This window comes from Brenneria sp. hezel4-2-4 (assembly GCF_013155275.1).
Taxonomy (GTDB): domain Bacteria; phylum Pseudomonadota; class Gammaproteobacteria; order Enterobacterales; family Enterobacteriaceae; genus Brenneria.
Window position 1 is genome coordinate 1 of the sequence record NZ_JABJXS010000014.1, and the last position, 57671, is coordinate 57671.

A 57671-nucleotide genomic window follows, 5' to 3' on the forward strand; every position below is an offset into this window, starting at 1 on the left:
ACGGTTGCGCCGGATGCCTTGATTACCATTGATACGATTACGGCGGATAATGTGGTGAATGCGGCCGAGTCCAACCAGACCATTAATGTGACCGGTCAGGTTGGCGATCAGGTGCAGGCTGGTGATGCGGTGACTGTCATGGTGGGTAGTGAGACTTATCAGACTACGGTCAATGCCGATGGGACGAGCTGGAGTGTGAGTGTGCCCGGCAGCGTGCTGGCGGGAAATACCGCCGTTAATGCCACGGTAACCACCGCGGATGCGGCGGGGAATATCGCTACGGCGGATGCCAGTCGCGGTTATACGGTTGATACGGTGGCGCCGGATGCCTCGATCAGTATTGATACCATCACCGCCGATAATGTGGTGAATGCGGCCGAGTCTAATCAGACTATCAATGTCACCGGTCAGGTGGGCGATAATGTCCAGGCCGGTGATGCGGTGACCGTCACCGTCGGTAGCGAGACTTATCAGACTACGGTGAATGCCGATGGCGTAACCTGGAGTGTGAATGTGCCCGGCAGCGTGCTGGCGGGAAATACCTCAGTTAATGCCACGGTGACCACCGCAGATACGGCGGGCAATACCACCACGGCAGAGGCTAACCGTCCTTATGATGTCGACATAATTGCCCCGGATGTGTCGATCAGTATTGATACCATCACCGCCGATAACGTAGTCAATGCCGTCGAGTCCGGCCAGACCATCAGCGTGACCGGCCAAGTGGGCGATCAGGTACGGGCGGGTGATGTGGTGACCGTCACGGTGGGGAGTGAGACTTACCAGACGACGGTCAATGCCGATGGCAGCACCTGGAGTGTGGATATCCCCGGTAGTGTGCTGGCGGGAAATACCTCAGTTAATGCCACGGTAACCACCGCGGATGCGGCGGGGAATATCGCTACGGCGGATGCCAGTCGCGGTTACACCGTTGATACGGTGGCACCGGATGCGTCGATTACCGTTGATACCATCACCGCCGATAATGTGGTGAATGCGGCCGAGTCCGGTCAGACTATCAGCGTGACCGGTCAGGTTGGCGATCAGGTGCGGGCAGGTGATGCGGTGACCGTCACGGTGGGCAGTGAGACTTACCAAACCACGGTGAATGCCGATGGCGTGACCTGGAGCGTGAGTGTTCCCGGTAGCGTACTGGCAGGGAATACGGCGGTTACGGCGAGTGTCACTACATCTGATGCCGCGGGCAATACCACCACGGCGGATGCCAGCCGCGGTTACACGGTTGATACCGTGGCGCCGGATGCCTCGATCAGTATTGATACCATCACCGCCGATAATGTGGTCAATGCCGTTGAGTCCAACCAGACCATCAATGTGACCGGTCAGGTTGGCGATCAGGTGCAAGCGGGCGATGCAGTGACCGTCACGGTGGGTAGCGAGACCTATCAGACCACCGTTAATGCCGATGGCGTGACCTGGAGTGTCAATATTCCCGGCAGCGTACTGGCGGGAAATACCTCAGTTAATGCCACGGTAACCACCTCTGACGCGGCGGGCAATACTACCACGGCGGATGCCAGCCGCGGTTACACCGTTGATACCGTGGCGCCGGATGCGTCGATTACCATCGATACCATCACCGCCGATAATGTGGTGAATGCCGCCGAGTCTAACCAGTCTATCAATGTGACGGGTCAGGTTGGCGATAATGTCCAGGCCGGTGATGCGGTGACCGTCACCGTAGGTAGTGAGACCTACCAGACCACGGTCAATGCCGATGGCAGCACCTGGAGTGTCAATATTCCTGGTAGCGTATTAGCTGCCAATACGGCGATTAATGCCACGGTGACAACCTCTGATGCGGCAGGCAATACCGCCACGGCGGACGCCAGTCGTCCTTACTCGGTTGATACGGTAGCGCCGGATATTGATATTACGCATTTCGCGGGCAATGACGGTTATATCAGCCAGCATGAGTTGGCCAATACGGTCGTCAGCGGCACCAGCAGCGAGAAGACCGTCGATTTGGTCTTTACCGACGTCAATGGCCGGTCTGTCACGCTGAGCAATGTGCCGGTAGTTGATGGCACATGGCAGGCGCAAAGCGATCTCAGTTCACTGGCGGAGGGGAAGATCACCGTTGATGCCACGGCAACCGATCCGGCAGGCAATCAGTCTCATGCCAGCAGTGATGCGGTAATGGATATTACGCCGCCGGTTGCTCTCGATGATGCGGTAACCGGCATGGAAGATACGCCGCTGCATATCGGCTGGAGCGATCTCGGCGTATCAGCCGATACCTCCGGTATCGTGATCTCGGCGCTGCCGCCGGCCAGTACCGGGACGCTCTATTTTAACGATGGCGGTAGCTGGAAGGCGGTAACGGTCGGTCAGGCGTTTACGGCTCAAGATCTTGATTTACGGTTTGAGGCGGCGGCAAATGCCGCGGGCTCTTCGTTAAGTGAGTTCTCATACCAGCCGGTCGATACGGTGGGAAATATCGGTAGCGATGCATCGTTGAGCATTAATATTACCCCGGTTGCCGACGCGCCGGTGGTTACCCTGAATATCGCCAGCGGCGAAACCACGGTGGTGCCGCAGACGATCGCCGTCAACGGCGGCAGCGAGAACGGCGGGTTCGATATCCAGGACGGCAAGATCGTCGCTATCGGCGATGGCGTCCGCATTTGGCTGACGCAGGGAGATCCGGTTCCCACGGTGGTGGGTAACGGCGTCATTGCCTATTACAACCAGGGGAATATCAGCGGCAGCAGTAGCTACACCGATATCTACGTGGTGCATAACGGTTCCGGATATGTCCAGGACGGCACCCAGCGCGGCCTGAATCAGGTCAGCGGCAATGACGGATCGGAAGCGAGCGGTACGTCGCCGGACTATATTTTTATTCAAGACGGCGATACCAGCACCTACAGCGTCAGCACGTCGACCAACAACAATGCCGCGAGCAATGTGAATACGTTCAATGGCGTGAGCGTTTACGGCAACAGTCAGCTAATCAACAGCGGCAACCAGTTGGAAGGCGTTATCTACGGTGATGGCTCCACCGTTTTGGCGGATAGCGGCGATACCACCACGGTCGAGGTGATTTCCGTCCAAAGCGGTTATCAGCAGCACACAATCAATGTCTCCGCCGCGTTGATGGATACCGACGGCAGCGAAACGCTATCCGGCATTACTTTATCCGGGCTGCCGGAAGGCACGCAGATTGTCTCCGGCGATACGGTGCTTTATACCGTGGGGAGTGAAGGGACGTACCTGATCCCGAATACGGATAATGCGCAGTCGTTCACCGCTGACCTTAACATCTGGGTTCCGGTCGCGGCCGGCAAGTTTGATGTAATTGCTCAGGCGACCTCAACCGAATCGGGCAATTATGATTCCGCGACCGGCTCTTCCGTGGAAGAGGTCGAACAGTATGGTTTAAGTATCGGCTCGACCGGTGATGATGCGATGTCGGGCACGCACAGCCATGATTTGATGGTCGCTGATGTTTCTGGGTTGCAGCTTGTCGAAGGGCAGAACTATAACATTGCGTTTATGGTGGATTCTTCAGGCAGCATGTCGAGTAGCGACATAGCAAAAACGCAGGCCTCGTTGACTAATGTGTTTAACAGTCTGATAAAAAGCGCCAACGGCGCCAACTCAGGCACGGTCAACGTCTTCCTGGCCGATTTTGACACTCAGGTCGGTAAAACGGTTTCCGTTAATCTGAGCGATCCTGACGCGTTGCAAAGTCTGACCGATGTGCTGAATTCGATGGTCGGCGGTTTGGCTAACGGCGGCGGCACCAACTACGAGGATGTGTTCAAAACCACCGCTAACTGGTTTTTAAGCGATCAGGTGACAAGCAATGTCGGCAATAACCTGACCTATTTTATTACCGACGGCGAGCCGACCTTTTATCAGACCGGCGAAACCAATGAAGTTCAGGTTGGATCGAAAAATCAATATCTGAATATTGACGATATCAACTATCAGCCCGGCGAAGCTTATTCTATGACTGTATACAGTAGGTCTCGTGAAGTCATTGATGAACAAGGAAACGTCTATCGTTATAGCGGTCATAACAGTAGCGGTTCCGTCATTGGACAAGTTCATGCCCAGGGGGACGGCACCTACGAAATCTCTACCCTCGGTGGCGCAGGCAACAATAGTTCCTACTGGAACGGTCGCTATTGGGTGGATAATTCAGGTAATCTCGACGCCAGCAATGCACAAGCGACAGAAGCGTTTGCGCAGTTGAAAAAACTGTCCAACGTTGACGCTATCGGTATTGGCGACGATCTGAATGCCAGCAGCCTGCAACACTATGACACTGACGGTCACGTGCAGGATCATATCGATCCCAGTCAGTTGAATGAGGCGATCCTGGGCAGTAATGAGCCGATGCATGCCGGCAATGACGAACTCAACGGCGGCTTAGGTAACGATATCCTGTTCGGCGATGTGGTGACGTTTGATAACATTGAAGGCAACGGCCTCTCTGCGTTGCAAAACTATATTGCCGGGCGGATGGGGCTACAGGATACGCTGCCGACCGCGAAAGAGATGCACGGTTACATTACCGCGCACAGCAGCGAGTTTGATATTTCTTCCGCAAGTGACGGTAATGATATTCTTAACGGCGGCGTGGGCAATGACATCCTCTTCGGGCAAGGCGGCAACGATACCCTGAATGGCGGAAGCGGCAACGATCTGCTGTATGGCGGCAGCGGAGATGATCTGTTGATCGGCGGGGCGGGCAATGATGTATTGATCGGCGGCGCCGGGGCAGATACCTTCAAGTGGCAGGCCGGTGAGGTGGGGCATGATGTTATCAAGGACTTCAATGCCAGCGAAGGCGACAGGATCGATTTAAGCGATCTGGTCGGCGAACTGGAAGAGGGAACCGATATCAGTCGCTATATTCGCATTACCGATAGCGATGGTTCGCCGACGATCGAAGTCAGTCCCGAAGGGAACTTCACCGGCGCTGGCGGCGGCACGGTGGCGGTATCCATTACGCTTGAGCACTACAGCGGCGCGTTACCGTCGCTTGAAAGTTTAATCAGCAAGCCAGAGCAAACTCAGAGCTGACGGTAATCGCGTGGAAAGGGCCTCTGAGTATGGGGCTCCTTTCATCTTTAAGCATACTTAAAAAGGTCTCGGAATATGTTTTATATCCAGCGCGATGGTGATGGGCATCTGCTTAAGGTTGATGAGAGTCCTTTTCCCGAGATGAATGGCGAATTGCCCGCCGGCTCCACAGAGGCATTGGAATGGTTTAAAACCCATGATAGCGCCACGGCCAGTTTGCAACAGCTGCGTCAGAGCGACCTGGAGATGGTGCGGGTACTGGAAGATTTGATTCAGGTATTAATCAATAAAGGCGTCATCAGTATTACCGATTTTCCCTCCGCGGCGCAGCTCAAGCTGATAGGCCGGGCGCAGGCGCGCGAAGCCTTGAATAGCGGATTGGATAAATTAATCGGCGATGATGAAGACGGCATGTTCTGACAGGCGTAACAGCATGATGAAAAAGGCCTTAACCGGCCGTTTTTCATCCGAGCGTCATCTTGTCGCCGGCGCCGGTTCTCCCAACAGACGTCCCATTGCGCCTTGCAACCCCATTTCCTGAAGCACTTTCAATTCGCCGGGGGTTTCAACACGCTCGGCGATAAGCGGTAGCGCAATGCTATTGGTGGCGCGATACAGGGCTTCAATAAACATTTTTTTATCTTCTTCACGATCGATATCCCGAATATAGCTGCCATCGACTTTTAAGTAAGCCAGTCCCCATTGAGACAAATTACCGATCATATTAAACCGGCCGCCAAAATGCTGAAGCCCCAGCGCGCAGCCATGTTCGTTCAGAAGTTTGATTAAGGCTTCAAGCTGAGCGGTGTCCGGCAGTTGGTTCTCATCTAATTCCAGAATCAGCCGCTTCGCCAACTGGGGCTGCTGTTTCAGCGGCGCCAGTAACTGAGCCATTAACGGCAGGTTAATCACGGTGTTGTAGGACAGACTTAACGCCAGATCGCCTTGATGCCGGCGTAAATAACCCAGCACCTGTTTCAGCATCACCTGATCCAGCCGGGTATTCCAGCCAAAACGCTGAACCCAGGGAAGGAAGCGGCCTGCGGCGATACTGTTTCCCTGTTCATCCTCAATTCTTGCCAGCACCTTATGATGCAGTATCTGATTCGGATCGAGGCAATTCACCACCGGCTGTAAGAAAAGTTGCAGATTTTCCTGCTCCAGAATGGGATCGAGCCGGTTAAACCACATGTGCCGGTCGGTGTCCGTCCGGGGGGATGTCGACAGGCTTTCATCGATGGTGATTTTGTCTGAATGCCTTTCGGCGCAGGTCAAAGCCTGATCGCCCTGGATCAGCAGGGATTGTGCGGCGTCTCCCGGTCGGAACGGCACCATACAAAACCGGGCCACCGGAGATACGTCTGTTTCACCCGTCAGGTATAAGCTTTCCATGTTGCGCGTCAGATCGTCTATCAACGCGTGGGCTTCCTTATCGACCAGACCGGGGCACAGCAAGGCGAATTCGCCGCCGCGGATACGGGCTGACAGGCTCTCTGCTTTGACGTCCCGCTTTTGGGTTTTGTGGATGATTTGCCCGATTGCCGCCAGCACTGAATCGGTGCGTTGTCCTCCCAGACGCTGGTTCATTCCTGAGAGATCCTGGATGCGGATCATAATCAGGAAGCCCGGCGGCGTTTCATCATCGGCGAGTTTGTCCTGAAACTGAATGTCGAAAGCCCGGCGGTTGGCCAACCCGGTCTGAGGATCTTGATAAGCCTCCTGACGTAAGCGCTCGCTTCGTAAGGCTTCTTCCTCAAATAGGGTCTTGAGTTTGCTAACCATCAGATTCATGGCCTGCGCCACGCGGCGCAACTCCGGCGTGTTGGGTAAATCAGGCTGGTTGAGGAATTCCCGGCGGGTAATCGCCAATGACTGATTGACGATATAGTCCAGCGGGCGCAGTTGGCGGCGCAGCATTATGGCGCCGAGCAAAACCCCAAGCGTACCGCAACTGAGCAGCCAGATGAGCGTGGCCGAACTGCTTTTCCACAAACGGGTGATGGCGAACATGGGATGGCTGACGACTTCCACTTTTGCCGCCTGTTCCCAGCCGCGCATGACGATCGCTTCGCCTGCGCCGGGTTGCAGGTTTACCAGCCGCACAAACCAGCGGGGCACATTGGGCACTTCCGGCGACGCCGTGCGCGCCAGCGTAATGTTATCGGTTTTTAAATCCCGAATGCGGATGCTGGAAAAGTAGCCGCTGTCAAAAATGGAGCTGACCATCAGTTCCACCATCGCCGGATCGTCGATATTCGGCGTCAGGGACAATCCCAGTGCGGTTGCCGCATCCTGGGCATGGGAACGAAGCTGGTTGTTATATTGCTCGCGCGAGTTTTCCAGACTGACGAAAAAACTCCCGCTGAAAATAATCAGCACGAACAGGCAGATGGCTATCAGTAATTGTTTGTATAGAGACATAGCCTTATCTTACTCCTCAAGTGAAAATCCTTCGGCACGCATTTTGGTCAGTAATTCCTGCCAGCGCGAAAGTCGTTTACTGTCACCTACGCGTTTGTTGCCGCCGGCGCCCGGCAGCCATAATCCTTCGCCATTAAAGGAATAGACCGGCAGTAAATCGGTGCGCTGGGTCGCAGGTTGAATGTTATTTATCAGGTTATCCAGCACCAGAGGGATGGCGGTTGGCGTCGGATAATAGGTAAGCACCATATGAGCCTTGTTTAGACGTAATGCCTTGACGTAAGTGATGCGCAGTTTTTCCCCCGCCACGCCTAAATGACGCAAAGTGAAATACTTGGCGATGGCGTAGTCTTCACAATCCGCCGCGCCTTTGCGTAACGCTTCAATCGGGCTGGCCCAGTAATCTTCCTGACCCCAGATGATCGTATCATCACGAAACTGCAAACGGTCATTAAAAAAAAGATTCACGGCTTCCAGCTGTTGTTGTTCATCCGCGTTGCGCTGGGAAATCAGCAACGCCTGCCATTCATCAATCCGTCGACTGGCCGCCGGGGTCGCCGGGCCATAAAGCTGGGCCGTCCGTTGAGTAATGAGGATGAAATCCCAGTCTGCGCGCAGCGAACCTGCCAGCAGCAATAGACAGCAAATGAGAAAAAGCTTGCAAAAAACGGTCTTAGGCAAGTGGTATTGCACTGATATTTCTCTGTTTGCTCACAAGGCGGCCGCCCCCGGCGTGAAGATTTAATAGATTAGACTATAGTGCAGACTATCTTACTTTTATAATGGCAAAAAGCCATTACTGCGGCACCAGGATAATGGTAGAAAAAAGTGCTGCAACGAAGAGGCAACAGGATGAATTTAGGCGCATTAGTATCAGAAACCCGCAATCCCGACACGATGGATTTGGATCAGTTGTCTACACTGGACATGATGCGTGTTTTCAATCGGGAAGATCAAAAGGTGCCGGAGGCTATCCGTCAGGTATTGCCGGCGATCGCCAGAGCGGTCGATCTGGCGACGGCCGCCTTAAAAGCGGGGGGACGGCTGATTTACCTGGGAGCGGGAACCAGCGGCCGATTGGGCGTGCTGGACGCCTCGGAATGCCCCCCGACGTTTGGGGTGCCGCATGGACTGGTGATTGGCTTGATCGCCGGCGGCCCGGGCGCATTGCTTCAGGCGGTTGAAGGCGCGGAGGATGATCCGGCGTTGGGCGAGGCCGATCTTGTCGCCCTGCATCTCACTGCGGAGGATATGGTGATCGGTCTGGCGGCTTCCGGCCGAACGCCTTATGTCATCGGCGCCTTGCGTTACGCCCGCAGCGTCGGCTGCCGGACGGCGGCGATCTCCTGTAATCCGCACGCGCCCATTGCAGAGGAAGCCCAGGTGGCGATTTCCCCGGTCGTCGGCCCGGAGGCACTGACGGGATCGACCCGCCTGAAATCGGGAACCGCACAAAAGCTGGTGTTGAATATGATTTCCACCGGCGTCATGGTCAAGCTGGGCAAGGTGTATCAGAATCTAATGGTGGATGTGAAAGCCACCAATGTTAAATTGTTGGATCGCGCGTGCCGGATTGTGATCGAAGCCACGGGCGCGGATCCGGATGTGGCCCGGCAGGCGCTGGCGCAGACCGGGAACGAGGTGAAACCTGCTATTCTGATGATTCTGAGCGGGGTGAGCGCGCAAGAGGCGCGACGGAAACTCCTGCAACATAAGGGTTATCTGCGCGAGGCGCTGATTGACTGACACGATGAGACATCGTCTTTTATTTATCGATCGCCGAGGAGTAACGTTTTGAGTGATAAGCGAAGCCTGCGCATTGTGTTTTTTGATTTGGACGGCACGCTGCATCAGCAGGATATGTTCGGTAGTTTTTTACGCTTTCTGCTCAAGCGGTTGCCGCTTAACCTTATTCTTGTTCTCCCGTTATTGCCGGTTATCGGCGCCGGTTTGCTGGTGCGCGGCCGCGCCGCCCGCTGGCCGATGAGCTGGCTGTTGTGGGCGATTACCTTTGGACGCCGTGAGGATAATCTCGTTCAGTTGGAAAAGCAGTTCGTCAGCGATTTTCGCCGTAAAGTGACGCCTTTTCCGCAGGTACAACAGCGGCTGAAAGAATATTTACAGGATACTCAGGCGCAGGTCTGGCTGGTCACCGGATCGCCTCAGCGCCTGGTTGAGCAGGTCTACCATGATTCCCCCTTTTTACCCGGCGTTCGTCTGATGGGAAGCCAGATAACACGGCGCGCCGGCGGCTGGGTGCTGACGCTGCGCTGTCTGGGGCAGGAAAAAGTCATTCAGATGGAACAGCGGCTGGGTACGCCGCTGAAGCTCTATAGCGGCTACAGCGACAGCAAGCAGGATAACCCGCTGCTCTATTTTTGCGAGCATCGCTGGCGGGTGACGCCAAACGGCAGTTTGCAACAACTGGAGTGATTCCTCTCGGGCGTTGTCCGTATATAATGCCGCCCCCAACAGTGACAGCGAAAAAATTGCCTAAGAGGAAGCCGTGAGCCGCGTATTGGTACTGGATGATGAATATTGGATGCGCCATGCGCTGACCTTGGCCCGGCGCGCTCAGGATGAAGGTGAGGTGCCGGTCGGGGCGGTGCTGGTCTTGGATAATCTGGTAATCGGCGAAGGCTGGAATCGCCCGATAGGCCATCACGATCCGACCGCCCATGCCGAGATTATGGCGCTGCGTCAGGGAGGAAAAGCGCTACAGAACTATCGCCTGTTGCATTCTACGCTCTACGTGACGCTGGAGCCTTGCATCATGTGCGCGGGCGCCATGATCCACAGCCGCATTGGCCGGCTGGTTTATGGCGCGGCGGATGAAAAAACCGGGGCGGCGGGGTCGCTGGTGGATATTTTACGCCATCCCGGCATGAATCATCAGATAACCATCGATTCCGGCATCCTGGCCGCCGAGTGTTCCGCCACGCTCAGCGCATTTTTCCGCCAGCGGCGTGAGCAGCATAAAGCGCGGCGCGCGGCGGGTAAAAAAGCCGCGAATTAATCGCGGCTGAGGTTGCTGACAAAGTCGTCTGTAAGCCTGAGATACCCGGGCCTACCGTACCGAGGGGCCATTATGGGACACATCCTTGTGCCCCACCCTGCGGGCCAGCATAAATGCTGTTCAAATTTGCTCCTGGCAAATTTGTCGGCGGCTTACGCCGCTACGGCCCCTCGCCACGCTCTCCCTAATAACAGGCTTTGTCAATGGTCTGAACCGCGAATTAATCGCGGCTTCGGCTTATGGCGTTATAAGACTTATTCCGGCACTTTATCCGGCGCAACAACCGGATAAGCCTGAGCGGAGAGCAACTGTTGCTGCGCTTTAGTCTCTTTTTCTGACAGATATCCCACCAGACTCACCATATAACGGCGGATATTTTCCACATAGTTGTAGGCTTCATGTCCGCGCGCATAACCGTAAGTGGTTTGCGTGTAATAACGTTTCTGGCTCAGCATCGGCAGACGCAGTTTCACATCGGCCCAGCTATCGGGGTTGCCTTTCTGCCTTTCCGTCAGTTTGCGGGCGTCCAGCAAATGGGCATATCCCATGTTGTAGGCCGCCAGCGCAAACCAGATTTTTTCATCCTCAGGGATCGTATCCGGCATCTTCTGCATCATATGCGACATATATTGCGCGCCGCCGCGAATACTCTGTTCGGGATCGAGACGATCGGTAACATCCAGACTTTCCGCCGTATTGCGGGTAAGCATCATCAGCCCGCGTACGCCGGTCGGCGAGGTGGCCAGCGGGTTCCAGTGCGATTCCTGATAGGAGATGGCCGCCAGCAGTTTCCAGTCGATCTCCGTGGCATATTTTTCAAACAACGGCTGGAGATCGGGCAGCGTTTCATCAATGGCGCTGAGGAAGGTGGTGGTATCGACGTAATCAAATTCGCCGACATGGCCCAGATATTTTTCTTCCAGTCGGGCGAGGGTGCCGTCTTCAACGATGCGGCTGAAAAAATCCAGTAACGCCGCGGACAGGCTATCATCATTTGAGCGCCGCATGTACCAGGTGACCGGTTCTTCATCGCTGAGATCGAACGCCACGGCGAGCTGGGGATGAATACGCTGGATTAACCCAATGGTGACCGAATCTCCCAGGGTATAGTCGAGTTTACCGTCGATAACCTGTTTCAGCAGTTCCTGCGTGGTCAGTTCTGACGTTGATTCCCACTCCAACTGCGGATGTTTGTCCGCTTTCAGTTCGCGCAGCGTGGCGACATACGCGGATCCTGATGTCACGGCCAGGCGTCCGGGCAGTTTTCCCAGCGTTTTAGGGCGCGTGTTCCCCAGGCGATACACCAACTGTTGCGACACCGAATAGTAGGTCGGCCCGGCGCGAAAGCGCGCCAAACGTTCATGATTATAAATGAGTCCGGCGGCCAGTAAGTCCGTATCGTCGTCATCCAGATCGTCAAACAGGTCGTCAAGGTTTTTACGTGACGAGACCGTCAGCTTGACGCCGAGATAGTCGGCGAAACGTTTCGCCAGTTCATAATCAAGACCTGCCGGCTCACCGTTACTGATATAGTGAGTCAAAGGCGAGTCGATGGTGCTGATACGCAACTCGCCGCGTGAGAGGATCTGTCTGAGCTGATCGTCCTGGCTGCTGCGCCAGGGGATATTTGGCCATAGGGCCAGCGCCAGCAGTAACGTGATAATCCCGATGAAAAAATAATTTAATTTTAAACGCTTCAAATAGTGGTCTCTCGGCGGCTTGGCTAGCCTGTCTATAGTGGCCGTTTTTTATACGAAAAGTCCCGGAGTCGAGGCATTTTGCGTAACAAACTGCCAGTGTGCAACTTTTATTGATTTGGTTAATGGTCATTCGGCGCCGTAAGGCGATGTGCAACAATCGCTACGCAAACGGTTTCGTCCGGGTCAAGGATTCTCTATAATGACGCGCGTTTCCCCCCTGTAGCGCCCAACGACTGCACCGCAGTCGGTGCATCGAAGACGAGAGAACTTTAGATTATGGAAATACTGCGTGGTTCACCTGCTTTGTCGGCTTTTCGTATTAATAAATTGCTGGTTCGCTGCAAAGAGCACTTTTTGCCGATCAGTGATATCTATGCCGAATATGTGCATTTTGCCGATGTCAGCGCGCCGCTGAACAACGATGAACAGGACAAACTGACACGGTTGCTGAAATATGGTCCTTCTCTCGCTGAACACGAGCCGCAAGGCCGTTTGCTGCTGGTGACTCCCCGTCCCGGCACGATTTCCCCGTGGTCTTCCAAGGCAACGGATATTGCGCGTAATTGCGGCTTGAATAAGGTTTTGCGTCTGGAACGCGGTCTGGCTTTTTATATCCATGCGCCGACGCTGAGCGATGAACAGTGGCAGCAACTGGGGGCGTTGTTGCATGACCGTATGATGGAAAGCGTATTCAATGAGATGAAGCAGGCGGAAAAACTGTTCTCTCATCATCAGCCCGCGCCGTTGAAACGCGTAGAGATCTTGTTACAGGGCCGGCAGGCGCTGGAAGAGGCCAATGTCCGGCTGGGGCTGGCGCTGGCGGAAGACGAGATCGATTATCTGCTGGATGCGTTTAACCAACTGGGGCGCAATCCCACCGATATTGAGCTGTATATGTTTGCCCAGGCTAACTCCGAACATTGCCGGCATAAAATTTTTAATGCCGACTGGGTGATCGATGGCGTGGAACAGCCGAAATCGCTGTTCAAGATGATTAAGAACACCTTCGTCCACACGCCGGATCACGTATTGTCCGCCTATAAGGACAACGCGGCAGTGATGGAAGGCTCCGCCGTCGGGCGTTTCTATGCCGATACGCACGGCAACTACGATTACCATCAGGAAGAGGCGCATATCCTGATGAAAGTGGAAACCCACAACCACCCGACGGCGATTTCGCCCTGGCCGGGGGCGGCAACGGGTTCCGGCGGTGAAATCCGCGATGAAGGCGCGACCGGACGGGGCTCCAAACCCAAGGCGGGGCTGGTCGGTTTCTCCGTATCGAACCTGCGTATTCCCGGCTTTGAACAGCCGTGGGAAGAAGATTTCGGCAAGCCCGATCGTATCGTCAGCGCCCTGGATATTATGATCGAAGGCCCGCTGGGCGGGGCGGCGTTCAATAATGAATTCGGCCGCCCTGCGCTGACCGGCTATTTCCGTACCTATGAAGAGCGGGTGGACAGCCATAACGGCACCGAACTGCGGGGTTATCACAAGCCCATAATGTTGGCCGGCGGCCTCGGTAATATTCGCGCCGACCATGTTCAAAAAGGCGAAATCAGCGTGGGCGCCAAACTGATCGTGCTCGGCGGCCCTTCAATGAATATCGGGTTAGGGGGCGGGGCGGCGTCGTCAATGGCCTCCGGTCAGTCTGACGCCGATCTGGATTTTGCTTCCGTTCAGCGCGATAACCCGGAAATGGAGCGCCGCTGTCAGGAAGTGATCGACCGCTGCTGGCAGTTGGGCGAACAGAACCCGATCCTGTTTATTCATGACGTGGGCGCCGGCGGCCTGTCCAACGCGATGCCGGAGCTGGTCAGCGACGGCGGCCGCGGCGGTCGTTTCGAACTGCGTGATATTTTGAATGACGAACCGGGCATGAGTCCGCTGGAAGTCTGGTGCAATGAGTCGCAAGAGCGTTATGTGCTGGCCGTCGCGCCGGAACAACTGGCGTTGTTTGATGAAATCTGCCGCCGTGAGCGTGCGCCTTACGCGGTGATCGGCGAAGCGACGGAAGAATTGCATTTGACGCTGAATGACCGTCATTTCAATAACCAGCCGATCGATCTGCCGCTGGATGTTTTGCTGGGTAAAACGCCGAAGATGCTGCGTGATGTCGAGCGCAAACAGGTGGAAGGCGCATCGCTAAACCGTGATGACATTTATCTGGCCGACGCGGTAGAGCGCGTGCTGCATTTGCCGGTGGTGGCGGAAAAAACCTTCCTGATCACCATCGGCGACCGTTCGGTAACCGGTATGGTGGCCCGCGATCAAATGGTCGGGCCGTGGCAGGTGCCGGTGGCTGACTGCGCGGTGACCACGGCGAGTCTGGACAGCTATTACGGTGAAGCCATGTCGATTGGCGAGCGCGCCCCGGTGGCGCTGCGCAATTTCGCGGCCTCCGCGCGTCTGGCGGTGGGGGAAGCATTAACCAACATTGCCGCGACCGATATCGGCCCTCTGACGCGCGTTAAGCTATCGGCTAACTGGATGGCCGCAGCCGGTCATCCGGGGGAAGATGCCGGGCTTTACGATGCGGTTAAAGCCATCGGCGAGGAACTTTGCCCGGCGCTGGGGTTGACTATCCCGGTCGGCAAAGACTCCATGTCGATGAAAACCCGCTGGCGGGAAGGCGACGAAGAACGTGCCATCACCTCGCCGATGTCGCTGGTGATTTCTGCTTTCGCCCGGGTGGAGGACGTGCGTAAAACGGTAACCCCGCAGTTGCGTACCGATGAAGATAACGCATTATTACTGATCGACCTGGGCGCGGGACACCAGGCGCTGGGCGCCACCGCGCTGGCTCAGGTATACCGCCAGTTAGGCCGTGAAACCGCGGACGTGCGCAATGCGCAACAACTGGCCGGCTTCTTTAATGCCATGCAGCAGTTGGTGACGGACAAGGCCTTACTGGCTTATCACGATCGATCTGACGGCGGGCTGTTGGCGACGCTGGCTGAGATGGCGTTCGCCGGCCACTGCGCCGTGAATGTCGATATTGCTTCGCAGGGCGACGACACGTTGGCTACGTTGTTCAACGAAGAGCTGGGGGCGGTTATTCAGATTGCGGCTTCACGTCAGGCCGACGTGCAAAGCGTGTTTGCCCGGCATGGTCTGGCGGATTGCGTGCATTATCTCGGTCGCGCCGAAGAGGGAACACGCTTTATTATTACCCGCGGTGAGGACGTGGTTTACCGCGAAAGCCGTACCACAATGCGTAGCTGGTGGGCGGAAACCACCTGGCAGATGCAGCGTTTGCGTGATAACCCGCAGTGCGCCGATCAGGAGCATACCGCCAAGCAGGATGATAACGATCCCGGTTTGAATGTGGCGCTGACCTTTGAACCGCAGGAGGATATTGCCGCGCCCTATATTGCGAAACAGGTTCGCCCTAAAGTCGCCGTGTTGCGTGAGCAGGGGGTTAACTCCCATGTCGAAATGGCGGCGGCTTTCCACCGCGCCGGCTTTGACGCCGTAGATATCCATATGAGCGATTTGTTGGCGGGACGCCGCGATCTGCAAGATTTTCAGGCGCTGGTCGCCTGCGGCGGTTTCTCTTATGGCGACGTGCTGGGCGCGGGTGAGGGGTGGGCGAAGTCCATTCTGTTCAATCCGCGGGTGCGTGATGAATTCGCCGCATTCTTCCAGCGTCCGCAGACGCTGGCGCTCGGGGTGTGCAACGGTTGCCAGATGATGTCGAATCTGAAAGATCTGATCCCCGGTGCGGATCTCTGGCCGCGTTTTGTGCGCAATAAATCGGACCGCTTTGAAGCCCGCTTTAGTCTGGTTGAAGTAGAGAAGAGTCCGTCGTTGTTTATGAACGACATGGCGGGATCGCGTATGCCTATTGCGGTTTCACATGGCGAAGGTCAGGTTGAGGTACGTGATGAAACGCATCTGTCGGCGCTGGAAGAGCGTGGTCTGGTTACGCTGCGTTATGTGAATAACTACGGCCAGGTTACCGAAAATTATCCCGCCAACCCGAATGGCTCGCCAAACGGTATTACGGCCGTCACCAGCACCAGTGGTCGGGCGACGGTAATGATGCCGCACCCGGAACGGGTATTCCGTACCGTCAGCAACTCCTGGCATCCTGAAGCGTGGGGCGAAGATGGTCCGTGGATGCGTATGTTCCGCAATGCGCGCAGACAGCTGGGTTAATCATTCTCAGAACGGCAAAAGCAAGACGCGGCAAGGAGCTTTGGCTCCTTGTCGTTTTTTTGCGACAAACGCTCGGTTAAATGTCTCTGATTGGAGACATTTAACTCTTTGATTTGTATAAGTTGGCGTGTTTAGTAGCAAAGGTGTCTGTTTTTGACGACATAAAATCGATATTGGGTTTATTTCGCGAACCAAGAGGGATTCTTGGTAATACATTTTTAAAAATAATAAATTTAAAATCAGTAACTTAAATTATTTTCTTGAAAATTGGCACGATAGGTGCATAATTATCAGTGTTGCTCATTCAACTGGTTATGATTGCGCTGCTGATTGGCAGAGATATTCGCTCATAACAACCGGAATGACGCCAAAAGAAAGGGTGCCTATCGTCCACTAGACCGATAACAGGATGCGCAAGCTGACTTTATCAAGCATCGGGCGACACGTTGAGTGAGGCACCGCCTATTTAGTTACGCGGTCAGGGGCATGATTCTCCTGACCGCGTAATGCTCCAATGCCCACTCCGCTTTCCTTTCCTGTTGATGATCACCTTTGTTTCCCTGTCGCTTTTTGTTTGGCGTTACCGCTGGATTAGACTGCGTTACGCACGTCGCCGGGAAACCTTGGCGGGCCATCTCTGCCCGCCGCCTTTTAGGCCGTCGCCATGCGACGTTTAAAAACGTTCCTGACGTTTTTAGCAAATTCAGTTAGCATCAGAGCGGATCGATAGGTAACGAGATGATTTCCTTGAAACGATGGCGTTTATTTCCGCGCTCCTTGCGGCAGTTAGTAATCATGGCTTTTTTGCTGGTGCTGTTGCCTTTACTGGTATTGGCGTATCAGGCATACCAAAGCCTGAACACGCTTAGCGAGCAGGCCGCAGACATTAACCGGACCGCCCTGACGGACGCCCGTCGCAGCGAGGCGATGACCAGCGTGGCGTTAGCGATGGAGCGCAGCTATCGTCAGTATTGCGTGCTGGACGATCAAACGCTGGCCACGCTCTACCAAAACCAGCGCAATCAATATTCGCAGATGCTGGATTCTCATGCCTCCGTCCTGCCGGATCAGCGCTACTATCAAACCCTGCGTCAGCATTTAACCCAGCTTGCGGCGTTGCGCTGCAATAACAGCGGTCCCGATCGGGACGCCTCCGGACTGTTGGAGCGTTTTTCCCAGGCAAACGGGCAGATGGTGCAGGCGACCCGTGAAGTGGTGTTTTCCCGCGGACAGCAACTGCAACAGGCGATTGCCGAGCGCGGGCAGTTTTTCGGCTGGCAGGCGTTGCTGCTGTTTCTGGTCAGTTTGTTACTGGTGGTGCTGTTTACCCGTATGATCATCGGCCCGGTAAACGGGGTTGAGCGGATGATCAATCGTCTGGGGGAAGGCCGGTCGCTGGGAAATACCAGTACCTTTAAAGGGCCGCGTGAAATCCGCTCGCTGGCGCAACGTATTATTTGGTTAAGCGAGCGTCTTTCCTGGCTGGAATCGCAACGCCATGAATTTCTCCGGCATATTTCACACGAGCTGAAAACGCCGCTGGCAAGCCTGCGTGAAGGCACTGAGCTGCTGGCGGATCAAGTGGTCGGCCCGCTGACCGCCGATCAGAAAGAAGTGGTATCCATTCTGGACAGCAGCAGCCGCCATCTGCTGCAATTGATCGATCAGCTATTGGACTATAACCGTAAACTGGCGGATACGCCGACGGAGTTGGAACGGGTCGAAATTGAGGAAATCGTCGATATCGTGGTGTCGTCCCATAGCTTGCCGGCCCGGGCAAAAATGATTCATACCGATATTGAGCTGAAAATTGAACACTGCTGGGCGGAGGCGACGCTATTGATGCGCGTAATAGACAATCTCTATTCCAATGCGGTGCACTATGGCAAGGAATCCGGTAACATTTGGATCTATAGCCGTTCGGTTGGCAATCGGGTTCAGATTGATGTGGCGAATAGCGGTACGCCGATCCCCGACGCGGAGCGTAGCATGATTTTTGAGCCTTTTTACCAGGGTAGCCATCAGCGAAAAGGCGCGGTAAAAGGCAGCGGGCTGGGATTGAGTATCGCCCGGGATTGTATTCGCCGTATGCGTGGGGAGTTAAGCCTGATATCCGTTGACTATGCTGATGTGTGTTTTCGTATTGAATTGCCATTAACTTCTGAGAATGAATAGATAATGAATGCACGGTCTGTCCGTCCTTTTTCGTTACACATCCTGCCCGCCCTATTCGATGTGTCTTTTCGCCGTCTGGCAAAGGCCGTGGCGATGTTATCCCTGCTGTTACCGTCGGCCTTGCTGCTGACGGCCTGCAACGCTAACGTCAGCAGTTACATAGCGTCACAGGACGGGGAAAATTCAACGCCGAAAGAACAGGTCACCGATTACCGCCTTGCACAATGCGGGCGGCTCTGGCAGGCGGACGATCGGGACGTGATGAACAATGCGCTTTACTGGCTGCGGGCGATGGATTGCGCCGGTCGTTTGACCCAGTTTCAGGCGCGTGAAGAAGCACAGCTCCTGACGGTCGATAGCTGGGAGAATGCGTTCAAACGGGGAATTTTACTGGATAACGCGGGCATCACGCAGGCGGAAAGACGCCAGATGCTGGCGCAGATTAATTTGTACCGCCTTGATTTTCCTTCCGCATTGCGTCCGCTGATGCAGACCTGGCGCGATAGACAAACGCTGTTTCTGGCCTTATCCGATGAACGTTTACGTTATCAGCGTTTACAGGAATCCAGTGATAAACAGCTGGATTCCCTACGCATAGAACAAAACCATCTGCAATATCAGTTGGAGATAACGCGACAAAAGCTGGAAAACCTGACGGACATTGAACGTCGGCTTTCATCCCGTAAGCAACTGTCGGGTGAATTGCCCGATAACGATGCCGACCGTCGCAGCGCAGCAGGCCAGGCGCGCGACGGCTCGCCTACCTCGCCGAAATTGGATTCGGAGCCGGTAAACGCGGAGGATACCTACATCCCGCCGACCGAATCGGATACGGATAACTCGACGACGAAGAAGGAGCCGAAAAACCCATGACAGCCCGGAAAGCGGCGAATTTGTTGCTGGTAGACGACGATCCCAGCCTGTTGAAGCTGTTGGGAATGCGCCTGACCAGTGAAGGTTTCAGCGTGACGACGGCGGAAAGCGGTCAGGAAGCGTTGCGCCTGTTGACCCGAGAACGGTTCGATCTGGTGATTAGCGATCTTCGGATGGATGAAATGGACGGGATGGCGCTGTTTTCTGAAATTCAGCGCTATCAGCCGGGTATGCCCGTCATTATTCTGACCGCGCACGGCTCTATTCCTGATGCGGTAGCGGCAACGCAGCAGGGGGTGTTCAGCTTCCTGACCAAACCGGTCGATCGTGATGCGTTATACCAGGCGATCGATGAAGCGATGGCGTTGTCCGCCCCGGTTGGCGATGAAAGCTGGCGCGAAACCATCGTGACCCGTAGCCCCTTAATGCTGCGTCTGTTGGAACAGGCCAAGATGGTCGCGCAGTCGGACGTCAGCGTGTTGATTAATGGTCAGAGCGGCACCGGGAAAGAGGTGTTGGCGCAGGCGATCCATGCCGCCAGCCCGCGGGCGAAAAAAGCCTTTATCGCCATCAACTGCGGGGCGTTGCCCGAACCGTTGCTGGAGTCTGAGCTATTCGGTCATGCCAAAGGGGCGTTTACCGGCGCCGTCAGCAGCCGTGAAGGGCTGTTTCAGGCGGCGGAAGGCGGTACGCTGTTTTTAGATGAAATCGGCGATATGCCGCTGTCGTTGCAGGTCAAATTGCTGCGGGTATTGCAGGAACGCAAGGTGCGCCCGCTGGGCAGTAATCGCGATCTGGATATTGACGTGCGGATTATTTCCGCCACCCATCGTGATTTACCCAAGGCGATGGAAAAAGGCGAGTTCCGCGAAGATCTTTATTATCGGTTGAACGTGGTTAATATGAAGCTGCCGGCGCTGCACGAACGGGCGGAAGATATCCCGCTGTTGGCGAATCATCTGCTGCGTGAGTCGGCCGCCCGACACAAGCCTTTTGTGCGCACGTTTTCGACGGATGCCATGAAACGGTTGATGACGGCCAGTTGGCCGGGTAACGTGCGGCAGCTGGTCAATGTGATTGAACAGTGCGTCGCGCTGACCAGCGCGCCGGTTATCAGCGAGGCGCTGGTTGAGCAGGCGTTGGAAGGTGAAAATACCGCGTTGCCGACCTTTGTCGAGGCCCGCCATCAGTTTGAGCTGAACTATCTGCGCAAACTGTTGCAGATAGCCAAAGGCAATGTGACTCAGGCTGCGCGTATGGCGGGGCGTAACCGGACGGAGTTTTATAAACTGTTGGGCCGTCATGAATTGGACGCCAACGATTTTAAAGAATAATGTTAATAGATTGTAGGATTGGATTCCGCCAATCTTCTTGTTTGCTGATGCCCGGCTTTGGCCGCAACATAGGTAATCTAAGGTTTCCCCATGAAAAAAATTGATGCGATTATTAAGCCGTTTAAACTGGACGATGTACGTGAAGCGTTAGCTGAAGTCGGCATCACAGGGATGACGGTCACGGAAGTGAAAGGGTTTGGCCGTCAGAAAGGCCATACCGAACTTTATCGCGGCGCCGAGTACATGGTCGATTTTTTACCCAAGGTAAAAGTTGAGATCGTGGTAGCGGACGATATTGTCGATACCTGTGTGGAAACCATCATGCAGACGGCTCAGACCGGTAAAATCGGCGACGGTAAAATCTTTGTTTTCGATGTGGCCCGTGTGGTGCGTATCCGTACCGGCGAAGAGGACGAAGAGGCGATTTAACGCCGACCAACGGGATACAACGCGGAGGGCAGGCCGTTTGCGCTTCCATCTCTTGCCAAAAGCGTCTGCTGCCGTTTCAGAAGCCAGCCCTTATCCGGCTGGCTTCACTGTATTATTTTACCGGCGGTACGGAAGGCACCCAGCCACCAAGGACTTTTTCCGCCGTGAACTCCGCGGCTTCCGCATCGCTGAGCTGAGGTCGTTGATCGTTTTTCTCTGCGCCGGCGCCGCGGGATTGATATTCAAAAAAGCGTGAGTCCTGCGGATAAAACCATATTTTTTCGCCTTGCCGGTCTTTGCCGGACATTTTGTCCCAACCGTAAATATGATCGTCCATGCTGGTATTCAGAAAAACAGCCTGCCCGATGGCCTGCGGATCGGCATAGCGTCCGTCCGCAAAGGAGGTTGTCGGGTGCCACGGCCGACCTAAACCATAGCTTTTCGCCGGGACGTCCTGGCTTTCTTTGACGATCCGGCTGTTGGTAAACACCAGACCATATTTCTGGTTGATGTTGGTGCTGGGCGCGGTGAGATACCCCAGCGGTTGGTCTTTAATATCCGTGCGGTTGCGGGCGATGATATCGCAATCATCAAATAAGGCCGTACCGTCGCCAAAGATAAAATCCACGGTTCCGCTGATACGCGATTGCGAGAAGAAACTACGGCCACCTTTTACATACAGCGTGTCCTGATAGCCCGTCAGGCTGACATTGTGAAAGTAGGCGCGATCGCTGTTTTCGGCGACCAGCAAGGCCACGGCCTGCGAGTCTTTCAGCCTGGTCGGATCGTTATCCGGCTTGCTCTTGTTGCCCGGGTAATCGAAATCGTTGCTGATGGTCAGCGAACGGGCGCTAAAATCCGCCGCATCCACTTTCACCGTATTGCTGCCGTAGGTTCCCCATTTACTGCCGTCGGGTTTGAGCATGCCGGCGGCAATGGCGGCGGTAATCACCGTGCCGTCGCGGCTTTCTCCGATCAGATGAATATTCGGGCGCGTAATGGTCAGTCTTTCATGATACACGCCGTTTTTTACATAAATGACAAACGGGGAATTGTCCGCCGGAGCGCTGGCAATGGCGTCGGTAAGGGTTTTGAACGTCTGGGATGCCGATGTGTTGGCCGAGGGGGAAACCAGCGCATCGTAAGTCGTCCGCGCCAGTGCCGGTTGCCAGGGAGTGGCGATAGATAAGGCTAACGCTATCGTTTTGCAAACAGATGCGCCCGAAGGGGGTTTTAACATATCCAGACTCCTGCATTGACAAGTTTCGTTGAGTAACGCTCTTCTCCCCGCCAATCAGGGAGAAGAGCGGATGAACCGGCGCTCGGTGTTATCGTTATGACTTATGCTGGCGGACGAGTTTGTCCGCCAGCGTTTTTAATTCCGGCGTCTGGCGAATCGCTTCCGCGACAATGCCTGACACGGCGATGGCCCCTTTTTTCTGAAAATGCGTGGTATCCGGTTTGGTCAGGCTGCCGGTCTGATGACGATAAAAGGGATAACGCGCGGGGTCGGCCGCCAGCCAGTACTGTTTCCAGTGATTGCTGTTTCCCTGGTTCGCCAGCGCGATCGTCGCGGGTTCGATATCCAGTAGAATGACCTTATTGGCCGCCGCCGTATCTTTGATGGTCTGGCTGTAGTCACCGACAAACGCGTAGCCCCCTTCCGCATTTTGCGTTGTAAAGTGGCCGTGTACCGCCGGCGTTCCGTCTTTGCCGTCGGCGGTGCGAACCCGGGTGGTGGGCGTCAGCAATACCGGCGTTAATTGATACTGGCGGGCAAAATTAATATAACGTTCCAGCGAGGTCTGGAACGACATATCGGATTTGCCCGGAGGGGACTGGCGTTCTCCCGCCGCATTATTGGGATAGGTACACAGATTGGCGACATCGGCCGCGCCGCGCGTTGGCTTGGCGCTGTTGCAATTCTGGTCGTTGTGCCCCATTTGAATAAACAGAAAATCGCCCGCTTTCATCAGCGGCTGCATCTGGCGGAACCAGCCTTCATGGAAATAATCGCGCGAGCTGCGCCCGGAGCGGGCGCCGTTAACGATTTTCACTCCGCTATCTTTACGGAACTGTTGTTCAAAAACCTGTCCCCAGCCCATGCGCGGCAAGCGCGCTTTTTCGTAGGTCGCGGCGGTGGAGTCTCCTACCAGGAAAATCCGCGTCTGGGCGTGTTGGATCGCATCCAGATGCGCTCGGGCAAAGTGGTAATCCAGCGGCTCATAGTCGCCCTGTGGGTTTAAACCCACGATCGGGCGAAAAACGCCGTCCGTCAGCACCGTATGTCCTGAGTAACCCGAGTTATTGTGATAATTGCGATTGTGGTTAATCACCTTGATAATTTTGCTGACGGCATCTTGCTGGGCGGCAGGGTAGGTCAGGGGATCAAAACGTGCGGGCGAGGTTATCCCCGCTTGTTTCAGCGCGGCATTAAACCCCGCATGGAAGGCGGCGTACGCCTTTTTCAACGCGGCGCCGTCAAGCGTCGGCGATGCCGGATCGTCACCCAACTGTTGCGGGCCGATATAGCCCGCCGCGACGGCAACGTCGGAAATGATCCGGTCGGTTAGCGGGTTAATGTTGACGATATTTTCATGACCGGATTGCAGCGAGGGAGCCAGGGCGTTCAGGCAAATTGCCCGTGGGATATGATTGATCAGGCAGTTGGTGCCGCCGGACTCAATAGCCAAAAGACGCAACGGCGCCGATAATCCCGAAACATCAAGCTGATACCGCCCCTGCTCGTCGGTGCGGCCCTGCCTGCGCTGGCCTTGCTGATCCCGGATAATAAGGGTGGCGGGAAGATGGATTTCTCGGTGCGTTACGCGACCGGTCAGCGTGGTGTTTTCTCCCAGCTTGATGCCGGGCATGACTTCGATACCGCTTTTAGGTTTTGCATTATGCGCGGCGGCGGATGGCGCGGCGTTTGCCATCATCCATGGGGCGGAGAATACGATTGCGAAAGTCATACAGCCGGAAAAACGGTTTAACATGATTAGACATATCCCTTGTTGCAGAATCGAAAACATTTTTTGCAGGTTTCACGGGGGGTTGGATAAAGGCCGTGATCCCTTGAGCCAAATTTGTTGAAAAGTCCGGGCGGTTATTATGCACCTAATTGAAGCAAGGGCGCGGTCTCATAATCATGCGAAATCATTATTCATTAAAAATGAAATAATATTTCATATTATGGGTATTCTGCTGTGATTCACCTCCTTATTCTCAAAATGGCGCGGAGCGAACTGATTAAAGTGTGATCCACATCGACAGCGGAGAGGTTGTATCGTGGCCGCAACGTGAAGAAAAAACAGGTTGGAAATGAAGAAAATTCCGTTTCCCGCCCGAGCGGTTAAATCTCCTCAGCCCTTGCGCCGCCTGTAGCTAATCGTTTGCGTAAAAACCTCTGTCAAGACCTATCTTCATTAGGGATAAACGGTTTACACTATAGGCCACTACCCGGACGGGTGATTATTTTCCAGTACATTCAAGTTAGCTGAGTCAGGAGATGCGGATGTTAAAGCGTGAAATGAACATTGCCGATTATGATGCCGACCTGTGGCAAGCAATGCAGCAAGAAGTGGTGCGTCAGGAAGAGCACATTGAACTGATTGCGTCAGAAAACTACACCAGCCCGCGGGTTATGCAAGCGCAGGGTTCTCAGCTAACCAACAAATATGCTGAAGGTTATCCGGGTAAACGTTATTACGGCGGCTGCGAATATGTGGACGTGGTTGAACAACTGGCTATCGATCGCGCCAAGGCGCTGTTCGGCGCGGATTACGCCAACGTGCAGCCTCACTCGGGTTCTCAGGCTAACTTTGCCGTCTATACCGCGCTATTGCAGCCGGGCGATACCATTCTGGGGATGAATCTGGCGCACGGCGGCCACCTGACTCATGGCTCGCCGGTCAACCTGTCCGGTAAACTTTACAACGTCATTCCTTACGGCATCGACGAAAGCGGCAAGATCGATTACGAAGAGATGGCCGAACTGGCTCGCACCCATAAACCCAAAATGATCGTCGGTGGTTTCTCCGCCTATTCCGGTATTGTCGACTGGGCCAAAATGCGCGAAATCGCCGACAGCATCGGCGCCTATTTGTTCGTGGATATGGCGCACGTCGCCGGTCTGATTGCCGCTGACGTGTATCCGAACCCGGTTCCGCATGCGCACATCGTGACCACCACCACCCACAAAACGCTGGCCGGCCCGCGCGGCGGTCTGATTCTGGCGAAGGGCGGCGACGAAGATCTGTATAAGAAACTGAATTCCGCGGTATTCCCCGGTGGACAAGGCGGCCCGCTGATGCACGTCATCGCCGGTAAAGCGGTGGCGTTGAAAGAAGCGATGGAGCCTGAGTTCAAGGTTTACCAGCAGCAGGTTGCGAAAAATGCCAAGGCGATGGTCGACGTATTCCTGTCCCGTGGCTATGACGTGGTTTCCGGCGGCACCAGCAACCATCTGTTCCTGCTGGATCTGGTAAATAAAAACATCACCGGTAAAGATGCCGATGCGGCTTTAGGCCGTGCGAATATCACGGTTAACAAAAACAGCGTGCCGAACGATCCCAAAAGCCCGTTCGTGACCTCTGGCGTGCGTATCGGTACGCCGGCCGCCACCCGTCGCGGCTTTAAAGAAGCGGAAGTGCGCGAACTGGCCGGCTGGATCTGTGATGTTCTGGACAACATCAACGATGAAGCCACTATCGAGCGTACCAAACAAAAAGTATTGGATATCTGCGCCCGTTTCCCGGTTTACGCCTAATCCGAAGATTTTCCCCCGGTTGTCGTCTGCCGGGGCGTACGTAGAAGCGCCAGCCTTTGGGCTGGCGTTTTTTATGACGAATACGCATTGCGCCAGGGGACGCACTCTGACAGAGTAGCCAGCGAGAAAAGGGAGGCGTCATGGTTCTGCAATCAACGCGTTGGCTGGCGTTAAGTTATTTCACGTACTTTTTTTGCTATGGCATATTTCTGCCGTTCTGGGGCGGCTGGCTAAAAGGCGAGGGCCTTTCCGCCGAATCGATCGGGATGCTGCTGGGAGCGGGTTTGATTGCCCGTTTTGTCGGTAGTCTGGTGATTACCCCCAGCGTGAAAGATCCGTCGAAACTGATTACGGTGTTACGGGCGTTGGCGTTGCTGACGCTGGGGTTATCGGTCGGTTTCTGGCTTGGCAATGCCTGGCTGTGGCTGATGTTGGTGATGATTGGTTTTAATCTGTTTTTCGCCCCGCTGGTGCCGCTAACGGATGCGTTGGCGGCGACCTGGCAGCGGCAGATTGTCATGGATTATGGCAAGGTGCGCGTCTGGGGTTCTATCGCGTTTGTTATCGGTTCCGCGGTCACCGGTGAACTGGTCGCGGCATGGGGACATCCGGCGATTCTGGCGGTGCTGAGCGCCGGCTTGATAGCCATGTTTTTATGTATGCTATTCCGTCCCAGCGTGATGCCGCTGGCAGCCGCATCCTCAGCGCAGTCTGCGGCGGTTACTCCCTGGAAAACGTTGCTGTGCGAGCCTTCCGTATGGCGTTTTTTGCTCTGCGTTTCTTTATTGCAGGGCGCGCATGCGGCTTACTACGGTTTCAGCGTGATTTACTGGCAGGACGCCGGCTATTCCGCGTCGATTATCGGCTATCTCTGGTCGTTGGGCGTGGTGGCGGAAATAGTGGTGTTTACTTTTAGCCAGCGTTTGTTCCGGCGCTGGAGCGCCCGGCAATTATTGTTGCTTTCCGCCGTGTGCGGCGTCGTTCGCTGGGGACTGATGGGGGCCACGGTAGCGCTTCCGTGGCTGGTTGTGATACAGATATTGCATTGCGGCACGTTCACGGTGTGTCATCTGGCGGCAATGCGCTTTATCGCCGCTCGAACCGGAGGAGATATTTTGCGCCTCCAGGCGGTTTATTCGGCCTTGGCGATGGGCGGCAGTATCGCGATCATGACCATGGTGTCCGGTTTCCTGTTTGAATATTTACGGAGCGGCACGTTTTGGGTCATGGCGATGCTGGCGATACCGGCGTTGTTTATTCGTCCTTCCGTCAGTCGCCAGACACGCTGATCGCGCGGCGCTCATTACCCGATCGCCGGTAAGAATATTGCTACGAGAAGATTATGTTACATTATAACATTTTTAAGCGCGGGCGCAGGCGGCTAATGTTACTGATAGCCGGTATGGTAATCAGCCAGCCGGTTTTTGCCCATCCCCATAGCTTTATCGATATGCAAACCACCGTTGAAAGTCAGAATGAACGCATTACCGGTTTGCGCATGCAGTGGACGATGGATCCTATTACCTCTGCCGACCTGCTGTACGATGCCGGCGCGGCGGAAAAAGATTCTGAAATATGGAAGAAACTGGCTGCCGAAGTGATGGCCAATGTCCTGGGGCAGCATTATTTCACCGATATTTACCGGGATGAGCAGCCTGTGCCCTATAAGTCAGTACCGACGGAATATCGCCTTTCCCGCCAGGGAAATCAGGCGGTACTGGAATTTGTATTACCGCTGGCCCATCCCCAGCCGTTAATGGGTAAACCGTTGCTGATCTCCACTTATGATCCCACCTATTTTGTCGCTATGTTTTATGAAAATGATCGCGCCATCAGGTTGTCGGCCCCGCTCGCCGCGCGCTGTAAAACCACGCTGACGACGCCTGAACCGAATGCGGATTTACAGGCATACGCCCTCTCGCTGGATAAAGAGGATGCCCCGGGCGAGGATATGGAGCTGGGTAAACAGTTTGCCCAGCGGGTGACGTTGCAATGTCATTGAATATGGACGCCCCGCGTCAGCGAGGGTTTTTTAGCCGCTTGTCTGGTCTATGGCCGCTGTGGCTGTTTCTGCTGTTGCTGGCGCTGACGTTTTACTGGGTGCTGGGCTATTGGCCGCAAATACTGCTGCAAAGCGCGGTCTGGCAGAAATCGTTACACCAGCAGATGGCGCATTTGCTGCAAATGGTCGCATCCCGGCCGCAGCAGGCCGGACTCGGTCTGATGGTTTTCAGCCTGCTTTATGGCGTGATACATGCCGTCGGGCCGGGTCATGGCAAGGTGATCATCATGACCTATCTTGCCACCCATCCGTCGAAATTGAAAAGCAGCCTGAAGCTGACGTTTGCCGCTTCCCTGGTTCAGGGATTAGTGGCGGTGCTGCTGGTTACCGTGGTGCTGGTTTTTTTACAGCTTTCCAGCCGGACGCTGCATAACAGCAGTTTCTGGATGGAGAAGGGCAGTTTCATCTTGATCGCCTTGTTGGGCGCGGCGCTGTGTTTCCGTGCGACGAAACGATTATACGCCGCTATCTTCCGGCGACCCCGATCGCCGGCTATTTTGCGGGTCACGCCGTCTGGCAGTCGTCCGGCGATCCCGTTCAAGCATGCCAGGCCTCATCAACATGATGAACATTGTGGATGCGGGCATCGGCACCTGCCCGACCATGATGAACTCAGCCGAGCCAGTAGCTGGCGTACGCGTTTGGCGATCGTGTTGGCGATGGGCATGCGTCCTTGTTCCGGAGCCATATTGGTGCTGCTGTTTTCCAAAGTGATTGGGGTTTTTCTCTGGGGCGTGGCTTCGGCGCTGGCTATGGCGTTGGGAACGGCATTGACTATCTCGGCGCTGGCGATGCTGGTGTTTTATTGCCGTGGTTTCATTGAACGTTTGAGTCGTCACCGTACGCCGCCCGCCTGGCAGCGCGTCGCCTGGCCGCTGCTGTCACTGGTCGGCGGCCTTATTCTGCTTGGAACCGGCGTACTGTTGTATTTGAGTGCGCAACCTGCAATCAGCGTCGGCATCCGTCCTTTCTCTGGCTAGTCTTTACGTTTTCTTAACGCATTTATAAAAATAGATTGCCGTGTTTAACATCAACGCTATATCATCCGGCGCAAATGATAATGGTTATTATTTATAACCTTAACCGGAGAAGGGAATAATGAGAAAATGGCTGTGTTCGGTTGTCGCCATGTTGAGCTTAAGCAGCGTTTTTGCCGTCAGCGCCGCCCCGATAGTTATTGAGGATGTCACGGGCAGAAAGGTTGAAATGAAATCGGAGGTTAAACGGATCATTTTAGGCGAGGGGCGGCAAATATATCTGCTGGCGGCTTTCGATACCGAGGCGCCGTTCCAGCGCGTGGTGGGCTGGCGTGACGATCTGCCGAAAGCCGATTACGATGGCTATCTGGCCTATGAAAACAAATATCCGGAAATCAAAAAGCTGCCGACCTTTGGCGGGGCCAAAGACGGCACCTTCAACGTTGAGCAGGCGCTGACGTTAAAGCCCGATCTGGTGCTGATGAATCTGGAATCCAAAGCGGCGACCGACGAAGGCAAGCTGATTGAGAAACTCGGCTCATTGGGTATTCCGGTGGTGTTTATCGATTTTCGCGAAAAGCCGTTTGAGAATGCGGAAAAAAGCATTCACATCATGGGACAACTGCTGGGTAAGCCTCAGCGCGCGGATGAGATTATTCAGTTCCGTCGCCAGCAGATTGAAATAGTCACTGAACGTTTGAAAAATTATCAGGGGCCTCGCCCGAAAGTAATGATCGATCGCGCGGGCGGCTATGAAGATGAATGCTGTATGTCGTTCGGCAACGAAAATTTCGGGCGCATGGTTGACGTCGCCGGGGGAGAGAACATCGCCAAGGATCTGATCCCCGGTACTTTCGGTACGCTCAACCCGGAACAGATCATCAGCGCACGGCCGGACGTCGTCATTGTGACCGGCGCCAATTGGGAAAACTACAATACGGCTAACGGTTGGGTGGGCGTCGGCCCCGGCGCAGACCAGAAAGTCGCTTTGCAGCGTTTGCAAAAGCTGATGGAGCGGGCGGCGTTTAAAACGCTGCCGGTCGCCAGCAACGGCAATGCGCATGCCATCTGGCACCAGTTCTATGATAGTCCTTATCAATTTGTGGCGATTCAGGTGATGGCAAAATGGCTGCATCCTGAATTATTCAGCGATATCGATCCCGATGCCACGTTCCGTACTTTTCATGAGAAGTTCCTGCCGTTGCCTTATCAGCCGGGTTACTGGGTGACGCTGCCGGCAAAATCCTGACTGACGGATAAAAAAAAGCGCTGACAGAAAATGGTCGGCGCTTTTTTTATTAATTCAATCAGGCTGATTAAACGGTGGGTTCGGTGACCAATCCGTCGATAATCACCTGCGGCACACCCTGTGAGCAACGTTCGATACGTCCTTTGACGCCATAGACCTCAGCCAGACTCGCCGGACTGATAACCTCGGCCGGCGCCCCATCGGCAATCAGGTTGCCATTTTGCAGCATCAGCACGTGGTCGCCGTGGCGTAACGCAATGTTGATATCATGCACCACGACAATCGTAATGATGCCGCGCTGGCGTGTTTCCCGGCGAACCAGATCCATGACATGGAACTGGTAATTCAGATCCAATGCGCTGAGGGGTTCATCCAATAATAATAGCGACGGCTGACGAATTAATGACTGCGCCAGCCCGACCAATTGTTTTTGTCCGCCGGAAAGCTGATCCAGGTAGCTTAGCGCCAGATGTTCGATGCCCAACCGCTTGAGCAGCGTCATCACCTCAGCCTGACTATTGGCGCTATGCAGGCCGCCAGAGGCGCGCTGGGCGACAATAATGGATTCCAATACGTGCAGATGTACGCCGGGCGGTAAAGACTGCGGCAGATAAACCACTTTTTCCGCCCGTTTGGCAAACGGCAGTTGCATCAGGTTGTCGTCATCCAGCCAGAGTTCGCCCTGTGACGGGTTTAATCCGGCCATGGCGCGCAACAGCGTGGATTTACCGCTGCCGTTCGGCCCCAGCAAGACGGTAATTTTCCCCCGGGGCAGCAAGGGAACGGACAGATCGCGAATCACCTGGCGCTTGGGATAACCGGCGCAGAAATGAGATACGCGTAATCCCGACGGTGTCTGATTACTCATACATTTCCTCTGTGACGCAGAATGATGCTGAGGAAGAACGGCACGCCGACCAGCGAGGTGACGATGCCGACCGGAATAATCACCCCGGGGATCAGGTTTTTCGAGGCCACGGAGGCCAGTGAAAGCACCAGCGCCCCCACTAGCGCGCTGGCCGGCAGATAAAACCGGTGATCTTCGCCAAATATCATCCGGGCAATGTGCGGCGCGACCAGGCCAATAAAGCCGATCGGGCCGACGAAAGCCACTGACAATGCCGACAGAATACTGATGCGCAGCAGCGTCGCCAAACGTAACCGGCGCACATTGATGCCAAAACTGACGGCGCGATCTTCACCCAGTCTCAAGGCGGTGAGTTTCCAGGAATTCATGAACGACAACGGCATAACGGCGATCAGCACCAGCAGCAGAATCCCCAGTTTTTCCCAGGACGCGCGCGCCAGACTGCCCATCGTCCAGAAGACCAATCCTTGCAGCGTGTCTTCATTGGCGATGAATTGCAGCATCGACACCAGCGCATTAAAGGTAAACACCAGGGCGATGCCGAACAACACCACGCCGGAGGTGGAGACCTGTGTCCAGCGGGTAATACCGTCCAGCAGCAGCGCGGCAAGCAGGGCAAACAAAAAAGCATTGGCGGAAATAAACCACTGGGCCGGAATACCGGGAATACCGATGCCCAGCACGATGGCGAGGGCCGCGCCAAATGCGGCCGCTGACGACACGCCCAGCGTAAAGGGGCTGGCCAGCGGGTTATTCAGGATGGTTTGCATTTCCGCGCCGGCCAGACCCAGTGACAGCCCGACGATAATCGCCATCAGCGCATAAGGCAGACGGATATCCCAGACGATAACGCGGGTGCCCGCATCGGCGCTGGCGGGATCGGTCAGCGCCTGCCATAACACTTCCAGCGAGAGTCCCGAAGGCCCCATGGTGAAGTCCAGCAGCAAAGAGCCGAAAATAATCAACAGTAGTATCGTCATGATAACCACGCGACGCCGGATAATAGCGCGATAGTCGTCTATAACGGCGCTGTTATCGTTGGCGGCATCGCGGATATTCGGTTCAGTCGTCACACTCATGAAAAATTACTCATCTTTTTTCCCGGCGCCGCGCGTTGCAACGGATGATCCCGATCGCGCAGGCGAGGGCACATCAATCCTCAATAACAATGCTATCAATTGTAATGATTCTGATAACTATTATCATCATATTAAAGTCAGGCAATGTGTATACCGGATTCAGGCGGAAAGAAAAATAGTCACGTTGGTCGCGTACGCCAGACAGCTGACGCGACCAACGAGGGGGGACGATTAACGTTTCAACGCGTCGCTAAGTTCGTCGCGGATGGTTGCCAGCAGGGATTTGACGACGCGTGGATTACCCGCGATCAGGTTACCGGAAGAAAGATAGTTGTGACCGCCGACGAAGTCGGTTACCACGCCGCCCGCTTCACGCACCAGCAGTTCGCCGCCGGCAAAATCCCAGGGCTTCAGGCCGATTTCAAAGAATCCGTCAACGCGGCCGGCGGCAACATAGGCCAGATCCAGCGCGGCGGAACCCGTACGGCGGAAGTCCGCGCATTGGGTAAACAGGGCTTCGAGAATGTTGATATAGCTTTTCGCGTGTTGTTTCGCTTTGAACGGGAAACCGGTAGCCAATATTGTGCCGTCCAGATCGCGGGCATTACTGCTGCGCAGACGATAACCGTTCAACTGCGCGCCCTGACCGCGGGTGGCGGTGAACAGTTCATTACGCATGGGATCGTAAACTACGGCAACTTCAGTGCGGCCTTTCATGCGCACGGCGATGGAAACCGCGAAGTGCGGCAGGCGTTTGATAAAATTGGTGGTGCCATCCAGTGGATCGATAACCCATTGCACATCCCGATCGTCGCCGACCAGCTCGCCGCACTCTTCACCAATGATGGTGTGCTGCGGATAAGACTTACGGATGACTTCAATGATCAGACGCTCGGCATCCCGGTCAACGTTGGTGACAAAATCATTATTGCCTTTTTGACTGGCTTCTACGGCGTCAGGGGTTTCGTAATTTTTAGCAATTAAATTACCGCCTTTACGCGCAGCGCGTATAGCGATGTTGAGCATCGGATGCATGGTATTGTCCACTGGAATGTTAAAGAACGGAAAGCGGTGCGCATTATAGCAGGGGAAAAGGAAAATATCTAAGTTTGTGTTAGAATATTCCGCTTTCCTCCTCGCATTACAGAGTCCGCATGTTACACAATATTCGCATTGTTTTGGTTGAAACATCCCACACCGGCAATATGGGATCGGTTGCCAGAGCGATGAAAACCATGGGTTTGAGTAAGCTTTATCTGGTTAATCCGCTGGTAAAACCCGATTCGCAGGCGATTGCCTTATCCGCCGGCGCCAGTGATGTCATTGGCAACGCGACCCTGGTCGATACGCTGGATCAGGCGCTCGAGGGGTGTGGTCTGGTGGTGGGCACCAGCGCGCGTTCGCGTACGTTGCCCTGGCCGATGCTGGAGCCGCGGGAGTGCGGAGCGCGGAGCGCCCGGGAAGCGGAACACGCGCCGGTCGCCCTGGTGTTTGGCCGCGAACGCGTCGGATTAACCAATGATGAGTTGCAGAAATGCCATTATCATGTCGCCATTCCCGCCAATCCTGAATATAGCTCGTTAAACCTGGCGATGGCGGTGCAGATCCTGGCTTATGAAGTGCGCGTCGCACATCTGGACCGTTTGCAGGCCGGCAAGGAAGAGCACGACGAAACGCCTTACCCGCTGGTGGACGATCTGGAGCGTTTCTATCAGCATCTTGAACAGACATTACTGCAAACCGGCTTTATTCGGCAGGCGCATCAAGGGCAGGTGATGAATAAGCTGCGTCGGCTGTTTACCCGGGCGCAGCCGGAGAGTCAGGAGCTGAATATCCTGCGCGGAATCTTGAGTTCGGTTCAGAAAAATAACCCTGAATAATACTTGAGTGGTTTACTGGGTTAAATAGTTGACTAAAATACTCGGGAATGTCAGACTCAAACCACGTTTTGCCAATACATGTTTCAATAATACATGTTTTATTTACAGGTACCACTATCATGAGACTGACATCTAAAGGCCGCTATGCCGTTACCGCCATGCTCGATGTGGCTCTGCATTCCAAAGAAGGCCCTGTTCCGCTGGCCGATATCTCCGAGCGTCAGGGTATTTCGCTCTCCTATCTGGAGCAACTGTTTTCCCGCCTGCGTAAAAACGGACTGGTCGCCAGTGTCCGCGGCCCGGGTGGCGGTTATCTGCTGGGTAAACATGCCAATGAAATCGCCGTGGGCGCGGTGATATCCGCCGTCGACGAATCGGTGGACGCGACGCGTTGCCAGGGGCGAGAAAGCTGTCAGGGCGGCGAACGCTGTCTGACGCACACCCTGTGGCGCGATCTGAGCGATCGGATCACCGACTTTTTGAACAATATAACGTTGGATGAACTGGTCAATAACCAGGAAGTATTGGACGTTGCGGATCGTCAGGAAGCCGATACGCGCCGTACCGCCAACGGACGTATACAAGACACGATCAACGTTAATTTACGCGCCTGAAAAATCATATTTTAACAACGCATCGCGTTGGCCCGAAGGGCTAGGGGCAGGGATAGCCCATTATAAATAAAACAATTTGCACGTTTTGAAGTGATGTACGGAGTTTATGAGCAATGAAGTTACCGATTTATCTGGATTATTCAGCCACCACGCCGGTTGATCCGCGCGTAGCTGAAAAAATGATGCAGTTTTTGACCCTGGACGGTACTTTCGGCAACCCGGCTTCCCGCTCCCACCGCTTTGGCTGGCAGGCGGAAGAGGCTGTCGATATCGCCCGTAATCAAATTGCTGAATTAGTGGGTGCGGATCCCCGTGAGATTGTGTTTACCTCTGGTGCGACGGAAGCAGATAACCTGGCGATTAAAGGCGCTGCAAACTTCTATCAGAAGAAAGGCAAACACATCATTACCAGCAAAACAGAACATAAAGCCGTGCTGGACACCTGCCGTCAGTTAGAGCGTGAAGGGTTCGAGGTCACTTATCTGGCGCCGCAGCGTAACGGTATTATCGATCTGAACGCGCTGCAAGCCGTCCTACGTGATGACACCATTCTGGTTTCCATCATGCACGTGAATAATGAAATCGGTGTGGTGCAGGATATCGCGGCCATCGGCGAAATGTGCCGTAGCCGCGGGATTGTGTTCCACGTCGATGCCACCCAGAGCGTGGGCAAATTGCCCATCGACCTGAGCCAGCTTAAAGTGGATTTGATGTCTTTCTCCGGTCATAAAATTTATGGCCCGAAAGGCATCGGTGCGCTGTATGTACGCCGTAAACCCCGTATTCGTATCGAAGCGCAGATGCACGGCGGCGGTCATGAACGCGGAATGCGTTCCGGTACTTTACCTGTGCACCAGATCGTGGGTATGGGCGAAGCGTATCGTATCGCCAAAGAGGAAATGGTCGCCGAAGCGGCGCGTCTGCGAGCGCTGCGCGACCGTCTGTGGAACGGTATCAAGGATATCGAAGAAGTCTATCTGAATGGTGAGCTTGAACAGGGCGCGCCCAACATCCTGAACGTCAGCTTCAACTATGTTGAAGGCGAGTCGCTGATTATGGCGCTCAAGGATCTGGCCGTATCGTCCGGTTCCGCCTGTACCTCCGCCAGTCTGGAACCCTCCTACGTTTTACGCGCGTTGGGGATGAACGATGAGCTGGCGCACAGTTCGATCCGCTTCTCTCTGGGGCGTTTCACCACGGAAGAAGAGATCGACTACACCATTGATTTGGTGCGCAAGTCTATTGGCCGTCTGCGCGATCTTTCCCCTCTGTGGGAAATGTTTAAACAAGGCGTGGATATCAGCAGCATCGAATGGGCTCATCATTAATTCGCAGCACGGGGAACGACGATTATGGCTTACAGCGAAAAAGTAATTGATCACTACGAAAATCCACGCAACGTGGGATCGTTTGATAATGCCGATCCCAGCATCGGCAGCGGCATGGTGGGAGCGCCGGCCTGCGGCGATGTGATGAAGTTGCAGATCAAAGTCAATGATGAGGGTATCATTGAAGACGCTCGTTTCAAGACCTATGGCTGTGGCTCGGCCATTGCCTCCAGCTCACTGGTAACCGAGTGGGTGAAAGGCAAATCGCTGAACGAAGCGGAGGCGATTAAAAACACCCAGATTGCCGAAGAACTCGAGCTGCCGCCGGTAAAAATTCACTGCTCTATTCTGGCTGAAGATGCCATTAAGGCCGCTATCGCGGATTACAAAAGTAAACGCGAAGCCAAGTAGTTAAGAAAAATTCCGAGGTTGTTATATGTCGATTTCCCTGAGCGACAGCGCTGCGCAACGTGTTAATGCCTTTATGGCGAACCGGGGTAAAGGTCTTGGCCTGCGCCTTGGCGTGCGGACATCGGGTTGTTCCGGTATGGCGTATGTGCTGGAATTTGTTGATGACGTGAATGCTGATGACGTGGTGTTCGAAGACAAAGGCGTTAAGGTCATTATCGATGGTAAAAGCCTGGTCTACCTGGACGGCACCGAACTGGATTTCGTCAAGGAAGGCCTGAACGAAGGCTTCAAATTCAATAACCCGAATGTTTCAAGCGAGTGCGGCTGCGGCGAGAGCTTTAACGTCTGACCGCATCCCGGGGTATTGAACGCGCTTTCCCGGTTTCTTCCGGTCGTTGATCGGCAGAAACCGCGGCAAATGACGGCGATTACCCACAACCCCCAGAGTACGCTATGGATTACTTTACGTTGTTCGGGCTGCCGATTCGCTATGATGTGGATGGCGGCCTGCTTGTTTCCCGCTTTCAGGAACTGCAACGGCAGTTTCACCCCGATCGTTTTGCGGCGAGCCCGGAACGGGATCGCCTGTTGGCATTGCAGCAGGCCGCGACGATCAATAATGCCTATCAGACGTTGAAACATCCGCTGAAACGCGCGGAGTATATGCTATCTTTGCACGGTTTTGATTTAAGCAACGAGCAGCATACCTTACGCGACACCGCTTTTCTGATGGAACAGCTTGAACTGCGTGAAGAACTGGATGCCATTGAGCGCCGTTCCGACGCCGAAGCGGCGCTGGCTGAATTCGCTGAACGGTTGCAGGCCATGCTGGTTATACGCAGCGGGCAAATGCGCGGCGAGCTGGCGAGCGAAAGCTGGGCCGATGCCGCCGACACGGTGCGTAAACTGCGTTTTTTAGACAAACTCCGGCAGCAGGTTGAACAACTCGAAGAACAATTGCTGGACAGATAAGTTTTTAATCCGGCGGAGATGGATGATGCGTCAAATTACAACGTATCGTGCTTCCCGCCAGCCAATTGATGGAAGCTCAATATGGCCTTATTACAAATTAGCGAGCCGGGCCTCAGCGCGGCGCCGCATCAGCGGCGTCTGGCTGTCGGCATTGATTTAGGCACCACGCATTCTCTGGTTGCCACCGTGCGCAGCGGCGAGGCGCAAACTCTGACGGACGGCGAAGGCCGCGATCTGCTGCCGTCCGTTGTCCACTATCATGCCGCTGGGCATGAGGTAGGATGGCAAGCCCGTGAAAAAGCGGCCGGCGATCCTGTCAACACCATCAGTTCGGTAAAACGGATGATGGGGCGTTCTCTGGCTGACGTCCGGCAGCGCTATCCGCATTTACCCTATCAATATCAGGTCAGCGATAACGGCCTGCCGTTAATTCAAACGCCGGCCGGCAACCGCAATCCGGTGCAGGTGTCGGCGGATATTTTGTCGGCGCTGGCGCAGCGGGCGCAGGAAGCATTGGGCGCTATGCCGGATGGCGCGGTGATCACCGTTCCGGCCTATTTCGACGATGCGCAGCGTCAGGGCACCAAAGACGCCGCCCGTTTAGCCGGTCTGCACGTACTACGGCTGCTGAATGAACCGACCGCCGCGGCGATCGCCTATGGTCTGGATGCCGCTAAAGAAGGCGTCATCGCCGTTTACGACTTGGGCGGCGGCACGTTCGATATTTCTATCCTGCGCCTGAGCCGCGGCGTATTTGAAGTGCTGGCGACAGGGGGCGACTCTGCGTTAGGCGGCGATGATTTCGATAATCTGCTGGTGGAATGGCTGCGCGAGCAGGCGGGTATTACCGCCAGAGACGATCACCATTTGCAGCATGCCTTACGGGAAGCGGCGATACAGGCCAAGATAGCGTTAAGCATGGCGGAATCGGTTAATGTCGAGGTTGCCGGCTGGCGAGGTGAGCTATCCCGCGCCCGGTTCAATACGCTAATCGCCTCACTGGTCAAGCGTACGCTGCTGGCATGTCGACGCACGCTGAAAGATGCGGACGTGACGCCGGATGAGGTGCGGGAAGTGGTGATGGTCGGCGGTTCCACCCGCGTACCGCTGGTGCGCGAGCAGGTGGGCGCGTTCTTTGGCCGCACGCCGCTGACCTCCATCGATCCTGATAAAGTGGTGGCGATCGGCGCCGCGATCCAGGCGGACATTCTGGTCGGCAATAAGCCGGACAGCGAAATGCTGCTGCTGGATGTGATTCCGCTTTCCCTGGGGCTGGAAACCATGGGCGGGCTGGTGGAGAAAATCATCCCGCGCAACACCACCATTCCGGTAGCCAGAGCGCAGGAGTTCACCACATTCAAAGACGGTCAGAGCGGCATGATGATCCATGTTTTGCAGGGGGAGCGCGAACTGGTGCCGGACTGCCGTTCGCTGGGCCGCTTCACGTTACGCGGTTTGCCGCCGTTGCCCGCCGGCGGCGCGCACATTCGCGTCACCTTTCAGGTTGATGCCGATGGTCTGCTGAGCGTAACGGCGATGGAGAAATCGACCGGGGTCGAAGCCTCTATTCAGGTCAAGCCGTCTTACGGACTGAGTGATACTGAAATCGCCGCCATGATTAAAGATTCTATGCTTAACGCGCAGGGCGACGTGGGCGCCCGTATGCTGGCGGAACAGCAAGTCGATGCCGCCCGGGTACTGGAGAGCTTACACGGCGCGCTGGCTTCCGATGCCGATTTGCTGACCAGCGATGAGCAAGCCGCCATTGCCGAGGCCGTCGAACATTTGCAGCAGGCGATGTCGGGAACGGATGCGCCGGCGATTGACGCCGCGATAAAAAAATTAGATCAACAAACCCAGGGGTTTGCGGCCCGTCGAATGGATGCGTCTATTCGTCGTGCGTTGGCGGGCCATTCTGTGGACGAGGTGTAAATATGCCTAAGATTGTCTTTCTGCCGCATCAGGATCTGTGTCCTGATGGGGCGGTTTTGGAAGCAGAGCGTGGAGAAAGCATTCTGAATGTGGCGCTGCGCAACGGGATTGAAATTGAGCATGCCTGCGAGAAATCCTGTGCCTGTACGACCTGTCATTGCATCGTCCGCGAAGGGTTCGATTCTCTGGCCGAAAGTACGGAAGACGAAGATGACATGCTGGATAAAGCCTGGGGGCTGGAACCGGAAAGCCGGTTAGGATGCCAGGCGTGCGTTGCGGATGAGGATTTGGTGGTTGAAATCCCGCGTTACACGATTAATCATGCTCGTGAACACTGACAGGAGTGGCTATGGGATTAAAATGGACCGACAGCCGCGCCATTGGCGAGGCGCTTTATGACCAATTTCCCGATATCGATCCAAAAACCGTTCGTTTTACGGATATGCACCAATGGATCTGCGATCTGGAAGAGTTTGACGATCTTCCCGATGCTTCCAGCGAGAAAATTCTGGAAGCGATCCTGCTGGTCTGGTTGGATGAAGCGGAATAGTTGACGTCACGGGCTGCCTTACGGCGGCCCGCTTATTTTCGTGCGATGACGGGTATAAAGAACAATCTGGAGCAGAATTATGACAAGCGAAGCTATGCTGATTTCACTCTCCGATCAACCCGCTGATGCGCGCTGGGGAGAGAAGGCGCCGTTAAGCGTGAACGATCGCGGGATGACCATTCATCTGAATGGCAACGCCCGGTTGGCGACCATCCAACGCGCCGCCCGCAAAATCGACGGGCAGGGTATCAAACAGGTCAAGCTGGCCGGCGACGGCTGGGATCTGGAAAGCAACTGGGCATTCTGGCAGGGATTCCGCGGGCCAAAAGGGCAACGCACGGTTGACTGGTCTGAACTGAATGAGGCGGACAGAAAAGAGCTGGACGACCGCCTGAAGATCGTTGACTGGGTACGCGATACCATCAACCTTCCGGCTGACGATCTGGGGCCGGAACAACTGGCCACCCGGGCCATCGACCTGCTGTGCGACGTCGCCGGCGATGCCATCAGCTATCGGATCACCAAAGGCGACGATCTGCGCAAGCAGAACTACGCCGGTATTCATACCGTCGGCCGCGGCTCCGAGCGCGCGCCGGTACTGCTGGCGTTGGACTACAATCCGACGGGCAACCCGGATGCGCCGGTGTTCGCCTGTCTGGTCGGTAAAGGAATTACCTTTGATACCGGCGGTTACAGCCTGAAGCCCAGCGGCTTTATGGATTCCATGAAGTCGGATATGGGCGGTGCGGCCACGGTGACCGGCGCGCTGGCGCTGGCGGTGGCCCGCGGGCTGCAACAGCGGGTTAAAATGTATCTGTGCTGCGCCGACAATATGGTCAGCGGCAATGCGTTCAAGCTGGGTGATATTATCCGTTATCGCAATGGCAAGAGCGTTGAAGTGATGAATACCGATGCGGAAGGGCGTCTGGTGCTGGCCGATGGCTTGATTGATGCCTCAGAGCAGAATCCGCAATGGATTATCGATTGCGCGACATTGACCGGCGCGGCGAAAACGGCGCTGGGTAACGACTATCACGCCTTGTTCAGCTTTGATGATCAACTGGCGGCGGCTTTACAGCAAAGCGCCCAACAGGAAGGCGAACCGTTCTGGCGTTTGCCGCTGGAAGAATTCCACCGCAGCCAGTTGCCGTCCGGTTTTGCGGATCTGAATAACATCGCCGGTGCGGCATACGGCGCGGGCGCCAGCACGGCCGCCGCGTTTCTGTCTCACTTTGTGAAGCGCTATCAGCAGGGCTGGCTGCACATTGACTGCTCGGCCACCTACCGTAAAGGGGCGGTGGAGCAATGGTCGACGGGCGCCACCGGGTTGGGGGTGCGAACGCTGGCGAATTTACTGCTTAGCAAGGCCGGCTAGTCAAGGGCCGGTCAGCGCTATTATCATGTCAACGTAGGATAGATGAAACCGGGTCAATTGCCCGGTTTTTAACGCAGTGCGGGTTGAGGAACGTTATGGATTTTTCGCCACAAAACAAACTGGAAGAGGTGCTGATACTGGCGGCGACCGAGCCGGCGCATCGGCCTGAATTTTTCAGCCAACTGCTGGACGCGACGGTGTTTGTGCTAGGCAACAGCGATGAAAGCGACGCGCCGGGGGAGAAAACCCTGCATGCCGGCAGCAACGTGCAGATCCAGCATTGGGAAAAGGCCGATGGCGTTTCCGTCATTCCTTTTTTCTCTTCACTGGACGCGCTTCAGCAAGCTATCACTGAAGAGCAGTCATTCCTGGCTTTACCGGCGCGTTCGCTGTTTGAGCTTACGCTCGGCGCCACGCTGTTTCTCAATCCCAAACTGCCTTACGGCAAAGAGTTTCTGCCGCAGGAAGTGGAGCATATGCTCTCCGGCGAAGGCCACGGATTCGTGCAGCGGCGGGTGGTGGAAGAAGATACCGAGGTACTGCTCAGTCAGCCTGCCGACAAGCCGGTGCAGATGATTGATTCGCTGACGCAGTTGTTTAGCAAATACCGCCATGTCCGTCGGGCGTTTGTGGCCCAGATCCACGAGGCCGGCGAGCAGGAGCCGCATCTGATAATCGGTCTGGACGTCGATACGGATGAGGTGGACGAACTCATTCATGCCGCGGGCAGCGTCGCCAGCGATACGGCGCCGGATGATCGGCCTGTCGATTTATGTCTGGTGAAAGAGGGGGAGCCGGGCGTCAGTCACTATCTGATAAAACACACCACGCCGTTCTATGAGCGTAAATGGGGCAGCTTCCTGCGCGACTTCAAAAGCACGGGGCGCGCCTGACGCCGAAATAAGCCTCTTTCTGGCGGCGCAACGGCGGTTAATTATCCGCCGTTGTGGCCTGCAATAACAGCAGATCGATCAGCATCACCAGATTGGATTCGAACGAGCTGATCTCGCCCGCTTCCGCCGCATAGTGAACCGCATCGTCATACAGTTTAAAATGCAAATCGGCGAGTTCCCCCAGCGAATTCAAGGATGCGCGGGTAAAAGCGATCACCTGCATCCCAATCGTCCTGGCGATACGCGCTTTATCCAGTACCTGCTCCGTCTCACCGCTACGCGATATGGCAATAAATACCTGATATTTTGGCGCATTGTTGAGAAAAATCCCCCTGCTGTCTCCCAGCCCGGACGAGAACGCATCTTTGCCCAGCACCTGAAGCTTTTTTGCCAGATACTCGGCGAACAGATGAGAAAATCCGGCGCCGTAGAGGAAAAAGTGACTTTCCTGACGCAGTATTCGGCTGAACGCGGCCATATCCTCGGTGGTTATATAGGAAAAAGATCGCTGATAATTGTCGATAAAATGCTGAAATGCAGCGGGAATATGACCATCGGCCGGCAAAGGCGCGGCCGCCGGCGATAAGCGAGGATTGTCCGTCAGTAGCTGTTTGCAGTGGTAGATAAATTCACTGTACCCGCTAAAGCCTATTTTCCGGCACAGACGCATGATCGTCGCGGTGGAAACGTAGGTTTTCTGCGCCAGTTCACGCACCGTTATTTTACCCACCATCGAGGCGTGTTCGGCGATAAAGGCCAGCACGCGATATTCGGCGCGGGTTAAGTCCTGACCGTGCTGCATCAACGATGCCAGCCGATTATCCATGTGTTGCTCCTGAAACCTTCACGGCAGCCGGGAAATCAATCCAGCGCGATAGGGACATCATCGCGGCTTCCCCAGTCGCTCCATGAGCCATCGTATAAGGCGACATTCCGGACATTAAGCACCGTCAGCGCCAGCACCACCACCGCGGCGGTTACGCCTGAACCGCAACTGGCGACCACCGGCCGGCTGAAATCCACGCCGTACTTGTGCAAGATGGTCGCCAGTTCAGCGTTGGGCTTCAGCACGCCATTGGCGACCAGCTCGGTCCAGGGAACGTTCAGGCTGCCCGGAATATGACCGCGGTGCAGCCCCGGACGTGGTTCATCCACTTCCCCTTTAAAACGGGCGGCGGGGCGGGCATCGACAATTTGTGCCGATTTATCCCGGCCGATCGCCAGCACTTCGTCACGCTGGCGAATGACCGAGGCGTTAAGCCGGGCATGAAAAGACTGGGCGGGGCGTTGAACATTTCCCTGCTCCAGCGGCAGGTTTTGCTGTTTCCAGCCCGCTAATCCGCCGGCCAGAATCGAAATCCGCGCCGCGCCGAACGTATGCAGCATCCACCAGGCGCGCGGGGCGGAGAACAGATTGCCTTCGTCATAGATGACAAGATGCCGCCGATCGCTGACGCCGAGCGTGCCCATCGCGTGAGAAAAATCGTCGCCGTCGGGCATCATGTGCGGCAGCGGCGTGTGCCGGTCTGACAAGGTTTCAATATCAAAAAATACCGCGCCGGGTAAATGTTCGGCACGGTATTCGGCGTGGATATCGCGGGTCGTCTCTCCCGGCGGCAACATGCGGGCGTCAAGCAGGATGATATCGCTATCGTCAAGATGCCCGGCAAGCCAGGCGGCAGTAACAAATAATTCAGAAGAAGAAGCTGACATGGAACCCCCCACGCTGGGGCTGAGGGATTCAGCCCCGCTGTGAAATTATAGATTCATTGTCAGCGATTTATCCTGTCCCGACAAGCGCGTCGTTATTGTGCGACGCCGTTGCTGTAAGCCTGTTTCAACCGAGGCCAGTATTCGCGATTGGCCGCGATCATCTCGTCAAGAATGGCTTTGGCGTGTTGCATGGTGGGAACGGTGCGATTGAGCGTAAAAGCCTGTAGCGCTTTTTCATAGTTGCCTTCCAGAGTGGCCTCGACCAGCAACTGCTCCGAGGCTAACTGTTGCTCCAGCAAGGCGCGATGGAACTGCGGCGCGTTACCCATGCGAACCGGCTCCGGCCCTTGCGCGGTGATATACGCAGGCACTTCCACCATGGCGTCGTAAGGCAGATTGGCAATCGCGCCTTTGTTTTCCACAATCACCAGATGGCGCTGACGCAGGTCAAAGGCCAGCGAACAGGCCACATCAACGATAAACGCGCCATGTACGCCAACGTGGAACGCATCCGATAAAATCCCGGTTTCTTTATAGCCGGCGGCGGCGGTAAAGAGTTTCTTCTCGCGTCCGTCCATCACCTCATTGGCACGGGTGTAGTTCGGATCCTGATGTTCAACGATCTGATTGGGCATCAGATAATACTGTAGGTAAGGGTTGGGCACGAACTCGGGGAAATGATCCATGATCGGCTTGATGTTGCGCCAGGTCTTGACCCAGGAGGGATCGGAATGTTGCGGATCGGTATCGGCGGCATCGGCGGTCAGTAACCCGTACCGGGCAATATGCTTACGCAACTCCGGCAAACGATCGACGCCATCCACCAATACCCGGGTAAACCAGCCAAAGTGGTTAAGGCCGAAATAATCCACGGTGATATCTTCGCGGTTAACCCCAAGCACCGCGGCGATATTACGCATCGCCGCAACCGGCATATCGCAGATATTCAGCACCCGCGCCTGTGGGCGCAGGCGGCGGATGCCCTCGGCGACAATCGCCGCCGGGTTGGAATAGTTGACGATCCAGGCGTCTTGGTGGGCATAGCGTTCGACCAGATCGATCAGTTCGACCATCGGCAGAATCGTGCGTAAGCCATAGGCCAGCCCGCCGGGGCCGCAGGTTTCCTGGCCGACGACGCCGTGGCGCAACGGGATTTTTTCATCCTGCTCGCGCATTTTATATTGGCCGACGCGCATCTGGGCAAAGACAAAGTTTGCGCCGCTGAACGCCGTTTCGGCATCGGTGGTGACGGTAAAAACAATGTCGTTGCTGTGGTCGCGGATCACTTTTTCAACCACCGGGGCAATGGTGTCCTGACGCGGGCCGTCAATGTCGTACAGGCGTATTTCCGCCAGCGGGAAATCGGCGAGGCGCACCATCAGACTTTTTACGATGCCTGGCGTATAGGTGCTGCCGCCACCGGCAATAGTCAGAATGAATGGGGGTTTGGTCATGATCGGTCTCCTGTTAAAGCGCATTTTCAACTGCTTCGCGAATGGTTTTGACGTGCAGTCCGTAGACCACCTGTACGTTGTTGCCCTGACGGATAACCGCTTTGGCGCCGGTGGTTTTCAACTGGTTTTCGTCAACAATGGCGGGATCGATGACGGTCACCCGCAGACGGGTATAGCAGTTATCCACCACCTCGATATTGGGTTTGCCGCCGAGTCCGGCGATGATGGTGACGCCGAGCAGACGGGCGTCGTCTTTCACCTGCTGTTGCGCTTTGGCCTGATACTCTGTTTTCGAGTACAGCTTGGTCTGTTCCTCATCGGATTCACGCCCTGGCGTCGGCATATCGAAATACAGAATCAGGGAGCGGAAGACGAAGAAGTAAATAACCGACATGATCAATCCGACCACGATATACATCGGCCAGTTGGACTTCTCAATGCCCAGCGGCAGGTTATACAGCAGGAAGTCGATCACCCCGTTGGCGCCGATGGCATGGACGCCCAGCACATAGAACAGCATCATGCCGAGGCCGGTCAGTACGGCGTGCACCACAAACAGCAGCGGGGCGACGAATAAGAAAGAGAACTCCAGCGGTTCGGTCACGCCCAGCAGGAAAGAGGTAAACGCGGCGGGGATCAGAATCGCTTTGGCCGCCAGCCGTTTTTCCGGTTTGGCGGTCACGTACATGGCCAGCGCCGCGGCGGTCAGACCGAACATTTTACTGATGCCGCGCGCATCCCAGGCGACCGTCGGACTCAGCTGTTTGACGCTATGACAAGCCATCTCCGCAAAATAGATGTTACGGGCGCCCTGATACAGATTGCCGCACACTTCCGCCGAACCGCCTAATTCGGTGTACAGGAACGGGGTGTAAACCAGGTGGTGTAACCCGGTCGGGATCAGGATACGCTCCAGGAAGCCATAAATAGCCACGCCGAACGGCCCGGCGCCTTTAATGGCGAACGCCAGATAGCTGATCCCCTGCTGGGCAAAAGGCCAAATGGCGCTCATCACAAAGCCGAGGGCGATCGCCAGCGGGATCGCTAGAATCGCCACGAAACAGTGACCGGAGTAAATAGCCATCACGCCGTCAAACTGTTTGCTGGAATAACGGTTATACAGATATCCGGCGAAGGCGCCGATCAGAATGCCGGCGAAAACGCCCATTTCCAGCACCTGAACGCCCAGCACCATGCCTTGGCCGGCGGCGCGCATTTCGGCGGCAGGCACCAGCTTCCCCTGTAGCTGAAGCGTAATATTCATCGCATTGATGAAAATGATAAACGTCACCAGACCGATCAGCGCGGCGTAGCCTTTGTCGCGCTTTGCCAGGCCAATCGGAATGCCGACGGCAAACACCAGCGCCAGATTGACCAGGATCGCCACGGCGGATTTAGATACCAACTGACCAAAATCCTGGATCAGCGGATGATTGAGTAGGGGGATGTAGCCGGCCAGATTGCCGTTACCAAACACATTACCAAAGGCGATAAACAGCCCGACAATCGGTAAAATCAGCACTGGCCCATACAGTGATTTACCGAAATTCTGCAATGCATTGACCGCTCTTTTCATTATTTGCTCTCTTGGTGGCCATTGTTGGGGAGGTACGGGGCAAGGCTAGCAGTGAATGAATAGGTTTTTCCAGTTATCTTATTGTTTTAAAAACAAATAACGCATAAGGTTACAAGTAACGCTCAGAACTGTGATCGTCGATGATTTGTTACAACCTTGCGGTTCTGCCGAGAGGGAAGAAATGCAGAGGGGGAGAACCGATAATAAGGTAGGAGATAAGATAATATTTTTTTAAAAAAATGTTACGTCTCTGATAGGCAAGTGCTGCGGGTCACCCTATAATCTGCGCCACTTTCACTGGCCGGGATTATAATTCCCTCAATCCGGCTGCTATCTGATAGTTTTGAATGAGGTCAATATGACGGTAGAACGTACCTTTTCCATCGTAAAACCCAATGCCGTGGCAAAGAATGCCATCGGCGCCATTTATGCGCGTTTTGAAAGCGCGGGTTTTAACATTGTGGCGGCCAAGATGCTGCATCTGACTCGTGAACAGGCTGAAGGCTTTTATGCCGAACATCAGGGCAAACCGTTTTTTGACGCACTGGTCGAGTTCATGATCTCCGGGCCGATCATGGTACAGGTGCTGGAAGGCGAGAATGCCGTTCAGCGTAACCGCGATATCATGGGAGCCACCAACCCGGCGAACGCGCTGGCCGGTACGCTGCGTGCCGATTATGCCGACAGCTTCACTGAGAACGCGGTACACGGTTCGGATTCCATCGAGTCCGCGCAGCGCGAAATCGCTTATTTTTTCAGCGCCGATGAAATCTGCCCGCGTTGAAGGTCGACTAAAGTAGCTTACCTGCTTTAAACTTTGTACAATGCTGCGCCCTGGATGAGCACAGGCTTATCCAGGGCATTTCTTTATTATCCTTCGAGCCATAACGTGTAATAACGAGGCCAAGAGTTCCTATGTCTGAACAAATCGTAGCTGAGCAAACCGTGTCCGAATTTTCGCCGGCGTCCGCCAATATTCCCCAATCCGCCAAATCCGGGGCGGAAAAAATAAATCTGCTGGATCTTAACCGTCAGCAAATGCGCGAGTTTTTCGCCTCATTGGGCGAGAAGCCGTTCCGTGCCGATCAGGTGATGAAGTGGATCTATCACTACTGCTGTGATGATTTCACGCAGATGACGGACATCAATAAGGTTTTTCGCGCCAAATTACAGCAGGTCGCCGAGATTCGCGCGCCGGAAGTGGTGGAGGAGCAGCGCTCCTCGGACGGCACCATCAAGTGGGCGATCCTGGTTGGCGGCCAGCGGGTGGAAACGGTGTATATCCCGGAAGAAGATCGGGCGACGCTGTGCGTCTCTTCTCAGGTTGGCTGTGCGTTGGAATGCAAATTCTGTTCAACGGCGCAGCAGGGTTTTAACCGCAACCTGCGCGTTTCTGAAATCATCGGCCAGGTGTGGCGGGCGGCGAAAATTATCGGCGCGTTCAAAGTCACCGGCCAGCGTCCGATTACCAACGTGGTGATGATGGGCATGGGCGAACCCCTGCTCAATCTGACTAACGTGGTGCCGGCGATGGAGATCATGCTGGATGATTTTGGTTTCGGCCTCTCCAAACGCCGGGTGACGTTGTCAACGTCAGGCGTGGTGCCGGCGCTGGATAAGCTGGGCGATATGATCGACGTTGCGCTGGCGATCTCCCTGCATGCGCCGAACGATGAAATTCGTAACGAAATCATGCCGCTTAATAAGAAATACAATATCGAAACCTTCCTGAGCGCGGTGCGGCGCTATCTGGAGAAATCCAATGCCAATCAGGGACGCGTCACGGTGGAGTACGTGATGCTTGACCACATTAATGACGGCACCGAGCACGCTCACCAGTTGGCGGAATGTTTGAAAGACACGCCGTGCAAGATTAACCTGATCCCGTGGAACCCGTTCCCCGGCGCGCCCTATGGCCGCAGCTCAAACAGCCGTGTCGATCGTTTTTCCAAAGTTCTCATGGAATATGGCTTTACGACGATTGTGCGCAAAACCCGCGGCGATGATATCGATGCCGCCTGCGGACAACTGGCGGGTGAAGTCGTAGACAGAACCAAGCGCACGCTGAAGAAAAAAATGGCCGGTGAACCTATCATGGTTAAAACGGTCTGATACCTGATTGTCCCGGTTAGCCATTGGCGTCATCAATACTTTCCCGGGGCTTATCATACCTATCTATTCAGAGATGGCTGCGACCGGGCATGGATTAAGGTAACATACACTTTGTGTGAAGGCCGGGACGGCAAGGAAGGGAGTCAGGAATGACGCAACAGTTAACACAGGGAAAAGGGTGGTTGTTGGCCGTCGCGGCCGTGCTGTCGGCGGGGTGCGCGCATTCGCCCCGCGAAGCGGTAAACCCGGCGCTGGCGCAAACCCGCTTGCAGTTGGGGCTGGAGTATCTGGCTCGCAACAACCTTGATGCCGCTCGCCAGAATTTTGAAAAAGCGCTGCAAGCCGCGCCGCAAGACTATCGTACGCAATTAGGCATGGCGCTTTATGAGCAGCGGATAGGTGAAAATCAGGCGGCCGAACAGCGTTATCAATCGGCATTGAGGCTGGCGCCGGAAAACGGTGGCGTAATGAATAATTACGGTGCGTTTCTGTGTGGTTTAGGGCAGTATGTAGCGGCGCAGCGACAGTTTAGCGCCGCGGCGCAACTCCCTGATTACCGTCAGGTTGCCGATGCGTTGGAAAATGCCGGATATTGCTTTTTCAAAGCAGGGCAGAATGATAATGCGCGTAGCGTATTAAGTCGGGCGCTGAAGTATGATCCCGCGAAAGGCGACATGCTTCTGGCAGAAGCGGATAAACAGTTTTCCGCGGGAAAACACGAGCAGGCTCAATTGCTTCTGGATGTTTATCAGCATATTCTTCCGGTCAGCGCCGAAAGTTTATGGTTACAGATTCGTTTCGCCGCGTTGGCGGGCCGTGATGGCGATATTGACCGTTATGGCAAATGGCTGGCGCGAAGTTTTCCACAATCTAAACAGTACCAGCAGTTCTTAGCTAATGAATACTGAAGCCACTCAAGATAATAAAGAATCAACCATTCCTGGCGAACGTCTGCGTCAGGCGCGCGAGCGTCTGGGATTGACCCAGCAGACTGTCGCTGAACGTTTATGCCTTAAGCTTTCCACCGTTCGTGAAATTGAAGAAGGTAATACGCCAACCGATTTGGCGCCGACGTTTTTACGTGGCTATATCCGTTCTTATGCCAAGTTAGTCCACTTGCCCGAGGATGAACTGTTGCCGATGCTGGACAAGCATGTGGCGCCCAGAGTATCCAACGTCGCTCCGATGCAAAGTTTTTCCTTAGGCAAAAGCCGCAAAAAGCGGGATGGCTGGTTAATGACCTTCACCTGGCTGGTGGTGCTTGTCGTCCTGGGGTTGACCGGGGCGTGGTGGTGGCAGAACCATCAGGCGCAGCGGCAGGAAATCAACACCATGGTCGACCACGCCAGTTCGATGCAGGCGCAGAGTGAAGGTCAGTCCGTGCCGTTGATGGGTAACAGCGAGCCGCAGGAGCCGGATGTTTCCGAGGTTGCGCCTTCCGTTCCGGCGGAGGTGCCGACGGATGCCGCCAATGCCAATTCCGCGCCTGAGAACAGCGAATCCGTTCCCCCTTCCGCCGCACAGTCTGCGACGACGCCAGAACCCTCCATGTCTTCACCGCAGCCGTCGGCGGCGGATGATGCGTTGTTGAGCCGGAACGCCACGGCGCCGGCGACCGACACCGCATCCGCTGACAATAGCCAGGCTGCTGTCGCCGCCCCGGCGCTGGTGATGAATTTCAATGCTGATTGCTGGTTGGAGGTTACGGACGCCAGCGGAAAAAAACTGTTCAGCGGCATGCAACGTAATGGCGGCGCTCTAAGCCTGAGCGGTCAAGCGCCCTACCAACTGAGAATCGGCGCGCCGGCTGCGGTACAGATTCAATTTCAAGGTAAGCCGGTCGATTTAAGCCGGTTTGTGAGAAGCAGTCAGGTTGCGCGTCTGACGTTGGCGGCGGAATAACACCGGTTTTACCCGTGCCCGCGATGTTGCAATTTTGGAGAAGAAGTAATGCATAACGCAGCACCCATAACCCGTCGGAAATCAAAGCGGATTTACGTCGGTAAGGTGCCTGTTGGTGACGGCGCGCCGATTGCGGTGCAGTCCATGACCAACACCCGAACCACTGATGTTGAAGCGACGGTTAATCAAATCAAATCACTGGAACGCGTCGGCGTCGATATTGTGCGCGTCTCCGTTCCCACCATGGATGCGGCCGAAGCGTTCAAACTTATCAAACAGCAAGTCAATGTCCCACTCGTCGCCGACATCCATTTTGACTATCGTATCGCGCTGAAAGTGGCGGAATACGGCGTCGACTGCCTGCGGATCAACCCCGGCAACATCGGTAATGAAGAACGTATTCGTTCCGTTGTCGACTGTGCGCGTGATTACAATATCCCGATTCGTATCGGGGTCAACGGCGGATCGCTGGAAAAGGATTTGCAGGAGAAGTACGGCGAGCCGACGCCGGAAGCGTTGCTGGAATCCGCCATGCGCCATGTTGATATTCTCGATCGCCTCAATTTCGATCGGTTTAAAGTCAGCGTGAAAGCGTCCGATGTTTTTCTGGCCGTGGAGTCCTATCGGTTGCTGGCCGCCCGTATCGATCAGCCGTTGCATCTGGGGATTACCGAAGCCGGCGGGGCGCGCAGCGGGGCGGTTAAATCGGCAATAGGACTGGGTCTGCTGTTATCTGAAGGGATCGGTGATACCTTACGTATTTCGCTGGCCGCCGATCCGGTAGAAGAAGTTAAAGTGGGCTTCGATATTCTGAAATCGTTGCGTATCCGTGCTCGCGGCATCAATTTTATCGCCTGTCCGACCTGTTCGCGGCAGGAGTTTGACGTGATTGGTACGGTCAACGCGCTGGAGCAACGGCTGGAAGATATCATCACGCCCATGGATGTATCGATTATCGGTTGTGTGGTCAACGGGCCGGGCGAGGCATTGGTGTCCACCATCGGCGTGACCGGCGGGCACAATAAGAGCGGCTTCTATGAAGACGGCGTGCGCCAGCGAGAACGTTTCGACAACGAACAGATGATCGACCAGCTTGAAGCGAAAATTCGTGCCAAGGCTTCGATGATGGATGAAAGCCAGCGCATTACGGTAAATCTGGTCGATAAATAACCGTGCCGGTGCGGCTTGGGGCCGCCATCCGCATAAGTATGATTCCTGAACCCGATGGGGAACCTGTGCATTGAAGATGCGACACCAATCCCCCTATAATCGGGTTTATTTTTTGAAAAACGGATAGAGAACAGACGTGGCAAAAAATATCCAAGCCATTCGCGGCATGAACGATTACCTCCCGGCCGAAACGGCATTGTGGCAGCGTATTGAAAACAGCTTGAAACAGGTGCTCGGCAGCTACGGCTACAGTGAAATCCGTACCCCTATCGTTGAGCAGACCTCGCTGTTTAAACGTGCCATCGGTGAAGTCACCGATGTGGTTGAAAAAGAGATGTACACCTTTGAGGATCGCAACGGCGACAGTCTGACGTTGCGCCCTGAAAACACCGCTTCGTGCGTTCGCGCCGGTATCGAACACGGTATACTCTACAATCAGGAGCAGCGCCTGTGGTATCTCGGGCCGATGTTTCGTCACGAGCGCCCGCAGAAAGGCCGCTATCGCCAGTTTCATCAACTGGGGTGTGAAGTTTTTGGTCTGCAAGGGCCGGACATCGACGCCGAGTTGATTCTGCTTACTGCCCGCTGGTGGCGGGCGCTGGGTATTTCACAGCATGTTAGGCTGGAACTGAATTCGATTGGCTCGCTGGACGCGCGGGCGAAATACCGTGAAGCGCTGATCGCTTTCCTCGAACAGCATAAAGAAAAGTTGGACGAAGATTGCCTGCGCCGTATGTATACCAATCCGCTGCGGGTGCTGGATTCTAAAAATCCCCAGATTCAGGCGTTGCTGGACGATGCGCCGGCGCTGACCGACTATCTTGATGATGAATCCCGGGCGCACTTTGAGGCATTGGGTGAACTTTTAACGCAGTCCGGTATCCCATATACCGTTAATCCGCGTTTGGTTCGCGGTCTGGATTATTACAACCGCACCGTGTTTGAGTGGGTAACCACCAGTCTGGGCGCTCAGGGCACGGTCTGTGCCGGCGGGCGTTATGACGGCCTGGTCGAGCAACTGGGCGGACATGCGACGCCTGCCGTGGGCTTTGCGATGGGACTGGAGCGGTTGGTTCTGCTGGTGCAGTCCGTCAACCCTGAGTTTAAGGCCCACCCGGGAGTCGATGTTTATCTGATTTCGTCCGGCGAGGGAACGCAACTGGCGGCCATACAGTTGGCGGAGAAATTACGTGATACGCTGCCGCAACTGAAACTGATGACCAACTACGGCGGCGGCAATTTTAAAAAGCAATTTACCCGCGCCGATAAATGGGGCGCGCGCATTGCGCTGGTATTAGGCGAAAACGAAGTGGCGGCTGGTCAGGTGGTGATAAAAAATCTGACCAATGGCGAGCAGGATACATTGGCACAGGCCGACGTCGCCGCGCGGCTGGCAACGTTACTGGATTAAGGAGAGAGACACCGTGGAAGTCTATACCACAGAGAATGAGCAGGTTGATGCGTTGCGTCGTTTCCTCGCTGAAAACGGCAAGGCGTTGGTTGTGGGCGTTGTGCTGGGTGTCGGCGCGCTGATTGGCTGGCGCTTTTGGCTGAATCACCAAAGCAACAGCGTACTGGCGTCATCAACATCTTATCAGCAAATCAGCGACCATCTGGCGAGCGGTAAAGTTGAAGATATCTCGTCAGCGGAGAAATTTGCCGCTGAAAATAAAAACAACTACGGCGTGCTGGCCTCGCTGGAGTTGGCGCGTCATTATGTCGATCAAAATGATTTTGCCAAAGCGGAACAACAGCTGGCGCACGCGCAGTCCCAAACCAAAGATGCCGATTTGCTGTCTCTGGTGAATCTGCGTTTGGCGCGGATCCAGTTGCAAGAGCAAAAAGCCGATGAAGCGTTGAAAACGCTGGATGCCGTCAAGTTAGACGGCTGGGTGGCTCTGGCGGCGGAAGTTCGTGGTGACGCCCTGGCCAGCAAAGGGGATAATCAGGCCGCGCGCGAAGCTTATAATAAAGGTTTGGCCGCTAATCCACCGCAGGCATTGCAAGCATTGCTGCGTATGAAACTGAACAACCTGTCCAGCTAAGAGGAATTCCATGCAACTGCGTAAAACACTTCTGGTAGGACTGGTTTCCGTCGCCCTGCTGAGCGGATGTTCGCTGTTTAACAGCGAGGAAGATGTCGTGACCATGTCTCCATTGCCGACGGTGGAAAATCAGTTCACGCCGACGAAGGTGTGGAGCCGTTCCGTAGGGAGCGGCATCGGCGAGTTCTATTCCAATCTGCACCCGGCCTGGCAGAGCGATCGGGTGTTTGCCGCCGATCGCCGCGGGACGGTAAAAGCGCTCGATCTCAACAGCGGCACTGAAATCTGGCATGCCGATCTGTCGGAAAAAACCGGCTTCCTTTCGCGCAATACACCGGCGTTATTATCCGGCGGCGTCGCGGTCGCGGGTAATCATGTTTATGTCGGCAGTGAAAGAGCGCAGGTATTTGCGCTGAACGCCGAAGACGGCTCCCCGGTATGGCAAACCAACGTCGCGGGCGAAGTGCTTTCGCGTCCGGTAAGCAGCGATGGCGTCGTGCTGGTTCATACCAGCAATGGGATGCTGCAAGCGCTGGATGAAACGGATGGCGCGATTAAGTGGACGGTTAATCTGGATATGCCGACGCTTTCTTTGCGCGGCGAATCGGCGCCGACCACGGCGTTTGGCGCGGCCATCGTCGGCGGCGATAACGGCCGGGTCAATGCGGTGCTGATCGAACAGGGCCAGTTAATCTGGCAGCAGCGTATTTCACAACCCAGCGGGGCGACTGAAATCGATCGCCTGAACGATGTCGATACCACGCCGGTTGTTGTGGGCGAGGTCGTGTACGCGCTGGGTTATAACGGCAACATGACGGCGCTGGATCTGCGTTCCGGTCAGATCTTGTGGAAACGGGAACTGGGTTCGGTGCACGATTTCATCGTTGATGGCGACCGCATTTATCTGGTCGATCAGGATGACCGCGTTGTGGCGTTGAACACCAACGGCGGAGTGAATCTGTGGCGTCAGAGCGAGTTGTTGCACCGTAACCTGACGGCGCCTGTGCTGTATAACGGCTATCTGGTGGTAGGGGATACCGAAGGGTATCTGCACTGGCTGAATACGTCGGACGGTCGCTTTGTGGTTCAGCAAAAAGTGGATAGTTCAGGTTTCCTGAGCAAGCCGGTGATCGCCAGCGACAAGCTGCTTATTCAGGCGAAGAACGGCGAAGTTTACGCCTTCACCCGCTAGTTAAGAAGACAGAACCTTTGGATCGCTGCCGGTTGCAGATACGATCCCCCAACGGCTCCTGACAGTATCAGGGGCCGTTTCGTCTTTTATCGTCAGCGAGTAATTTCGCTGTAACGTATTGAAATATAAGTAATGAGGTTGTAACAATGATACCTGTCGTCGCGCTGGTCGGACGTCCGAACGTGGGGAAATCCACTTTATTTAACCGCTTAACGCGTACGCGTGATGCATTGGTGGCGGATTTCCCGGGGTTGACGCGTGACCGCAAGTATGGCCGTGCAGAAGTGGAAGGCCATGAGTTTATCATCGTCGATACCGGCGGCATCGATGGCACGGAAGACGGTGTGGAAACCCGAATGGCGGGGCAGTCGCTGGTGGCGATTGAAGAGGCCGACATCGTGTTGTTTATGGTGGATGCCCGTGCGGGACTTATGCCCGCCGACCAGGGCATCGCCCAACATTTGCGCAGCCGCCAGAAAGCAACTTTTCTGGTCGCCAATAAAACGGACGGTATTGACCCCGATACCGTCATCGGCGATTTCTATTCGCTGGGAATGGGGGAGATTTATCCGATAGCGGCTTCCCACGGACGCGGCGTCACCTCCTTGCTGGAAAAAGTGCTGTTGCCGTTTGTGCAGAGCGATGAGTCCGCCTCTGTTGAACTGACGGAAGAAGAAGAGAACGCCGCTTACTGGGCGGAGCAGCTTGCACAAGAGCAGGGTGCTGAAAAAGCCGAGGCGGAGGAAGACGATTTTAACCCGGAAGATCTGCCGATCAAGCTGGCTATCGTCGGCCGCCCCAACGTGGGGAAATCCACGCTGACCAACCGTATTCTGGGTGAAGAGCGCGTGGTGGTTTACGATATGCCGGGCACCACGCGTGACAGTATTTACATTCCGATGGTGCGTGATGAACGAGAATATGTGCTGATCGATACCGCCGGGGTGCGTAAACGCGGCAAAGTAACCGATACGGTTGAAAAATTCTCGGTGATTAAAACGTTGAAGGCGATTGAAGACGCCAACGTTGTGATGCTGGTCATTGACGCCCGTGAAGGTATTTCCGATCAGGATCTTTCATTATTGGGCTTTATCCTCAATAGCGGGCGCTCACTGGTGATCGTGGTCAACAAGTGGGACGGCCTATCACCGGACGTTCGCGATCAAGTCAAGGAAACGCTGGATTTGCGCCTCGGCTTTATCGATTTTGCCCGTATTCATTTCATCTCGGCGTTGCATGGCAGCGGCGTGGGCAATCTGTTCGAGTCGGTGATTGAAGCCTACACGTGCGCCACCCGCCGGGTGGGCACCTCCATGCTGACCCGCATTATGCAGATGGCGGCGGACGACCATCAGCCGCCGCTGGTACGTGGGCGCCGGGTGAAGCTTAAATATGCGCATGCCGGCGGCTACAACCCGCCGATTGTGGTGATCCACGGTAATCAGGTCAAAGATCTGCCCGATTCCTACAAACGTTATCTGATGAATTACTACCGCCGCTCGCTGGATGTGATGGGAACGCCGATCCGCATCCAGTTCAAAGAGGGGGAAAACCCCTTTGCGGATAAGCGCAACACATTGACGCCAAACCAGTTACGCAAGCGTAAACGTTTGATGCAGCATCTTAAAAAGAGCAAATAATGAATAAGCGGGGCGGATAGCAATATTCGCCCCGCATTGTTGAGTAGCGACCATGATTGAATGGCGATCATGCTGAATCATTAAGGGCATTTATGTCTTGGGAAACCTGGAGTTTTGCATTTAACGTTACAATGCCGAATCTGTTGATGCTGCTGATGGGAATGGCGTTGCGGAAAATAGGCATGCTGAACGATGCCTTTTGCGATTCAGCCATGCGACTGGTATTCAATTTATCTCTCCCGTGCTTGCTGTTTTTCAGCGTGGCCACCAACCACCAGTCGATTATTGAGCAACTGCCGCTGGTCATTTACGGCGTTATCGGTACGCTGGCCACCTTTCTGCTGCTTGAAGTGGCGGCTATTCGTTTGGTTAAAGAACCGACCGAGCGTGGGGTTTTTGTTCAGGGCGGATTTCGATCGAATACCGGAATTATGGGGCTGGCGTTTGCCATGAGCGCCTATGGCGAAGAGGGGGTAGCCGTCGGATCGCTGTATTTGATTGTCACGGTGATTATGTTTAACGCGCTGTCGGTGATCACCCTGACGCGCAGCCTGCATAATAAATCGCACGGTCAGGGCATCAGCAAGCGTGAACTGTTGATGAGTATCGCCACCAATCCGCTGATTATCGGCTTACTGAGCGGATTGCTCTATTCACAAAGCCGGCTGCCGATGCCCGGGGTGATCCATCAGACCGGAAGTTTTATCGCTTCGTTGGCTCTGCCGTTAGCCTTGCTGTGCGC

Annotated in this window: 48 protein-coding genes (1 of these 48 running past the window's edge); 36 read left to right on the forward strand and 12 right to left on the reverse strand. The window is 55.1% G+C overall.

The features are described 5' to 3' along the window. Nucleotides 1–5058: Ig-like domain-containing protein (locus HOY33_RS18325; protein WP_172291574.1), on the forward strand; the 5058-nt coding region annotated here is incomplete at its 5' end. Nucleotides 5059–5133: 75 nt separating this feature from the next. Continuing rightward, a complete protein-coding gene (locus HOY33_RS18330; protein WP_172291575.1) occupies nucleotides 5134–5478 on the forward strand; it encodes a tryptophan synthase subunit beta in 345 nt (114 codons plus the stop codon). A gap of 54 nt (nucleotides 5479–5532) precedes the next feature. Here the strand turns inward: HOY33_RS18330 and lapD are convergent, their stop codons facing one another. Beyond that, nucleotides 5533–7479 carry a cyclic di-GMP receptor LapD gene (gene lapD / locus HOY33_RS18335; RefSeq protein WP_172291576.1) on the reverse strand — a complete coding sequence of 649 codons (1947 nt, stop codon included), beginning with the start codon at nucleotides 7477–7479 and terminating at the stop codon, nucleotides 5533–5535. Nucleotides 7480–7488: 9 nt separating this feature from the next. Next, entirely contained in the window at nucleotides 7489–8160 is a 672-nt protein-coding gene (lapG, locus tag HOY33_RS18340; RefSeq protein WP_216660576.1) for a cysteine protease LapG, read from the reverse strand. Between the two features lie 171 nt (nucleotides 8161–8331). On the opposite strand from lapG, the gene murQ reads away from it, so the two are divergent. The 3 genes from murQ (at nucleotide 8332) to tadA (ending at nucleotide 10495) form a co-directional block, all read left to right on the forward strand. Continuing rightward, nucleotides 8332–9225 carry an N-acetylmuramic acid 6-phosphate etherase gene (murQ, locus tag HOY33_RS18345; protein ID WP_172291577.1) on the forward strand — a complete coding sequence of 298 codons (894 nt, stop codon included), beginning with the start codon at nucleotides 8332–8334 and terminating at the stop codon, nucleotides 9223–9225. Nucleotides 9226–9273: 48 nt separating this feature from the next. Beyond that, nucleotides 9274–9912, forward strand: a complete 639-nt coding sequence (yfhb, locus tag HOY33_RS18350; RefSeq protein WP_172291578.1) for a phosphatidylglycerophosphatase C — start codon at nucleotides 9274–9276, stop codon at nucleotides 9910–9912. Nucleotides 9913–9985: 73 nt separating this feature from the next. Then, the gene (tadA, locus tag HOY33_RS18355; protein WP_172291579.1) at nucleotides 9986–10495 is read left to right on the forward strand and encodes a tRNA adenosine(34) deaminase TadA; all 510 of its coding nucleotides are present in this window, start codon (nucleotides 9986–9988) and stop codon (nucleotides 10493–10495) included. Nucleotides 10496–10749: 254 nt separating this feature from the next. On the opposite strand, the gene mltF is transcribed toward tadA, so the two are convergent. Next, complete coding sequence (gene mltF, locus HOY33_RS18360) at nucleotides 10750–12195, reverse strand: membrane-bound lytic murein transglycosylase MltF (RefSeq protein ID WP_172291580.1); 1446 nt, start codon at nucleotides 12193–12195, stop codon at nucleotides 10750–10752. 276 nt (nucleotides 12196–12471) lie between these two features. Here mltF and purL point away from each other — a divergent pair, with 276 nt between their 5' ends. The 5 genes from purL (at nucleotide 12472) to glnB (ending at nucleotide 21167) form a co-directional block, all read left to right on the forward strand. Continuing rightward, nucleotides 12472–16356: a phosphoribosylformylglycinamidine synthase gene (gene purL / locus HOY33_RS18365; protein ID WP_172291581.1), complete on the forward strand. Its 3885-nt coding sequence runs from the start codon at nucleotides 12472–12474 to the stop codon at nucleotides 16354–16356. A gap of 738 nt (nucleotides 16357–17094) precedes the next feature. Beyond that, complete coding sequence (locus HOY33_RS18370) at nucleotides 17095–18531, forward strand: HAMP domain-containing sensor histidine kinase (RefSeq protein ID WP_172291582.1); 1437 nt, start codon at nucleotides 17095–17097, stop codon at nucleotides 18529–18531. Between the two features lie 93 nt (nucleotides 18532–18624). Beyond that, nucleotides 18625–19404, forward strand: a complete 780-nt coding sequence (gene qseG, locus HOY33_RS18375) for a two-component system QseEF-associated lipoprotein QseG (protein ID WP_253906997.1) — start codon at nucleotides 18625–18627, stop codon at nucleotides 19402–19404. Beyond that, nucleotides 19401–20738, forward strand: a complete 1338-nt coding sequence (gene glrR / locus HOY33_RS18380) for a two-component system response regulator GlrR (RefSeq protein ID WP_172291584.1) — start codon at nucleotides 19401–19403, stop codon at nucleotides 20736–20738. Before qseG ends, glrR begins: the two co-directional genes overlap by 4 nt. Nucleotides 20739–20828: 90 nt before the next feature. Next, entirely contained in the window at nucleotides 20829–21167 is a 339-nt protein-coding gene (gene glnB, locus HOY33_RS18385; RefSeq protein ID WP_172291585.1) for a nitrogen regulatory protein P-II, read from the forward strand. A 112-nt stretch (nucleotides 21168–21279) separates the two neighbouring features. Here glnB and HOY33_RS18390 read toward each other — a convergent pair whose 3' ends face one another. Both HOY33_RS18390 and paeY read right to left on the reverse strand, forming a co-directional pair. Next, nucleotides 21280–22407, reverse strand: a complete 1128-nt coding sequence (locus HOY33_RS18390; RefSeq protein WP_172291586.1) for a pectinesterase family protein — start codon at nucleotides 22405–22407, stop codon at nucleotides 21280–21282. A 94-nt stretch (nucleotides 22408–22501) separates the two neighbouring features. Beyond that, nucleotides 22502–24163: a pectin acetylesterase PaeY gene (gene paeY, locus HOY33_RS18395; RefSeq protein WP_172291587.1), complete on the reverse strand. Its 1662-nt coding sequence runs from the start codon at nucleotides 24161–24163 to the stop codon at nucleotides 22502–22504. Between the two features lie 518 nt (nucleotides 24164–24681). Here paeY and glyA point away from each other — a divergent pair. From glyA to HOY33_RS18420, 5 genes are all read left to right on the forward strand, one after another. Continuing rightward, nucleotides 24682–25935, forward strand: a complete 1254-nt coding sequence (glyA, locus tag HOY33_RS18400) for a serine hydroxymethyltransferase (protein WP_172291588.1) — start codon at nucleotides 24682–24684, stop codon at nucleotides 25933–25935. A 140-nt stretch (nucleotides 25936–26075) separates the two neighbouring features. After that, nucleotides 26076–27224, forward strand: a complete 1149-nt coding sequence (locus tag HOY33_RS18405) for a 3-phenylpropionate MFS transporter (RefSeq protein WP_172291589.1) — start codon at nucleotides 26076–26078, stop codon at nucleotides 27222–27224. A 53-nt stretch (nucleotides 27225–27277) separates the two neighbouring features. Continuing rightward, nucleotides 27278–27937: a DUF1007 family protein gene (locus tag HOY33_RS18410; protein WP_172291590.1), complete on the forward strand. Its 660-nt coding sequence runs from the start codon at nucleotides 27278–27280 to the stop codon at nucleotides 27935–27937. Next, on the forward strand, nucleotides 27928–28977 hold the full coding sequence (locus HOY33_RS18415) for a nickel/cobalt transporter (RefSeq protein WP_172291591.1): 1050 nt from the start codon (nucleotides 27928–27930) through the stop codon (nucleotides 28975–28977). Before HOY33_RS18410 ends, HOY33_RS18415 begins: the two co-directional genes overlap by 10 nt. Nucleotides 28978–29095: 118 nt before the next feature. Further along, a complete protein-coding gene (locus HOY33_RS18420) occupies nucleotides 29096–30223 on the forward strand; it encodes an ABC transporter substrate-binding protein (protein ID WP_172291592.1) in 1128 nt (375 codons plus the stop codon). 67 nt (nucleotides 30224–30290) lie between these two features. On the opposite strand, the gene HOY33_RS18425 is transcribed toward HOY33_RS18420, so the two are convergent. The 3 genes from HOY33_RS18425 to suhB all read right to left on the reverse strand — a co-directional run bounded on the left by HOY33_RS18425 (nucleotide 30291) and on the right by suhB (nucleotide 33205). After that, nucleotides 30291–31091, reverse strand: a complete 801-nt coding sequence (locus tag HOY33_RS18425; protein WP_172291593.1) for an ABC transporter ATP-binding protein — start codon at nucleotides 31089–31091, stop codon at nucleotides 30291–30293. Continuing rightward, nucleotides 31088–32170, reverse strand: coding sequence for an iron ABC transporter permease (locus HOY33_RS18430; protein WP_172291594.1), 1083 nt, complete (start codon nucleotides 32168–32170; stop codon nucleotides 31088–31090). Before HOY33_RS18430 ends, HOY33_RS18425 begins: the two co-directional genes overlap by 4 nt. A 231-nt stretch (nucleotides 32171–32401) precedes the next feature. Continuing rightward, the gene (gene suhB / locus HOY33_RS18435) at nucleotides 32402–33205 is read right to left on the reverse strand and encodes an inositol-1-monophosphatase (RefSeq protein ID WP_172291595.1); all 804 of its coding nucleotides are present in this window, start codon (nucleotides 33203–33205) and stop codon (nucleotides 32402–32404) included. Between the two features lie 119 nt (nucleotides 33206–33324). Between suhB and trmJ the strand changes: the two genes are divergently transcribed. From trmJ to sseB, 11 genes are all read left to right on the forward strand, one after another. Continuing rightward, nucleotides 33325–34050 (forward strand): tRNA (cytosine(32)/uridine(32)-2'-O)-methyltransferase TrmJ, encoded by a 726-nt coding sequence (gene trmJ, locus HOY33_RS18440; protein WP_172291596.1) that lies wholly within the window; start codon nucleotides 33325–33327, stop codon nucleotides 34048–34050. 119 nt (nucleotides 34051–34169) lie between these two features. Next, on the forward strand, nucleotides 34170–34664 hold the full coding sequence (iscR, locus tag HOY33_RS18445) for a Fe-S cluster assembly transcriptional regulator IscR (protein ID WP_172291597.1): 495 nt from the start codon (nucleotides 34170–34172) through the stop codon (nucleotides 34662–34664). Nucleotides 34665–34777: 113 nt separating this feature from the next. Beyond that, the gene (locus tag HOY33_RS18450) at nucleotides 34778–35992 is read left to right on the forward strand and encodes an IscS subfamily cysteine desulfurase (RefSeq protein ID WP_172291598.1); all 1215 of its coding nucleotides are present in this window, start codon (nucleotides 34778–34780) and stop codon (nucleotides 35990–35992) included. 24 nt (nucleotides 35993–36016) lie between these two features. After that, nucleotides 36017–36403: a Fe-S cluster assembly scaffold IscU gene (iscU, locus tag HOY33_RS18455; protein WP_172291599.1), complete on the forward strand. Its 387-nt coding sequence runs from the start codon at nucleotides 36017–36019 to the stop codon at nucleotides 36401–36403. A gap of 25 nt (nucleotides 36404–36428) precedes the next feature. Beyond that, nucleotides 36429–36752 carry an iron-sulfur cluster assembly protein IscA gene (gene iscA / locus HOY33_RS18460; RefSeq protein ID WP_172291600.1) on the forward strand — a complete coding sequence of 108 codons (324 nt, stop codon included), beginning with the start codon at nucleotides 36429–36431 and terminating at the stop codon, nucleotides 36750–36752. Nucleotides 36753–36856: 104 nt separating this feature from the next. Then, nucleotides 36857–37375, forward strand: coding sequence for a co-chaperone HscB (hscB, locus tag HOY33_RS18465; RefSeq protein WP_172291601.1), 519 nt, complete (start codon nucleotides 36857–36859; stop codon nucleotides 37373–37375). Nucleotides 37376–37456: 81 nt separating this feature from the next. After that, on the forward strand, nucleotides 37457–39307 hold the full coding sequence (gene hscA / locus HOY33_RS18470) for a Fe-S protein assembly chaperone HscA (RefSeq protein WP_172291602.1): 1851 nt from the start codon (nucleotides 37457–37459) through the stop codon (nucleotides 39305–39307). A 2-nt stretch (nucleotides 39308–39309) separates the two neighbouring features. Then, nucleotides 39310–39645 (forward strand): ISC system 2Fe-2S type ferredoxin, encoded by a 336-nt coding sequence (gene fdx / locus HOY33_RS18475; RefSeq protein ID WP_172291603.1) that lies wholly within the window; start codon nucleotides 39310–39312, stop codon nucleotides 39643–39645. A gap of 11 nt (nucleotides 39646–39656) precedes the next feature. Next, a complete protein-coding gene (gene iscX / locus HOY33_RS18480) occupies nucleotides 39657–39857 on the forward strand; it encodes a Fe-S cluster assembly protein IscX (protein WP_172291604.1) in 201 nt (66 codons plus the stop codon). A gap of 79 nt (nucleotides 39858–39936) precedes the next feature. Then, nucleotides 39937–41232: an aminopeptidase PepB gene (gene pepB / locus HOY33_RS18485; protein WP_172291605.1), complete on the forward strand. Its 1296-nt coding sequence runs from the start codon at nucleotides 39937–39939 to the stop codon at nucleotides 41230–41232. A 95-nt stretch (nucleotides 41233–41327) separates the two neighbouring features. Next, complete coding sequence (sseB, locus tag HOY33_RS18490; protein WP_172291606.1) at nucleotides 41328–42125, forward strand: enhanced serine sensitivity protein SseB; 798 nt, start codon at nucleotides 41328–41330, stop codon at nucleotides 42123–42125. 37 nt (nucleotides 42126–42162) lie between these two features. Here sseB and HOY33_RS18495 read toward each other — a convergent pair whose 3' ends face one another. The 4 genes from HOY33_RS18495 to HOY33_RS18510 all read right to left on the reverse strand — a co-directional run bounded on the left by HOY33_RS18495 (nucleotide 42163) and on the right by HOY33_RS18510 (nucleotide 46868). Beyond that, nucleotides 42163–42951, reverse strand: coding sequence for a MurR/RpiR family transcriptional regulator (locus tag HOY33_RS18495; protein ID WP_172291607.1), 789 nt, complete (start codon nucleotides 42949–42951; stop codon nucleotides 42163–42165). A 35-nt stretch (nucleotides 42952–42986) separates the two neighbouring features. After that, on the reverse strand, nucleotides 42987–43838 hold the full coding sequence (gene sseA, locus HOY33_RS18500; RefSeq protein WP_172291608.1) for a 3-mercaptopyruvate sulfurtransferase: 852 nt from the start codon (nucleotides 43836–43838) through the stop codon (nucleotides 42987–42989). A gap of 92 nt (nucleotides 43839–43930) precedes the next feature. Next, nucleotides 43931–45292 (reverse strand): 6-phospho-alpha-glucosidase, encoded by a 1362-nt coding sequence (locus tag HOY33_RS18505; protein WP_172291609.1) that lies wholly within the window; start codon nucleotides 45290–45292, stop codon nucleotides 43931–43933. A 13-nt stretch (nucleotides 45293–45305) separates the two neighbouring features. After that, entirely contained in the window at nucleotides 45306–46868 is a 1563-nt protein-coding gene (locus tag HOY33_RS18510; RefSeq protein WP_172291610.1) for a PTS transporter subunit EIIC, read from the reverse strand. Nucleotides 46869–47226: 358 nt separating this feature from the next. Between HOY33_RS18510 and ndk the strand changes: the two genes are divergently transcribed. The 10 genes from ndk to HOY33_RS18560 all read left to right on the forward strand — a co-directional run. After that, nucleotides 47227–47652 carry a nucleoside-diphosphate kinase gene (gene ndk, locus HOY33_RS18515; protein WP_172291611.1) on the forward strand — a complete coding sequence of 142 codons (426 nt, stop codon included), beginning with the start codon at nucleotides 47227–47229 and terminating at the stop codon, nucleotides 47650–47652. A 131-nt stretch (nucleotides 47653–47783) separates the two neighbouring features. After that, the gene (locus HOY33_RS18520) at nucleotides 47784–48980 is read left to right on the forward strand and encodes a bifunctional tRNA (adenosine(37)-C2)-methyltransferase TrmG/ribosomal RNA large subunit methyltransferase RlmN (RefSeq protein WP_172291612.1); all 1197 of its coding nucleotides are present in this window, start codon (nucleotides 47784–47786) and stop codon (nucleotides 48978–48980) included. A gap of 149 nt (nucleotides 48981–49129) precedes the next feature. Then, nucleotides 49130–49888 (forward strand): type IV pilus biogenesis/stability protein PilW, encoded by a 759-nt coding sequence (pilW, locus tag HOY33_RS18525; protein WP_172291613.1) that lies wholly within the window; start codon nucleotides 49130–49132, stop codon nucleotides 49886–49888. Beyond that, a complete protein-coding gene (gene rodZ / locus HOY33_RS18530; RefSeq protein WP_172291614.1) occupies nucleotides 49878–50882 on the forward strand; it encodes a cytoskeleton protein RodZ in 1005 nt (334 codons plus the stop codon). Before pilW ends, rodZ begins: the two co-directional genes overlap by 11 nt. A 48-nt stretch (nucleotides 50883–50930) precedes the next feature. Further along, nucleotides 50931–52052, forward strand: a complete 1122-nt coding sequence (gene ispG, locus HOY33_RS18535; protein WP_172291615.1) for a flavodoxin-dependent (E)-4-hydroxy-3-methylbut-2-enyl-diphosphate synthase — start codon at nucleotides 50931–50933, stop codon at nucleotides 52050–52052. 136 nt (nucleotides 52053–52188) lie between these two features. Further along, complete coding sequence (gene hisS, locus HOY33_RS18540; RefSeq protein ID WP_172291616.1) at nucleotides 52189–53463, forward strand: histidine--tRNA ligase; 1275 nt, start codon at nucleotides 52189–52191, stop codon at nucleotides 53461–53463. Nucleotides 53464–53476: 13 nt separating this feature from the next. After that, nucleotides 53477–54097, forward strand: coding sequence for a YfgM family protein (locus tag HOY33_RS18545; protein WP_172291617.1), 621 nt, complete (start codon nucleotides 53477–53479; stop codon nucleotides 54095–54097). 10 nt (nucleotides 54098–54107) lie between these two features. Next, entirely contained in the window at nucleotides 54108–55289 is a 1182-nt protein-coding gene (gene bamB, locus HOY33_RS18550) for an outer membrane protein assembly factor BamB (RefSeq protein ID WP_172291618.1), read from the forward strand. A 146-nt stretch (nucleotides 55290–55435) separates the two neighbouring features. Beyond that, nucleotides 55436–56929 (forward strand): ribosome biogenesis GTPase Der, encoded by a 1494-nt coding sequence (der, locus tag HOY33_RS18555; RefSeq protein ID WP_172291619.1) that lies wholly within the window; start codon nucleotides 55436–55438, stop codon nucleotides 56927–56929. 92 nt (nucleotides 56930–57021) lie between these two features. Further along, nucleotides 57022–57671, forward strand: the 5' portion of a protein-coding gene (locus HOY33_RS18560) for an AEC family transporter (RefSeq protein WP_172291620.1). It continues 310 nt past the right edge of the window; 650 of the gene's 960 nt are visible here — the first part of the coding sequence; it begins with the start codon at nucleotides 57022–57024; the stop codon falls past the right edge of the window.

What these genes read in the sequence shown, in the direction of transcription:
- paeY (WP_172291587.1), bottom strand. Translation starts at nt 24,163, where the DNA reads ATGTTAAACCGTTTTTCCGGCTGTATGACTTTCGCAATCGTATTCTCC.
- HOY33_RS18405 (WP_172291589.1), top strand. Translation starts at nt 26,076, where the DNA reads ATGGTTCTGCAATCAACGCGTTGGCTGGCGTTAAGTTATTTCACGTAC.
- HOY33_RS18425 (WP_172291593.1), bottom strand. Translation starts at nt 31,091, where the DNA reads ATGAGTAATCAGACACCGTCGGGATTACGCGTATCTCATTTCTGCGCC.
- hscB (WP_172291601.1), top strand. Translation starts at nt 36,857, where the DNA reads ATGGATTACTTTACGTTGTTCGGGCTGCCGATTCGCTATGATGTGGAT.
- HOY33_RS18495 (WP_172291607.1), bottom strand. Translation starts at nt 42,951, where the DNA reads ATGGATAATCGGCTGGCATCGTTGATGCAGCACGGTCAGGACTTAACC.
- hscA (WP_172291602.1), top strand. Translation starts at nt 37,457, where the DNA reads ATGGCCTTATTACAAATTAGCGAGCCGGGCCTCAGCGCGGCGCCGCAT.
- bamB (WP_172291618.1), top strand. Translation starts at nt 54,108, where the DNA reads ATGCAACTGCGTAAAACACTTCTGGTAGGACTGGTTTCCGTCGCCCTG.
- HOY33_RS18370 (WP_172291582.1), top strand. Translation starts at nt 17,095, where the DNA reads ATGATTTCCTTGAAACGATGGCGTTTATTTCCGCGCTCCTTGCGGCAG.
- iscA (WP_172291600.1), top strand. Translation starts at nt 36,429, where the DNA reads ATGTCGATTTCCCTGAGCGACAGCGCTGCGCAACGTGTTAATGCCTTT.
- HOY33_RS18415 (WP_172291591.1), top strand. Translation starts at nt 27,928, where the DNA reads ATGTCATTGAATATGGACGCCCCGCGTCAGCGAGGGTTTTTTAGCCGC.
- fdx (WP_172291603.1), top strand. Translation starts at nt 39,310, where the DNA reads ATGCCTAAGATTGTCTTTCTGCCGCATCAGGATCTGTGTCCTGATGGG.
- HOY33_RS18330 (WP_172291575.1), top strand. Translation starts at nt 5,134, where the DNA reads ATGTTTTATATCCAGCGCGATGGTGATGGGCATCTGCTTAAGGTTGAT.
- murQ (WP_172291577.1), top strand. Translation starts at nt 8,332, where the DNA reads ATGAATTTAGGCGCATTAGTATCAGAAACCCGCAATCCCGACACGATG.
- suhB (WP_172291595.1), bottom strand. Translation starts at nt 33,205, where the DNA reads ATGCATCCGATGCTCAACATCGCTATACGCGCTGCGCGTAAAGGCGGT.
- lapD (WP_172291576.1), bottom strand. Translation starts at nt 7,479, where the DNA reads ATGTCTCTATACAAACAATTACTGATAGCCATCTGCCTGTTCGTGCTG.
- iscR (WP_172291597.1), top strand. Translation starts at nt 34,170, where the DNA reads ATGAGACTGACATCTAAAGGCCGCTATGCCGTTACCGCCATGCTCGAT.
- rodZ (WP_172291614.1), top strand. Translation starts at nt 49,878, where the DNA reads ATGAATACTGAAGCCACTCAAGATAATAAAGAATCAACCATTCCTGGC.
- ispG (WP_172291615.1), top strand. Translation starts at nt 50,931, where the DNA reads ATGCATAACGCAGCACCCATAACCCGTCGGAAATCAAAGCGGATTTAC.
- purL (WP_172291581.1), top strand. Translation starts at nt 12,472, where the DNA reads ATGGAAATACTGCGTGGTTCACCTGCTTTGTCGGCTTTTCGTATTAAT.
- iscX (WP_172291604.1), top strand. Translation starts at nt 39,657, where the DNA reads ATGGGATTAAAATGGACCGACAGCCGCGCCATTGGCGAGGCGCTTTAT.
- glrR (WP_172291584.1), top strand. Translation starts at nt 19,401, where the DNA reads ATGACAGCCCGGAAAGCGGCGAATTTGTTGCTGGTAGACGACGATCCC.
- pilW (WP_172291613.1), top strand. Translation starts at nt 49,130, where the DNA reads ATGACGCAACAGTTAACACAGGGAAAAGGGTGGTTGTTGGCCGTCGCG.
- HOY33_RS18390 (WP_172291586.1), bottom strand. Translation starts at nt 22,407, where the DNA reads ATGTTAAAACCCCCTTCGGGCGCATCTGTTTGCAAAACGATAGCGTTA.
- sseB (WP_172291606.1), top strand. Translation starts at nt 41,328, where the DNA reads ATGGATTTTTCGCCACAAAACAAACTGGAAGAGGTGCTGATACTGGCG.
- HOY33_RS18450 (WP_172291598.1), top strand. Translation starts at nt 34,778, where the DNA reads ATGAAGTTACCGATTTATCTGGATTATTCAGCCACCACGCCGGTTGAT.
- HOY33_RS18430 (WP_172291594.1), bottom strand. Translation starts at nt 32,170, where the DNA reads ATGAGTGTGACGACTGAACCGAATATCCGCGATGCCGCCAACGATAAC.
- iscU (WP_172291599.1), top strand. Translation starts at nt 36,017, where the DNA reads ATGGCTTACAGCGAAAAAGTAATTGATCACTACGAAAATCCACGCAAC.
- trmJ (WP_172291596.1), top strand. Translation starts at nt 33,325, where the DNA reads ATGTTACACAATATTCGCATTGTTTTGGTTGAAACATCCCACACCGGC.
- HOY33_RS18520 (WP_172291612.1), top strand. Translation starts at nt 47,784, where the DNA reads ATGTCTGAACAAATCGTAGCTGAGCAAACCGTGTCCGAATTTTCGCCG.
- HOY33_RS18510 (WP_172291610.1), bottom strand. Translation starts at nt 46,868, where the DNA reads ATGAAAAGAGCGGTCAATGCATTGCAGAATTTCGGTAAATCACTGTAT.
- der (WP_172291619.1), top strand. Translation starts at nt 55,436, where the DNA reads ATGATACCTGTCGTCGCGCTGGTCGGACGTCCGAACGTGGGGAAATCC.
- pepB (WP_172291605.1), top strand. Translation starts at nt 39,937, where the DNA reads ATGACAAGCGAAGCTATGCTGATTTCACTCTCCGATCAACCCGCTGAT.
- HOY33_RS18505 (WP_172291609.1), bottom strand. Translation starts at nt 45,292, where the DNA reads ATGACCAAACCCCCATTCATTCTGACTATTGCCGGTGGCGGCAGCACC.
- HOY33_RS18420 (WP_172291592.1), top strand. Translation starts at nt 29,096, where the DNA reads ATGAGAAAATGGCTGTGTTCGGTTGTCGCCATGTTGAGCTTAAGCAGC.
- sseA (WP_172291608.1), bottom strand. Translation starts at nt 43,838, where the DNA reads ATGTCAGCTTCTTCTTCTGAATTATTTGTTACTGCCGCCTGGCTTGCC.
- glnB (WP_172291585.1), top strand. Translation starts at nt 20,829, where the DNA reads ATGAAAAAAATTGATGCGATTATTAAGCCGTTTAAACTGGACGATGTA.
- ndk (WP_172291611.1), top strand. Translation starts at nt 47,227, where the DNA reads ATGACGGTAGAACGTACCTTTTCCATCGTAAAACCCAATGCCGTGGCA.
- qseG (WP_253906997.1), top strand. Translation starts at nt 18,625, where the DNA reads ATGTTATCCCTGCTGTTACCGTCGGCCTTGCTGCTGACGGCCTGCAAC.
- HOY33_RS18410 (WP_172291590.1), top strand. Translation starts at nt 27,278, where the DNA reads ATGTTACATTATAACATTTTTAAGCGCGGGCGCAGGCGGCTAATGTTA.
- glyA (WP_172291588.1), top strand. Translation starts at nt 24,682, where the DNA reads ATGTTAAAGCGTGAAATGAACATTGCCGATTATGATGCCGACCTGTGG.